The following is a 56559-nucleotide window of genomic DNA, read 5'->3' as shown; positions in this document are numbered from 1 at the left end:
AGGGGCCTCATGCTCGCCCCAGACATAAGCTTGCACGAGGAACGAGAGGTGGACCATCGCGCGGCGCACCTGCTCTTCGGGGGCGGACTGCGCCCATTCGCTCAGGTCGATCGCGGGGAGGCGGTCCAGCCAGTGGCGCACCTTGCCCGAAGTGATCAGGCCCGAGAGCATCTCGGCGGCGTGGAGGTAGGGGGTGAATTCGGCGGGGAGGTCCACCTCGTCGATTTCGAAATGCGATAGGAAGCCGCGGTCGCGCGACATGCCATAGTCGGATAGCTGCATGGGTTCGCTCATGGCCGGGCGCGGGTTCGGCCGCCCGGAATGGTTTCCATTGATACTGGTTTGGCGGGGCCTCACAAGCCCCAGGCGGTCAATTTCCACCGGCTCCTAATTGAACCAGCCCCCTAATTACCCCAACCCATGGTGCGTTCCGGCGTCGGCGCACTGCCCATATAGATCGGATCGCGAGAGACCGTCTGGCGGAGCGGCTTGCTTGGCACGTAGCTGGCATTCTGGCCGCGCCCCTTGAGCTTCTGGATGATGCTGATCTGCACCCCGGTCAGCCGGTTGGTACTGACATCGCGCCCGTCATGCGCATAGGTCCGGCTGTAGAGCGAAACATCATCCCCGATCAGCCGCATCTTCTGCACCATGGGATCAAACCGCCAGCGATAGGTCGAGGACAGCGCGGTGGTGCCGCCGGTCAAGTCATCGACGATCAGCACGCCGCGCGCCACCTTGAGCTCAGCGCTGCCAAGCGGGCTGGGATCCATCTCCGCCTGCCCGATCTTGACCAGCCCGCGCGGCGAATCTGCCACGACTACCAGCAAGCGCTCGTCATCCTTAACCGCCACGGCAGCGACATCGACCAGCCCGTCGCCGGTCAGGTCGGCATCGACCCGCGTTTCAACTTCCGCGCCAATCGGCAGGAACTTGCCAAGGTCATGAACCCGTTCAGCCGCCTGCCCCGATACGGCCCAGGTCATAGCCAAAAAGGTAGGGATCAGGCGCTTCATCGGCTCGCTCCTTCAAACGCGTCAGGTGACGTAAATCGCCAGATACCGCGCGATCAGCGCCACCAGTATGGCAATCGAAGCGTTCCGGTTTCTGACCAGCGCCGCCGCGATCATCAACGCGAGCAATACCAGCGTCATCGCCAAAGACACCGGCGATGCAGCCATGGCCCGCAGCTGCGACTGCATCAGAACGAACGCCCACTGCATCGCCAGCATCGCAATGAGCATGACGAACACGACGCGCTGGACGCGGTGGTAATGCACATCAAGGTCCTGAAACCGCTCTGGATCGCTGGGGAAGACGAGCCGGGCGGCGAGGTAATAGGCGCCGGAAAACGCCACGATGGCCACTACCGACAAGGCACTTACCACCACTAGTTCGCGCACGGTCCAGGCGAACATCCAGAACGACAACAGGTCAAGGATAACGAAGATCGCCAACAGGGGTGTCAGCCAGCCAAAGGAAAAACCTTCGCTGCGCGCCGCGCCGCCAAGCCGGAATTCCAACGCGCGACCAAGGCCGGCGAGCAATTCGACCAGCGAAAGCCCCATGACGATGGTGAAAAGGGAAAAGAGGAATTCAAACTGGCTCATGATGCCCCCGGGAACCGGACCACGGCATCATAGGCACTCAGCGGCGGCTTGCCAGCGACATTCAAGCCGCTGCGCAGCAGGAACGCATGACGGACGATATCGGCCTGCTGCTCGATGCCATAGGCTTCCAGCGGCTTTCCCGGCACCAGCTCATAGTCATAGCGGCAGAACGGGTGGCGCATCAGCATGAGCCAGAAACGCCCTCGCTTCTGCGCCTGCCAGACATGGACCATTTCGTGGATGAACAGTCCCTTGAGCGACCACGACGCCTGCGCGAAATCGTCGCAATATTGCGTGCCTTCAGGATGAAAGTGCAGGTGGCCCATGGGCGCCATCACCACGCGCGCCGGCTGGAAGGGGAACCATTTGCGCCGGCGGATAGTCACCGGATCGGAATCGACCGCGCTACCGAAGACCGAGCGCACCAGCGCGCGCTCGCCTTCGGTCAGGGAGCGTTCCCTGCCTGCCGGGCAGGCATGATTCATCGATCAGTTGCCCGCAGCGGCCGCCGGTGCAGCTACCGGCAGGCTCGTCACCAGCGCATCTCCAGTGTCAAAATTTATCTTGAGCTCGGTGTCCGCACCAGGCTTGAGGTCGGGCTTCAGCCCTGTGACCATGACGTGCCGCCCGCCAGGCGCGAAGGCCATGGAGCTGCCCGCCGCGACCACCACGTCATGCGCCATGGTCATCGAGGAATGGCCGCCCTTGTCGACCGTATCGTGGATCATCGCCATGTCGCCGCCCGCGATTTCGATCGACAGGATCTTGCGCGGCTTGGCGGAGGAATTGACGAGGGTGAAATAGACCGCACCTGGGCTGTCCTTGACGATCGGCAGGACCAGACGTGGTTCTGTCAGTTGCATGCCTTCAGCCGTGGTTTTGGTGACAACGACTTCGTTCTTCCCCTCCGAGCAACCCGCAAGCAGCAGAAGCGAAACAGCAAGGGCGGGGGCAAGCAGGCGAGCACGCATGGGAAGCAACCTTTCGGACCAGTTTGAAACGCTGGCTCACTTAGGTGCGGCATACCCTTGTGCCAAGCGAAAGCAGACCTATATCGCCCTTCGAACGAGCCGCGGGGCCGCTCTGCCGACTATCGGGGAGGGGCCAAAGCGGTGTCCAACTGCAAGACGTGAGGAATAGGGAATAATGGCAAAGGTAATCGGGATCGACCTTGGCACCACCAACAGCTGCGTGGCTGTGATGGATGGGGGGAAGCCCAAGGTCATCGAAAATGCTGAAGGCGCGCGTACAACGCCTTCGATCGTTGCTTTCACCAAGGATGGCGAACGCCTGATCGGCCAGCCGGCAAAGCGCCAGGCGGTAACGAACGGCGACAACACGATTTTCGCGGTGAAGCGCCTTATCGGCCGCCGCTTTGACGATCCGGTGACCAAGAAGGACACCGAGCTGGTTCCTTATCCCATCGTCAAGGGCAAGAACGGCGACGCATGGGTCAAGGCCGGCGGCGAAGACTATTCGCCCAGCCAGGTCTCTGCGTTCATCCTGCAGAAGATGAAGGAAACTGCCGAGGCCTATCTCGGCGAAACCGTGACGCAGGCGGTGATTACCGTTCCCGCCTACTTCAACGACGCCCAGCGCCAGGCAACCAAGGATGCCGGCCTGATCGCCGGCCTTGAAGTGCTGCGCATCATCAACGAGCCGACCGCGGCTGCGCTCGCCTATGGCCTCGACAAGAACGACGGCAAGACCATCGCGGTCTATGACCTTGGCGGCGGTACCTTCGACGTGTCGATCCTCGAGATCGGCGACGGCGTGTTCGAAGTGAAGAGCACCAACGGCGACACATTCCTCGGCGGTGAAGACTTCGACACCCAGGTCGTCGAATGGCTGGCAGAGCAGTTCAAGAAGAAGGAGGGCATGGACCTCCGCACGGACAAGCTCGCCCTCCAGCGCCTGAAGGAAGCGGCTGAGAAGGCGAAGATCGAGCTTTCGAGCACGGCTTCGACCGAAATCAACCTGCCCTTCATCACCGCTCGCATGGAAGGCGGCACCACCACGCCGTTGCACCTGGTCGAGACGATCACCCGCGCCGATCTCGAAAAGATGGTCGCGAACCTGATCGAACGCACCAAGGAGCCAATGAAGAAGGCGCTCGCCGATGCTGGCCTCAAGGCCAGCGACATCGACGACGTTGTCCTCGTTGGCGGCATGACCCGCATGCCGCGCGTTCGCGAAGTCGTGAAGGAATTCTTCGGCAAGGAACCGCACACCGGCGTCAACCCGGATGAAGTCGTCGCCATGGGCGCGGCAATCCAGGCCGGCGTGCTTCAGGGCGACGTCAAGGACGTCCTGCTGCTCGACGTGACCCCGCTGTCGCTGGGCATCGAGACGCTGGGCGGCGTGTTCACCCGCATGATCGATCGCAACACGACGATCCCGACGAAGAAGAGTCAGGTTTACTCGACCGCCGAGGACAATCAGCAGGCCGTGACCATCCGCGTGTTCCAGGGCGAACGCGAAATGGCGGCGGACAACAAGCTGCTTGGCCAGTTCGACCTCGTCGGCATCCCGCCGGCGCGTCGCGGTGTGCCGCAGATCGAGGTCATCTTCGACATCGACGCCAACGGCATCGTCCACGTGACGGCGAAAGACAAGGGCACCGGCAAGGAGCAGCAGATCAAGATCCAGGCTTCTGGCGGTCTCACTGATTCCGACATCGACCAGATGGTCAAGGACGCGGAAAAGTTCGCTGAAGAGGACAAGAAGCGCCGTGCCGAGGCCGAGGCGAAGAACAACGCCGACAGCCTTGTCCATGCGACCGAGCGCCAGCTCGAAGAACATGGCGACAAGATCGACGCCAGCCTCAAGGCCGAAGTAGAAGCTGCCATTGCTGAAGCCAAGACCGCAATCGAAAGCGGCGATGCGGACGCAATGACGGCCAAGACCCAGGCTCTGACCGAAGTGGCCATGAAGATGGGTCAGTCGATCTACGAGAAGGAACAGGCCGCAGCTGCCTCGCCGGGCGCGGAAGCGAAGCCGGGCGAAGAGGAAGTGGTCGACGCCGAGTTCTCGGAAGTCGACGACAACAAGGGCTGATCGAACGATGGAACGGACCCGCCGCTTGCGCACAGGCGTGAGCGGCGGGTTGCGTTAGGGGCGGGACGATGTCAGCCGAATTAGACTATTACGAATTGCTGGAAGTCTCGCGCGGCGTGGACGATGCGACGCTCAAGTCGTCGTATCGCAAGCTCGCGATGAAATTCCATCCGGACAAGAACCCGGGCTGCGCAGAAAGCGAAGCGAAGTTCAAGGCGATCAGCAGCGCGTATGCCTGCTTGTCAGACCCGCAGAAGCGTGCAGCTTACGACCAGTACGGCCACGCCGCGTTCGAGAACGGCGGTATGGGCGGGGCAGGCGGCATGGGCGGCAATCCGTTCAACGACCTTGGCGATATCTTCGAATCGATCTTCGGCGGTTTCGGCGGCGGCGGTGGTCGCGGCCAGGCGCGGCGCGGGGCTGACCTGCGCTATGACCTCGAAATCAGCCTCGACGAGGCGTTCCACGGCAAGTCCGAACAGATCGAGATCGACGTATCGGTCCAGTGCGAGCCCTGCGACGGATCGGGCGCCACGCCCGGAACCGGCACGCGGCGCTGCAACCTGTGCGGCGGCCACGGCAAGGTACGCGCGCAGCAGGGCTTCTTCATGGTCGAGCGCACCTGCCCGACCTGCCACGGCCGCGGCGAAGTGATCGAAAATCCCTGCCGTTCGTGCGGCGGGGAAGGCCGGGTCGACCAGCGCCAGACGCTCGACGTCAACATTCCCTCGGGTGTCGACACCGGCACCCGCATCCGCCTCACCGGCAAGGGCGAGGCCGGACCCTTTGGCGCACCGGCGGGCGATCTCTACATCTTCGTCCACGTGAAGCGCCATTCGGTGTTCGAACGCGACGGCACAACGCTGCTCACCCGTGCGCCGATCACCTTCACCAAGGCAGCACTGGGCGGAGAGATCGAACTCCCCGGCCTCGACGGCACGCGCCACACGATCACTATCCCCGCCGGTATCCAGTCAGGCAAGCAGCTGCGCCAGCGTGGCGCGGGCATGCCCGTGCTGCAAGGACGCGGGCGCGGCGATCTGGTGGTCGAGATTCAGGTCGAAACGCCGACCAAGCTCTCGGCAAAGCAGAAGGAACTGCTGCGCGAGCTTCAGGAAACCGAGACTGGCGACGAATGCCCGCAGTCGAAGGGATTCTTCGACCGGATCAAGACCGTGTGGGAAGGGTTGACGGACTAGGCGCCGTCACCCCTCCCTCAATCCGCGCCTGTCAGGCCGGTTTGCGCGGCACGAAAAGCATGAAGCGCGCCGTCTGAAAGCGGAAAATCAGCAGATAAAGCGCGTGCAGGATGGCCAGCAGCAGGATCAGGTTGCCCAGCGTTTCGTGCACTTCGCCGAGCAAGCCTTCCTCGCGCTCGCCCCGGTCACCATCCTCAGCTCGCACTGACGGAGCAAGGCCCAGCAAGGTCGCGGGCTCGGCGGCTTCCTCTTCGCCCTCATCGCCTTCCGAACGCTCGCCGTCATGCGCGCGGATCGAATTGCCGGTCAGAGTGCCGCCCTTGTCCATCAGGATGCCGGTTGTTGCCGTGCCGGAAACTGCAAGCAACAACGCAAGCGAGAGTGCAGCAGAGATTGCTGGTTTCTGGGCACCGTGACCGCCAGCTCGGGGGATCAGGCGGCGGAACTGGAAGCCAGATTTACCGATCAGTCCCAGCACGAGCCGCAATACTGTTAGCAAGGCGACGACATATCCCGTCCATGCATGAACCAGGCCCAGCTCCTCGGCGGTGAACCAGGCCAAAAGGCAACCGGCACCCAACAGGAGATGGTAGAATCTAAGAGACTTCATGGGATATCCTTGCGGTTACCCCCCTTCCAAGGGCCGCACTATCCCAATTGCGGGCGCGGCGAATTGACCATGGTCAAACCGATTTGGCCAACACCTCTGCCCTGATCCCGGCCACCAGCCCCTTGTCAGCCACCAGCTTGCCTTCCTCCTCGTCCAGGATAGCCAGAAACGCCTCCTGCTTGAACTCCGCCAGCTCGCGGGCGTCAAATATCTGGCCTTCGGGCAGGGCGCTCGCGATCAGGTCTACCATCCTTTCGGCGCCATGTAGCCGGCCCCACAGATAGTCATTCTCACGGTAGGCACGGCTGAAGAAGGCGCCGAAGTTGAAGAATTCCACCCCGCGCAGGCACTTCGCCGCACCGCCTGTTCGGATGGAGTTTGCATCGTCGGGCGAAATGCGGTCGATTTTCACCGGATCGAATTCGTTGAGGCCTTCGCCGTGCATCAGCGGGAAGGTGACCACATCGTAGAACGGGAAGCCGAGGTATGCGAGCAGCACCTTGCGCCGCAGCGCGCGCGGCATTTCCGCCATCGCCTCAGCCAGAATGGTATCGGCGAGAAGGTCCGCGCCGCGCAGGTCGCGGGTCTGGGCAATGTGACCCAGCACTGCGCCGGGATCGACCATCACGTTCGCTGCCAGAACGGTGAACAGCGAGCCCAGCCGCTCCGGGCTGTCCGCATCGAAATAGACCGCCAGCGCCCGGTACACCGCGTCACGCGCGAAATCGCGGTCAGCGGGCGTAACTTCAGGATCGCCGTCCCAATCCTGCGTCAAGCGCCGCGCCAGCAGGCGCAGCCGCCGTATGCGGTGCGGCAGATCATGGTTGCGGAAAAAGGCAATGGCATCGTCCGAGGCCCCGCTGCGCATCGCCGACAAGTGATCAAGCCCCTGCAATCTCAAGTGCCGCAGAAGAACGCGCGAAATCAGCCCCTGCTCGATTGCCGGCACAAATTCGTGGATCGCCTTGGCCAGATCATCAATGATCGAAACGAACTTCGCCTGAGCATAGCCGTGATAGGCATAGTCTGCCCGCCGCATTGCCGCATCCTGCGCTTTGGCCCGCCACGCCGTCAGCCGCTTCACAGTCGGCCGATCAAGGAACAGCGTGCGGCCGAAAGTGAGTTGCACGGCATCCTCCACCTCGGGACGCAGCGCCTCGACAATGCCGCGCAGCCGCTCCATCTCGCGGCTCTGGCGTTCAAGCTCCTCAAGGTTGTCTCGCACCGGCTGCTCGCGCGGGATCGATGACAGCGAGCCGAAAATCACCGCGAAGAACCCCGGCGCGCGGGGATCGTCATGGCCAAGCCCGCCGACTTCATCCGGCTTGGGATCGATATAGATGAAGCGCCGATCCACCTCGCGCTGGGCGGGCCGGTCGTGCAGCACGTTGATCGCTTCGGAAAACGGCGCGTTGACCAGCACCGACCCATCGATCAGCGCCACATCCTCGACATCGCCCTTGCGGGCATGGCCGGGCAGCACGCGCTTGAGGAAAGCCTCGCGTCCGTTCCACGCGGCGCCGCGTTCCTCTGCCAACTGGTCGATCTCACTCGCCTGCAGCGGCGGAAAGGCACCGGGGAAGCTCGCCGTCGCCCGCGCGGCGAAGACCAGTTCGAGCGGATCGGCAAGGCCGGTGCCGCCCTCAGCGGGCACATTGCGGCGGAAACCGATCGAGACGCGGTGCTCGCTTTCTTCAACCTGCGGCGGCGAATGGAGCCGCAACGTCTGGTTGTGTCCCTTGAAGTCGGTGGCGGTGACAAACAGGTCGAGCGGATGGTCCGGGGGCAGCAGCGGATCGGCAATGGTGCTCGCCGCCATGGAATCCAGCGCACCGGCCAGCACGCGCGAAAAGCCCAGCCCGCCAAACGGCGGCTCGAACCAGCGTGAGCGGACAAAGCGTGACAGCTTGGCCCGAACCTCGCGCCGCGTTTCCTGCGCCACGCTGACCGTCACGACATTGCCCGGGCGGGTCAGCAGGTAATGCACCAGCGGCACGGCCCAGAACTTGACGAAACGGGTCCACAACCGCGCATCAGGATCGAGCATCTGGTCGACGTCGGTATTTTCCAGCCAGAGCGTGGTCAGCGGCTCAAGGCTTTGCCCCGAATGGATCGCCTGCGCCAGAAACACGCCGTTGAGCCCGCCCGCGCTGGCTCCGGCGATAATGTCGATCAGCACCCGCAGGCGCAGGTCATGCGCTTGCTCGACGCGTTCCAGCATCCGACGATAGACCGTCTGGCTGCCTTCGGTGCAGGGCTTGTTGCCGTGGAAATTGCGGCTGGCGCGGGCCAGTTTCCACAGTTCCTTGGTCACGCCGTGCATATAGACGGTCAAACTGACTCCGCCGTAGCAGACGAGCGCAATTCGGAGTTCCTTTTGGCGCATGGTGCATGCTTGGCGGAGAAAAGCGCACTTGGCAATTGCGTTCCCGATCCGTTCCGGATAGATCGTCCGCCATGGCCAAGCCCAAACGCCGATATGTCTGCGCCGCCTGTGGCTCCGTCTCGTTCCGCTGGCAGGGCCAGTGCGCCGATTGCGGCGAATGGAACACGCTGAGCGAGGAAACCCCCGCGACGACCTTTTCCACCAAGCACGACTTGTCGAGCGGCGGCCGCCCACTGGCGTTCGAGGCGCTGGATGCCAAAGGGCAGATGCCGGTGCGGCGCTCCACCGGGCTGCCCGAATTCGACCGCGCACTAGGCGGCGGGCTGGTCCCCGGATCTGCGATATTGATGGGCGGCGATCCCGGCATCGGTAAATCGACCCTGCTGCTTCAGGCCGCAGCAAAGATCGCGCAGAGCGGCGGTAACGTCGTCTATGTCAGCGGTGAGGAAGCGACCGGACAGGTTCGCCTACGCGCCGAACGACTCGGGCTGGCGGGGGCGCCGGTGCTGCTCGCCTCGGCCACATCGGTGCGCGATATCCTGACCACGCTGGGCGGCATGGACGCCCCGGCGCTCGTCGTCATCGATTCGATCCAGACCATGCATTCCGACATGATCGAAGGCGCGCCGGGCACGGTCAGCCAGGTCCGCGCCTCGGCCTTCGAACTGATCCGCTTCGCCAAGGAGGCGGGTTCCGCGTTGGTGCTGGTCGGCCATGTCACGAAAGACGGTTCGATCGCTGGTCCGCGCGTGCTTGAACATATGGTCGACGTGGTCATGGCTTTCGAGGGTGAACGCAGTCACCAGTACCGCATCCTGCGATCGATCAAGAACCGCTTCGGTCCGGTCGATGAAATCGGCGTCTTTGCCATGGCGGGGGCAGGGCTTGAGGAAGTGGGCAACCCCTCCGCGCTGTTCCTTTCGGGCCATGAAGATGCCGTTCCCGGCAGCGCCGTATTCCCGGCGATGGAGGGGACGCGGCCCGTGCTGGTCGAAATTCAGGCGCTGATTGTCCGCCTGCAAAGCGGCGCAACTCCGCGCCGCGCGGTGGTCGGCTGGGACAGCGGGCGACTCGCGATGTTGCTCGCCGTGCTTGAGGCGCGGTGCGGGCTCAATTTCTCCAGCGCCGAGGTTTATCTGAATGTTGCGGGCGGTTACCGCTTGTCTGACCCCGCCGCTGACCTTGCCGTGGCTGCCGCGCTTGTATCCGCGCTCAGCGACAAGCCGCTGCCCAATGGCCATGTCTGGTTCGGCGAAGTATCGCTTGCCGGGGAAGTCCGTCCGGTCGCCCATTCGGGCCTGCGCCAGCGCGAAGCGGCGAAGCTGGGATTCAAGGCTGCCGTCATGGCGTCAGATAATGGACAGTCCGTTCCCGATATGCGCCAGCACGCGGTTTCGCACTTGCGGCAAATTGTTGACCGCGTTGTGGGGGAAGAGTAACTTTCGCCTTAATGACAGGGTTTGACATCGGTGTGCTGATCGTGGTGGGCGTGACTGCGGCCAGCGGTTTTATGCGGGGATTCATTCATGAAATCCTCAGCCTCGCGGCGTGGGTGGTTGCCGTGCTGGCGATCCATTACCTGCACAGCCCGCTCACGGAAAAGCTGATCCCGTTCACCAGCGACAAGCTGGGCACCGCCGCCGTGCTCGCTTTCGCGCTACTGCTGCTGATTCCCTATTTCATCATCAAGATGCTGGCCAAGCGCATGGGCGACATGAGCCGCGATTCGCTGATCGGCCCGATCGACCGGCTGATCGGTTTCGGATTCGGCGGGATCAAGGGCTTGTTGATCATCGTCATGGGCTTCTCGATCCTGGTGCTGGGCTTTGATACCCTGCGCGGCGTTGGCGGACGGCCGGTGTGGATGACCCAGGCGCGCACCTATCCCTTCGTCAATTCGGGCAGCGAGGCCTTGGTCAAGATCATCGCCGAACGCCGTTCTGAAGCCGCGCGCGCAGAACAGAAGCGCCTTAATCGCCAGTGACTGCCAAAGTGAGCAGCAGTCCGATGAAGCTCTACACGCCTGTGGTGTTATCGCTTGCGACACAGCTGTCGCGCTGGCCGCACGATCCAGAAATGCCGCTGCAAGGCCGCGCCCGGTCACCGAGCTGCGGATCGGTACTGGCGATGTCTCTGGCACTTGATGACGAGGGCGCGATCGAACGGGTCGGTGTTTCCGCCCAGGCCTGCGCCATCGGACAGGCCTCGGCGGCGATCTTTGCCGAAGCGGCCCGGGGGCAGGGCAGGGCCAAGCTGCAAACTGCACTGACGGCAATCGAAGCATGGCTCAAAGGCGAAGGACCGCAGCCTGACTGGCCCGGTCTTTCAGCCATCGCTGCCGCAAAAGACTATCCCGCACGCCACGGCGCCGTACTTTTGCCATGGAAATCCGCGCTGGATGCGCTTCCCTAAGCCGCACCCGCCCGCTAGAGGAACGGCAATTCATCGGGCGGGGACCTAGAAATGAACGAACCAGCGCGACATCCGGACGTCAAACCCAGCGACAAGGAAATAAGGCTCGTCATCGCAGCCAGTTCCATGGGCACGGTGTTCGAATGGTATGATTTCTTCATTTACGGCACGCTCGCCGCGATCATCGGCAAAACCTTCTTTCCTTCGGGCAATGCCACGCTGGAAACACTGTTGGTCTGGGCCGGGTTCGCCGTAGGCTTCGGCTTCCGTCCGCTCGGCGCGATCCTGTTCGGCTATATCGGCGACAAGCTGGGCCGCAAGTACACCTTCCTCGTCACAGTCACCCTGATGGGCATCGCCACCGCAGGTGTCGGCCTGATCCCGTCTGCGGCATCGATCGGCATTGCCGCGCCGATCATCGTGATCCTGCTTCGCGTGCTGCAAGGCCTTGCGCTTGGCGGCGAATACGGCGGCGCAGCGATCTATGTCGCCGAACATGCCCCGCCCGAACGGCGCGGGTTCTTCACCGGCTTCATTCAGGCCAGCGTGGTCGGCGGCTTCGTCCTCAGCCTTGTCGTCGTGCTCGGCTGCAAGGCCATGCTCAGCCCCGAGGCATGGGCGGCATGGGGCTGGCGCGTGCCGTTCCTGCTCTCGATCATCCTGCTCGGCATCTCGCTGTGGATGCGGCTGATGCTGTCAGAAAGCCCGGTCTTCCGCGCGATGCAGGAAGAGGGCGAGATCGCCGGCAATCCCTTCGTCGAAAGCTTCACCTACCCTGGCAACAAGAAGCGCATCTTCATCGCGCTGTTCGGCATCGCCGCCGGCCTGACGGTGATCTGGTACACGGCGATGTTCTCAGCGCTGAGCTTTCTCAAGGGCCCGATGCGGGTGGAGGATACCACAGCCGAAGTGGTCGTCGGCCTGTCCGCCGCCTGCGGCATGGTGTTCTTTGTCTGGTTCGGGAAGATGTCTGACCGGATCGGCCGCAAGAAGCCCATCGTCATCGGCTATGTGCTGACACTGTTGCTGCTGTTCCCCGCCTTCTGGGCGATCGGCAATGCCGCCAATCCCGGCCTCGCCGCTGCCGCGCAAAACGCGCCGGTTGTCGTCGGCGGGCCGGACTGTTCGTACAACCTGTTCGATGCCGAGCAGAAGACCGATTGCGGCAAATTGCTGGCCGATCTCGCCGGCGTCGGCGTTGCCTATCAGCGCGTTGAAAGCAGCGCACTGATGCTGACGGTCGGCGGCAGGGCGCTCCCGCTCGAAGCCTATCCCTTCGCTGACAAGGCCGCGCGCGGCAAGCAGATGCAGGCGTGGCTGGGCGAGGCGGGCTATGACCTCAGGAAGATCCAGCCGTCTGCCGGCAGCCTGTTTACGATCTTCCTCTGCCTGCTGGGCCTGATGTTCCTTTCAGGCATGACATACGGCCCGGTCGCGGCCCTGCTGTCGGAGATGTTCCCGCCAAAGATCCGCTACAGTTCGATGTCGATCCCCTATCACATCGGCACCGGCTATTTCGGCGGCTTCCTGCCGTTGATCGCCAGCATGATCGTCGCGCTCAATGGCAATCCGTTCTCGGGGCTGTGGTACACCTGGATCATCGTCGCCGTGGCCTTCGTCGTCGCCATGTGGGGCCTGAAGGGCGGACCGCCGCGCGACTTCGAAGATGACGCCTGAACCGCCGCTTCGGCTGCACCTTGATAGCGAAGCGCTTGTTGCCAACTGGCAGCGGCTGGACGCGCTGTCCGGCAAGGCGCGCGCGGGGGCGGCGGTCAAGGCAGATGCTTATGGTCTCGGGGCCCGCCGCGTTGCCAAGGTGCTAGCTGATGCCGGCTGCCGTGATTTCTTCGTGGCTTATGCGGGCGAGGCTGCCGAATTGGACGGCGTAATCGACCCCGCCGCGATCAGGGTGCTGCACGGGCCGCTGAGTGACGATGACACCGCCTACATGAAGCAGGCCGGCCTGCGCCCGACGATCAACTCGCTCGCGCAGGCGGCCCGATGGCTGAAGGCCGTGGGCGGGGCCTGCGATCTGATGGTCGATACCGGGATCAACCGCCTCGGACTGCCGATGGAAGACCTCGGCAACGAACTGGTCGGTCGGTTGAATGTCTGCACAATGATGTCCCACCTTGCCTCGGCGGATGAGGATTCCCCGCTCAACGCCCAGCAGTGCGCACGGTGGACAGAGGCGCGCGCAGCCGTTCAGGCGAGGGACTACAGTCTCGCCAATTCAGCTGGCATCGTGCTCGGCGCAGAATACCACGGCACCCTGACCCGCCCGGGCCTCGCACTGTACGGCGGTGTGCCGCGCGCCGAACTGACCGGTGAAGTCGCCAGTGTGGCGAAACCTGCGGCGATGATTATGCAGGTGCGGGATCTCTCTGCTGGCGATACTGTGGGCTACAACGCCACCTTCACCGCGCCGCGTCCAATGCGCGTCGGAGTTGTCGCGCTGGGCTATGCCGACGGATTTTTGCGGTGCTGGTCGGGCAAGGGAATGCTGCGCAGCAACGGATGCGAATTGCCTGTGCTTGGACGCGTTTCGATGGACATGACGGTGATCGACCTTTCCGCCGCACCCACGCTAAGCGAAGGCGACTGGGTCGAAATGGACTATGACCTGCCGCAGGCTTCGCATGTTTCAGGCCTTTCGCAATACGAGCTTCTCACCCTGCTGGGGCGCCGGTTTTCACGCTGACCTGACGAGATTGCCGCTGCGCAGCATAACTCATGTTGCACCGCACTAGGTGCAAGTGCTAAGAGGCGCTTGGGTTGTGCAGGACAAGGGTGCCAAACATGGCAAAAGTTAAAGACGGCGACTGCGTAATCATCAAGAAGTATGCGAACCGGCGCCTCTACAACACCCAGTCGTCCAGCTACATCACGCTCGATCACCTGGCACAGATGGTCCGCGAGAACGTCGACTTCAAGGTTGTCGATGCCAAGACCGGCGATGACATCACGCACCAGATTCTCACCCAGATCATCATGGACGAAGAAGCCAGCGGCGAGCAGATGCTGCCGGTAAACTTCCTGCGCCAGCTGATCTCGATGTACGGCAATTCGATGCAGGGGCTGGTGCCGCACTACCTTGAAGCCTCGATGGACAATTTCCGCGATAATCAGCAGAAGCTGCGCTCCGCTTTCGAGGAAAGCTTCGGGAACAATCCGCTGGCCAAGATCGCCAAGCAAAACCTCGAAATGTTCAAGGCCGCGACCGCTGCCTTCATGCCGGGCGCGATGCAGCAGGAAGGCGCTGCGCCTTCTGAACCCGCCGCCTCGGAACCTGCCGCTGCAGAAGGCGAGGACGAGCTTTCCACCCTGCGCGCGCAGATGGCGGCAATGCAGAAAAAGCTCGATTCGCTGGGCAAGTAAGCCCCTCGGCTGAACAGGCCATTTGAAGTGCGGGCCAAGTGCCGCTAACAGCGCGGCCATGAATCAGCCCAAAATCAAGCACGCCCTTTCCGTCACCCGCGAAGCCGACTTCGCCGCATGGTATCAGGACGTCATTTCCGAAGCCGACATGGCCGAAGAATCGGGCGTGCGCGGCTGCATGGTGATCAAGCCGTGGGGCTACGGCATCTGGGAACGCATCCAGCAGGTGATGGACGCGCGGATCAAGGCCGCGGGCGTGCAGAACTGCTATTTCCCGCTGTTCATCCCGCTGTCCTACTTCGCCAAGGAGGCCGAGCACGTTGACGGTTTTGCCAAGGAAATGGCGGTCGTCACCCATCACCGGCTGATTGCCGATGGCAAGGGCGGACTGGTGCCCGATCCCGACGCCAAGCTGGAAGAGCCGCTGATCGTCCGCCCGACTTCCGAAACGGTGATCGGCGCAGCCATGGCGCGGTGGATTCAGTCGTGGCGCGATCTGCCGCTTCTGACCAACCAGTGGGCCAACGTAGTGCGCTGGGAAATGCGCACCCGCATGTTCCTGCGCACCAGCGAGTTTCTCTGGCAGGAAGGCCATACGGCCCACGCCGACCGCGACGGCGCGATGGAAGAGACGCTGCGCGCGCTCGAGATGTACCGCTCCTTCTCCGAAGACGTGCTCGCCATGCCGGTGATCGCCGGTGAAAAGCCCGAAAACGAGCGCTTCCCCGGCGCCGTTGCGACCTATTCGATCGAGGCGATGATGCAGGATGGCAAGGCGCTGCAGGCCGGAACCAGCCATTACCTCGGCACAGGTTTCGCCGAAGCCGCCGGCATCCAGTACCAGAACAAGGAAGGCCAGCAGGCGCATTGCCACACGACCTCGTGGGGAGTCTCCACGCGTCTGATCGGCGGCGTGATCATGACTCACGGCGATGACGACGGCCTGCGTGTGCCGCCGCGCATCGCCCCGCAGCAGATCGTCATCCTGCCGATGCTGCGCGACGACGATGGCGATGCCGCGCTGCTCGCCTATTGCGAGGAAGTTCGCGCCAAGGTTGCCGGTCTGTCCGCGCTGGGCGAGCCGATCCGCGTCCTGCTCGACAAGCGCCCCGGCAAGGCCACGCAAAAGCGCTGGGCCTGGGTCAAGAAGGGCGCGCCTGTTATTCTCGAAGTCGGCGGCCGCGATATGGCCGAAGGCAAGGTCAGCGTGATCCGCCGCGACCGGCTGTGGAGCGATGCGGCCAAGGTCAACTTCGCCCCGCAGGACCGTGACGAATTTGCCGCCGGTGCTGCTGCCCTGCTCGAAGATATCCAGTCCGCGCTGCACAGCGAAGCCGCCGCGCGGCGCGATGCCAATATCGTGCGCGGAGTCACTTCGATGGACGATCTCTCGGCCCATTTCGCCGACGGCAACAAGTACCCCGGCTGGGTCGAGCTCGGCTGGTCGCGGCCTTCGGGCGATGAACTCGAAGAAGTGATCGCCAAGCTCAAGACGCTCAAGCTGACAATCCGCAACACGCCGATGGACGCGGGAACCCCGAGCGGGCAATGTCTCTTTACCGGGAAGCCGGCTGTGGAGACGATTTATGTTGCGCGTTCTTACTAGAGGCCTTTTGATCACCAGCGTGCTGGCGACACCTTCGCTGGCCGCCGCCCCGGAAGCGGTTTCGCAAGCGCGGTTGCGCGCCGATGTCGAGTCGCTGGTGTCCTTCGGCACCCGCCATACGCTGTCGGTTCAGGACGACCCGAAGCGCGGCATCGGCGCGGCGCGGCGCTGGGCTGAAGGCGAATTTCGCAAGACCTCCGCCGCCTGCGGCAATTGCCTCGAAGTCGTGCTACCCGAACGCATGGTGATGGGCGACCGGGTGCCCAAACCGACCCGACTGGTCAACGTCGTCGCGATCCAGCGCGGCACCGAGCGCCCGAACGAAGTGGTCATTGTCCAGGGCCATATCGACAGCCGCGTCACCAATGTGATGAACGCCACCGCCGACTCGCCGGGCGCGAACGACGACGGTTCCGGCACCGCGCTGGTCCTTGAGGCAGCGCGCGTACTTTCGCGGAACCGATATCCGACGACGATCGTTTACGCCGTGCTCTCCGGTGAGGAGCAGGGGCTGCTCGGCGGTAAATTGCTCGCGGACTATGCCAAGGAGCAGGGTTGGACCGTGAAGGCTGTGCTGAACAACGATATCGTCGGCAATACGCGCGGTTCGGACGGGCTGATCGATGCCAAGACCGTGCGCGTATTCTCCGAAGGGCCGCGCGCGGATGGCGATGACAAGCTGCGCGCCGCTGCCCGGCGCTTTGGCGGCGAGAACGACAATCCCAGCCGCAACCTCTCGCGCTATGTCGCCGGCCTCGCCGCGCCGGAACTCGCCGTACGGCAGATCTGGCGTACTGACCGCATGGGCAGGGGCGGGGATCACATTCCCTTCCTCGATGCCGGCATCCCGGCGATCCGCTTCTCGGTTGGCGTTGAGAATTATGACCACCAGCATCAGGACCTGCGCAACGAAAAGGGCAAGGTTTACGGGGATACGATCGAGTTCATGGACTTTCCCTATCTGGCCAAGGTCACCCGGCTCAACGTCCGGGCTCTGGCCGCCATTGCCAATGCGCCCGCTCCGCCGGAGACCAAGGTCGAGGCAGCCGTATCGACCGACACCAAGGTTAGCTGGAACCCGGCACCCGGCGCGACCACCTATTGCATCTACCGCCGCGCGACGACTGCAGCGATCTGGGGCAAGCCCTTCGTTTGCGAAGCCGAAAATGCCGGTAGCCGCACACTCAAGGGCGTGCGGGGTGACGACTGGATCTTCGGCGTGAGCGCCATCTCCGCCAAGGGCAGTGAAAGCCCCATCTCCTCCGCCGTCCCCGGCGGCCAGTTTGCGCCCCTCAAGTAATGGCCAAGCTCCCCCAGGGACTGCCCAGCAAGCAGCAGATTCTCGACTTCATCGCGTCGTCCGAAGGCCCCGCCGGCAAGCGTGAAATGTCCAAGGCCTTCGGGCTGAAAGGCCATGAAAAGATCGCGCTCAAGGCGCTGCTCAAGGATATGGCCGATGAAGGCCTGATCGACGGCAACCGCACCGCCTTCCATCGCATGGGCGGCGTGCCCAAGGTCACCGTGCTGCGCGTGATGTCGATCGAGGACGGTGAGGCTTTCGCCATTCCCGACACCTGGCAGCCCGACGATGCCACCCCGCCGCCGCGCCTGCGAATTATCGAGGCACGCGGCAAGACCAAAGGTCCCCGCGCGCCGATGGCCGCGCTCAAGGTGGGCGACCGGGTACTGGCACGCACCGAGGAAGTCGGGGGCGGACTTATCGCCCATCCGATGAAGAAGCTGCCGTCTGCCGAGGACGCCATGCTCGGCGTGATCGAGCGGGACAATGGCGGCAAATACTGGCTCGCCCCGGTGGACAAGCGGGTGCGCAATTCGCTCCCCGTTGCCGATGTCGGTGAAGCAGAAGTGGGTCAGCTCGTGTTGGCCGAACCGGCGGGAAAAGCACCGCGCTCGGGCGTCAAGGTCACCGCCGTTCTCGGCGATCCGCTTGCCCCGCGTGCGTTCAGCCTGATCGCCATCCACAAGCACGGCATACCCTTCCACTGGCCCGACGAGGCTGTGGAAGAGGCCCAGCGTGCCGCCAAACTGTCGCTCAGCGAGGCAAAACGCGAAGACCTGCGCGCTTTGCCAATCGTTGCCATCGACCCCGCCGACGCGCGCGACCACGATGACGCGATCTGGGCCGAGCCAGACGGCGAGGGCGGATTCCGCGCGCTTGTCGCGATAGCCGATGTGTCGTTCTACGTCCGCCCCGGCGGTCCGCTGGATCGCGAAGCGCGCAAGCGGGCCAACTCGGTCTATTTCCCGGACCGCGTCGTGCCGATGCTGCCCGAAGTGCTCAGCGCCGACGTCTGCTCGCTCCGCTCGGGCGAGGACCGCGCGGCGATGGCGTGCCACCTGAAGATCGACGCACAAGGCCGCGTGACCGAATGGCGCTTCACCCGCGCTCTCGTCCGTATCCACGAAGTCATCGCCTATGAAGAGGCGCAGGCCCGCATCGACGAAGAACGCGCCGAACCATACCTGACCAACCTGTGGGACTGCTGGAAGCTGCTGGAAAAGGCACGCCACGCCCGCGATCCGTTGGAACTGGACCTGCCCGAGCGCCGCGTCAAACTCGACGACCTGGGCCGGATCACCGAAATCGCCATCCGCGAACGGCTCGACGCGCACCGGGTGGTCGAAGACTTCATGATCGCTGCCAACGTGGCTGCCGCCAAGGCTCTCGAGGCCAAGGTCGCCCCCGTGGTCTATCGCATTCACGAGCCGCCGGGCCGCGAAAAGCTGGTCGCACTGAAGGACTATCTCGCCACATTCGACCGCAAGCTGGCGCTGGGGCAGGTGATCACCCCCGGCCTGTTCAACCGCATGCTCAAGGATGTGGCTGACGAGGCCGAGAAAGCGCTGATCATGGAGGCGGTCCTCCGCAGCCAGACTCAGGCCTATTACGGTCCGCGCAATGCCGGGCACTTCGGGCTGGCTCTGGGCTCCTATGCGCATTTCACTTCGCCGATCCGCCGCTATTCCGACCTTCTGGTCCACCGCGCGCTGGTCGATGCCTATGGGCTCGAACAACCGGCTCCCAAGGACCTTGCAGCACACAGCGGCCTGTCTGACCGCGACCGGGCAGACCTGTCGCGCGTGTCCGAAGCGATCAGTCAGGCCGAGCGCCGCGCCATGGAGGCCGAGCGCGACACCATCGACCGCTATGTCGCGGCATGGCTATCGGCGCGCGTGGGCGAAGTGTTCAAGACGCGGATCACCGGCGTGCGCAGCTTCGGCTTTTTCGCCACGATCATCGGGCTGGGCGGAGACGGGCTCGTGCCCGTATCGACACTGGGTTACGAGCGGTTCGAGTTCGATGAAAAGGCCCAGGCATTGGAAGGCGCACAGAGCGGTGAACGCTATGCTCAGGGCCAGATCCTCGACCTGCGGCTGGCCGAGGCCAATCCGCTGACTGGCGCGCTGAAATTCGAACTGCCCGAAGGCGGCAGCGCGCCCATCGAAAGGCGGGGGAAACCTTTGCCGATGAAGCACAAGGGCAAGCACCTTGCCGGTCCGCGGGGACGGCCGGAGAATATCCGGCATCAAGGGCGGAAGAAGAAGTAGCTCAGCTTAGGCGGTCGATCGCTTCTTCGCTGAGGCCGCCCGGCACGATGTAAAGCGGGCAAGGGAGCACGCCCACGCCGACGTTGGAAAAATAGGTCACCAGCGGCCCCGGCGCGCCATTCGCCGCCGACCCGAGCACCAGCGCGGAGACTTCGGGATGCTGGGCGATGTAATCGGTCACCACCTTGATGGTTTCGCCCTGGCTGACGGCGATCACCGGCATCACGCCGCTTTCAGAGGCGAGGCTGCCCGCGGCGCTGGTCACCAGCACTTCGGCGCGGGTACGGGCTTCTTCCTCGATTGTCGCCTGAAGGCCGCCAAACGCGATGAATTCCTGCTGCGGCACGATGGCGAGCAAGTGGACCTGCCCACCCGTGCGCACCGCGCGGCGGGATGCGAAGCGCAGCGCCACGCTTGCCTCGTCGGTTTCGTCCATGATTACCAGGTAAACGCGCATCAAAGGCCCTCCCGCCATCAGTTCTTATCTGTCACATTCGATTTCGCTGCAAGGCGGCTTGCCGTAGCGTCGCAATTTGGCCAAAGGCTATCTAGCGCAAAGCCCAGATGCGGAGCCTTTCAGACCTATGCCGATCGCCATCAAGATGCCCGCCCTTTCCCCGACCATGGAGGAAGGCAAACTTGCCAGATGGCTGGTCAAGGTGGGCGATACCGTCTCGTCTGGTGACATCATGGCCGAGATCGAGACCGACAAGGCGACGATGGAATTTGAAGCCGTGGACGAAGGCACGATTCTGTCTATCGAGGTGGCCGAAGGCACCGAAGGCGTGAAAGTCGGCACGGTCATTGCTCAGCTTGGCGCTGAGGGTGAAGCGGCAGCTCCGGCGGCGGCGACACCTGTGCCCGAGCCTGCTCATGCTCCTGATGTAGCGCCTGAGCCTGCGCCTGTCGCAGCTCCGGAAGCCCCCGCAGTGCTCATCAGCCCCAAGGCGAAAAAGCTGGCGGAAGAATGGGGTCTCGACATTACGGCCATCAAGGGCACCGGGCCTAATGGCCGCATCGTCCAGTCCGACGTTGAAGGCGCGAAGGGCAGTGCTCCCAAGGCAGCGCCTGCTGCAAGTCCGGCTCCGGCTACACCTGCCGCCCCCGCTGCCGTTAGCGGCGCTCGCGTGATCGCCAGCCCGCTCGCCAAACGTATCGCTGCCGAACGCGGCGTTGACCTTGCCAGCGTGAAGGGTTCCGGCCCGAATGGCCGCATCGTGCGCGCCGACGTAGAGAACGCGCCAATCGGGGCTGCCGCTCCTGCAAGCGCCGCTTCTGCCGCCGCCAACGTGCCCACGGTCGACATGGCCGCCGAAACCCGCGCATTGCTTGATGACCGCATTCCGCACTCGGTCGAGAAGCTGTCGGGCATGCGCAAGACCATCGCCCGCCGCCTTGCCCAGTCGATGAGCGAAGCGCCGCACATCTACCTCACGGTCGATGTCCAGCTCGACAAACTGCTCAAACTACGCGGCGAGCTCAATGCCGTGCTGGAAAAGGAAGGCGTCAAACTCTCGGTCAATGATATGCTGGTCAAGGCGCTCGGCAAGGCGCTGGTTGCCGTGCCCGAATGCAACGTGACCTTCGCCGGCAACGAGATGATCCGCTATGCCCGCGCCGACATTTCGGTCGCGGTGTCGATCCCCGGCGGCCTGATCACCCCGATCGTGCAGGACGCCAATGGCCGCAGCCTCGCCTCGATCGCCACGGCCATGAAGGACCTCGGCAGCCGCGCCAAGGAAGGCAAGCTCCAGCCTGGCGAATACCAGGGCGGCACCGCCAGCATCTCGAACATGGGCATGATGGGCATCAAGCACTTCACCGCCGTGATCAACCCGCCGCAGTCAACCATCCTAGCGGTCGGTGCGGGCGAGAAGCGGCCGTGGGTCATGTCTGACGGGTCGCTTGGCGTGGCCAATGTTATGACCGTCACCGGCAGCTTCGATCACCGCGCTGTGGACGGGGCCGACGGCGCACGCCTGATGTCCGCTTTCCGCGAACTGGTGGAGAGCCCGCTGGGTCTTGTGGTCTGACATGACTGCGGACGCGGGAGATCTCGTCATCCGGGTGACCGCGATGCCGACCGACCTCAATCCTTATGGCGGCGTGTTCGGTGGCTGGCTGATGTGCCAGCTTGCCCTTGGCGCAAGCTCGCTGGTAACGCGGCGCACTGGCCTCAAAGCCGTGGTCGTCGGCGCGACCGACTTTGCCTTTCCGGGAGCAATGCAGGTTGGCGACGAGTTGAATGTCTATGCCGAAGTCCTGCGCACCGGGCGAACGTCGATCACCGTGCGGACGCGCGGTTTCGGCCGGGCGCGGGCGAGCGAAGACGAAATCGAAGTCGCGAATGGCACCTTCACTTTCGTCACGCTGGGTGCTGATGACAAGCCGCAACCGACAGTTGCCGCCATGGCGGACAGCTGACATGACGCCAGATGGCCAACCCGCTATCCGCGTCACGGCTATGCCGGCGGACACCAATGCTAATGGCGATATTTTCGGCGGCTGGCTGATGAGTCAGATGGACATGGGGGCAGGGCTCGTCGCCGCGCGGCTGGCGCATGGGCGTGTTGCCACGGTTGCGATGGACGGAATGCAGTTCCACCAGCCGGTGGGCGTGGGTGACGAGGTTTCGGTCTATTGCGAGGTCACCAAGGTCGGCCGCACTTCGATCACCATTTCCACCGAAGCGTGGCGCCGCCACCGCTTCGATGAAGTTCAGTTCAAGGTCACCGAGGCCGTGTTCACTTTCGTCGCTATCGACGATGCCGGACGGCCGCGGTCAGTAAATCAGGAGTAATTCCCAGTGGCAGATGCATACGACGTCATCATTCTTGGTTCCGGGCCGGGCGGCTATGTCTGCGCGATCCGCTGCGCGCAGCTGGGTCTGAAGACCGCCATTGTCGAGCGTGAGAACCTGGGCGGCATCTGCCTCAACTGGGGCTGCATCCCGACCAAGGCACTGCTCCGCTCTGCCGAAGTATTGCATAATATGAAGCATGCCGCCGATTATGGCCTGGCCGCTGACAATATCCGCGCCGATCTGGATGCCGTTGTGAAGCGCAGCCGCGGTGTGGCCAAGCAGCTCAATCAGGGCGTCACGCACCTGATGAAGAAGAACAAGATCACCGTGCACATGGGCAGCGGCAAACTCACCGCGCCGGGCAAGATCGAAGTCACCTCGGACAAGGGCACCGATGTCATCGAGGGCAAGCACGTGGTCGTCGCCACCGGCGCCCGAGCGCGTGATCTGCCGTTCGCTCCGGCTGACGGCAAGCGGGTGTGGACCTATCGCCACGCCATGACGCCGACCGAACTGCCGTCGAAGTTGCTGGTCATCGGATCGGGCGCGATCGGCATCGAATTCGCCAGCTTCTATAACGACATGGGTTCGGACGTTACCGTCGTCGAGATGATGGACCGTGTCGTACCGGTCGAAGATGCCGACGTATCTGCCTTCCTTGAAAAGGCGCTGGTCAAGCAGGGCATGAAGATCATGACCGGGGCCGGGGTCGAGAGCCTCGCGGTCAGCGACAGCGGCGTGAAGGCGAAGATCAAGGCGAAGGACGGCGCGATCAGCGAGAGCGACTTCAGCCACGTTATCGTCGCTGTTGGCATCGCGCCCAACACCGAAAACATCGGCCTCGAAACGCTGGGCATCAAGGCAGAGCGCGGCATCATCGCCATTGACGGCTATGGCCGCACGAACGTGCCCGGTGTCTGGGCTATCGGCGATGTTACTCCGGGGCCATGGCTCGCCCACAAGGCCAGCCACGAGGGCGTCACCGCTGCCGAGGCGATTGCCCAGGCGCTTGGTAACAAGGACGTCCACCCGCACGCGATGGACAAGCGCAACATTCCGGGCTGCACCTATTGCCACCCGCAAGTTGCCTCTGTCGGTCTGACCGAAGCCAAGGCCAAGGAAGCCGGCTACACGGTGAAGGCGGGCACGTTCCCGTTCATCGGCAACGGCAAGGCCATCGCGCTGGGCGAGGCGGAAGGCTTCATCAAGACGGTGTTTGACGCCAAGACCGGCGAACTGCTGGGCGCCCACATGATTGGCGCGGAAGTGACCGAGTTGATCCAGGGCTATGTCGTGGGCAAAACGCTGGAAACCACCGAGGTTGAGCTAATGCAGACCGTGTTCCCGCATCCGACCTTGTCGGAAATGCTGCACGAGGCCACGCTTGCCGCTTACGGGCGCGCGCTACACATCTGATTGGTTATGGGCCGGGGCTTTAAAAGCTCCGGCCGGCATCTCAGGCCTCGAGCAGTGACTGCCTGACGATGTGATCGAATACCGGCGGATAGAGGCGCGAGGAGAACTCGCAGCCGATCATGCCTTCGCGCTTCCAGCGCAGGTGTGCGACCAGCAGTTCAAGTCCCGGAATTCGGATGTAAATCTGGTGCTGCTCGCTCAGGCCGGGGCGCCAATCCATGCAGAAGCCGGATTCAGAAATGTCGTGCAGCTTGATCCGCATCCACGGCTTGGTGCCCTGACGTACGTCACAGGTAAGCGATACTTCCGCGCGAGTGGCACGGGCGTTCAAGTCGCTGCGGTCGTTGCCATGAGGTTGATAGGTCACTTGGGCCTCCGTTACAGCGCCTTTTCGCGTTAAATTCTTAACAAGCGGTTAGGCACGCAACCCGCTTAAATCCGGGGTTTCGGAAGTTTCGTTTCAGGACAGATGTTTAACAATTTACATCAGTTAACTTGGTTGTTGCGCGGACTTGGGGCAGCGATGTTTTACTGAGCTTTTTAGCTAATTCGAAACCCTAATTGACTGTGATCAGAGTGCCGCAGCCAAACATCGGGTTCGGAGCTAGTTTCAAAAGGCAGAGGCAGGGAGCCGGGCTAACCCAACAGGGGTCTGGATAGGGGGTTGCAGGGTATGCGCATCGCATTGGTTGACGACGATCCGGATGAAATTGCCGATATTGCGGCAACGCTGCGCGCGTCCGGAACAGATTGTTCGTTGTATTCCAGCGGCGAAGAATTGCTTGCCGCCTTGCGCCGCGAAACCTTTGATCTGTTGCTGCTCGACTGGAACATGATGGGCATGTCCGGGATGAAGGTGCTAGCCTGGGCGCGCGAAAATCTCGATCCGCCGCCGCCAGTCATCATGCTGACCAACCGCGACCGCAAGGAAGACATTGTCTTCGCGCTCGACGCCGGTGCTGCGGACTATATCCGCAAGCCTGAAGAACCGGAAATCGTGCGCGCCCGCATCCGCGCCGCGCTGCGTGATCGCCGCAAGGAAATGCCGGAGCCATCCGACGCTTTCGGCGGTTTCGCCTTCGACGCCATTACGCGGTCTGTCCGTTTTGACGATGAAGTCATCGAACTGCGGCAGAAGGAATATTCGCTCGCCCGATTGCTGTTTGAAAACCTCAATCGGCCGCTTTCGCGCAGCTATATCCTGCAGAAAGTTTGGCAGAGCAGCCCCGACATCGAAACGCGCACGCTCGACGTACATATTTCCCGCCTGCGCGCGAAGCTGAAGCTGCGTCCCGAGCGCGGATTTGCGCTGCAGACGATCTTCGGCTTCGGCTACCGGCTGGACAGCACGGGCCAAGCGCGCGATTGAGGTTGCCCCGAGCGGCATCAATTGGCAGCAATCCATGCAGTTTATCCATAAGGCGTTCCTGCTGATCTCCGTCGCGGCCCTGCAGGCCTGCGCAGTATCTACGCCGGTGCGCCTTGCGGTGCCGCGCCAGTCACCCCTGCCTGATGCCGTGTCGCTCGATCTTGGTGCGCAACCCGGCCCAGCATTGACCGCCTTTGCCGACCGGTTCACCCGCCGGCTGGGCGAGGGCGGGGTAACGGTGCGCGGCGATGCGCCCTATCGGCTGACCCTGACAATGTCGGCGCAGCCATCCTTGGCAGGTGTGACCAGCGATGGCGGCAGCGACCCGAAGACAGTTGACTGGCAATCGCGGCCTCGGCGAAAGGCACTGTTCGAGAATTGCGCGGCTGATCGCCTGCGCGCGGTCGCGGTAGGCAGCATCGGGCTGAATGCCAGTCCGCCGCTTGTCGCTGAAGCGGAACTCGACAGCTGCAAGGACCGGACTGCCGAGCTTGACCGCCTTGCCGTAGCTCTGGCCGGGGCCATCACCCGCCGCTGAGCGGCAATTCGATCCTGAAATTCGTGCCGACGCCTGCCTCGCTGCGGCAGGTGATCCTGCCGCCGTGGTGCGCGATTGCTGCGGACACGAATGCAAGGCCTAGCCCTGCGCCGCCCTTGCCTTCGCCGGCGCGGGAACCAAAGCGCATGAAGGGATCGCTCGCGCGCTCAGGAGGCAGACCAGGGCCATTGTCATCGATCTCGATCACGGCCCAGTCATCCGTGTAAGCAACCACCAGCGTCACCTTCGTTGCGCCGTATTTGATGGCATTGCCCACGAGGTTGTCGAGCACGCGCGAAAGCACTGCGCCGTCGGCCAAGGCAAAAACCGGGTCTTCACGGACCTGCGTGGCAACCCGGGCACCCTGATCGGTCGCAAGGGCATAGGCCCGGTCAGCCGCTTCGTCAGCCAGCGAACCCAGGTCCGTCTCGGCAAGGTCGAGCGGGGTATCGCCGAGCCGGGCGAGTTCGACAAAAGTATCGGCCAGATCAAGCGTCCGGCGCGCGTGAAGGCGGATCCGGCCAAAGCGGGCTTCAGGCGCTTCGTGACCAGCGCGCTCGCCCGTCAGGCCGAGGATCGCGACTTGCGGCGCGCGCATGTCGTGCGAGAGGAATTCAAGCGCATGGCGGCGCTCGGCCTCGGCGCGGCGCTGGTCGGTCACATCGGTCAGCATCGCGAGGTGAATGTCGCTCCACTGCGCCTCGGGCACGCCCATCGACCGGGTGACGACGAAAATACGGCCATCGCCAAGCATGAGTTCCGTTTCGTCCGTGTCTAGAGTGCCATCGATGCGCGCGAGCAGTTGGGCCACACTTTCGCCCTCCATCGCGGAAAGCTGCGCGCCCATGATGGCGGAGGCGCGGCGGTTCATCGTCAGCAACCGAAACTGCGAATCAAAGACGAACAACGCGTCCGGCGTCGATTCGACCACGCGGCCAAGGAAAGTTCGGCGCTCACTCAACTCATCAACCAGAAAGTCGAGCCAGTTCACTGCGCGCGCGACTGAATCGAAGCCGTCTGTCCGGCGGGCAAGAACCGGCTTGCTGCTCGACAAACGGTCGGCCTTGGCCATGAGATAGCCGTTGATTGCAGCGAGCCGCCGCCATCCCCACAACGGATAGGAGATCACAAGACCGAGCAGCACTGGCCCGGGGGCAAACCACAGGCGCGCCTGCACCGCCAGCAAATAGGACACCGCCAGCGCCAATGCGCCGCACAGCAGCGCGGTCCACAGGCACCATACCGGACGGAGCATCCAGAAGGAGGCGAACAGCAGGCCCATGAACACGAACAGCAGAGCGAAAGTGGTGCCATCACCGAGCGGCGCGATAAACCCTGCCTCGCCGGCATTCTGGAACACGTTGGCGAGCAATTCCGAACCGCTCATCATCGATCCGGCCGGGGCGGAAACCGGGAAATTGTCGCTCAGCCCCTGCGCCGTGGCGCCGATGATCACCACCTTCCCGGCAAGGAACTGAGCCGGAACCTCGCCCGCCAGCACCGCGGAAGCAGGCAGCGTGCGATAGGATCCGGCGGCGCGCAAGTGCAGGGCGCCATCGGCCCGCGCGGCGCGTGCTGCACCCAGCTTCTCATACAGCGCAAGCGCCAGATGCGGCACCGGGGCGCGTCCCTCGACCGGCAGCAGAGGCTCGATCTGCCGCACCGGGCCATCGTTGTCCTGCCGGATGCCGACGTGTCCGGTGACAAGCGCCGCTGTGTCCAGCGCAGCGATCGGCGGCACATCGATCGTTCCGGAACTGCGGTCAGGGGCAGGGGCCAGCCCCACAGGTAAGGCCACGTTGCCGGCGCGCCTCAGGCTGGCGGCCAGCGCGACGTCTGCCTCGGCGTCGGACGGTTCGGTGAACAGAATATCGAGCAGCACCGCGCGCGGCCTGGCTTCGGTGACCCGGTCAACCAGCGCGGCAATGCGGCTGCGGTTCCATGGCCATTGCCCTTCGCTGGCAAGGCTGCGCTCATCAATGGCGACAATGACGATATCCTGGCTGGCCGGCGATGCCCCGGCCACCAGCGCCCGGTCAAAGACTGCGTTATCGACCCGCTCGGTCAGGCCCGACCGCCAGGCCCAGCCGGCAATCGCCAGCGTCAGCACGAAGATCGTCAGCCATTCGGCAATGAGCCGCGCGCGGGGCAAGGATCAGCCGCCCACTGTCAGCTTCTGGAACGGCAACCAGACCTGCGCCGAACCATCCGGCGTGGTCTGGATTACACCCACCCGCCAGCGATAGGCACCCGGCCGCAGCCCGGTGATGGTCATCTCAGGCTTGCCGAGTGCCGGTTCGTCCACCAGCGGCAGGCCATCGCCACTTGCTCCAAAAAGCTGGAAGCGGAACAGTGACGTCCCTTCGCCTTCCGACTGCCAGGCAAAGCGGAAGCCGCCGGGCAGGGCGGATTGACCGGCATCGGCGGCCAGGCCCACCCGCTGGCGGCGGAACGAATAGGCCTCCTCCAGCCCCTGCAATCCGGCAGCGGAAAAACCAGCGGCGCGCACGAAGTACATGCCGTTCTTCAGGCCTTCGAATTCGGCATGGGGCCTTTGCGCATGAAGTTCGGCGATCACCTCAAGAAAACCGGCATCGCGGGCCACTTGCATGCGGTAGCTTTGCGCGTGTTCTACCGGCGTGAAATCGAATGCCACCCGCAGATCGGTCTGGATCTTTGCGGGATCGGCGAGGGGCGGGGCGGGGAGCAGGCTCTCCTTGGCCAAGCCGCCGCCTGCCTTTGCCGCCGCGCCGAAGCCGGCAGGCACCGCCAGTTCTGCCTTGGCGGCCGCGACGGCAATTTCGCCTTCGATCGTCTCGCTGGCCGAACTGGCGGCTGCTTCGGAATAGCCGGCGCGGAAAACCGTGCCGCGCACGGCGGTGACGGCAACCGGCGTGCGGACGCGGAAACGGCTGTCAGGCGCCTGTTTCGCAGCCTGAACCTCGGCCTTGCCGCGATCGACCTGCAGTTCGATATCGATCGCCGGGACCAGCAGGTACTTCCGCGCCTGCCCGATCTTCACCCGGGTGTTGGAGGGCAGGGCGATCCGGGATCCATCCGCCCCGGATATCACCACGAAGCCATTCGCGCCGGTGGTGATCACGCTACCCTCGGCCAGTTCGAGGCCTTTGCGCACTTCGGCACCGGAAACTGCAACCGGGCCGGAAAAGGTCTGCACGCGCAGCGCAACCGGCGTGAACTTCAGCAGCCGGCGCGGAATGGCGAGACGGTAGCCAACCGGCATGTTCCTGGGGATACGAACGCGGTTGGCGGCCTGCAGTTCACGCCAGATGTTCGGCCCGGTCAGATAGTCCTGCGAGAGACCATAAAGCGTGTCCGACCGCTTTACCGTGTAAACAAATGTGTCCTCACCCGCCGGGGCGGCATGCAGTGGACCGGCGCTCAGGCAGAGTAACAGCCCGGCGATGGACAAATTTCGGCGAAATTCTTGAACTTGCACGGCAACCCCCCACGGATTCGTGGGGAGGGCCATAGCACAGTTTCGTTCAGGACAGTCCCAACCGCCTGCGCAGCCACGCCAGCAAGCGGTCCAAAATCGAGACAGGCGGTGCTGCGGCCGCCACCGGCTGTGCAGCCGCTTCGATTTGCGCCTTTAGCGCGCCGGCAAAGGCCTTGGCGAGCTGGGGCAGAAGAGGCCGGCCCATCGCTTCCCACATCGGCGCCATTGGTCCGCTGCCTTCGACCTTCACGTGCAGCTCGATTGCGGTTTCACCAGCGCCATGAGCCACGGCGCGATAGGTGCCGCTGCCTTTGACCGGATCGCTGGTTAGAGCATAGGTAAAGTCGACCTCGCCCGGACCAGCCCAGCGATGAACCGTGACATCGACCTTCACCGTCCGCACCAGACCGCCGACCCCGACCTTGAGCACCCATCGCGAATAGTCAGCGTCGATCATCTCGACGTGCTGCATCCCCGGCATCAGCGGTGCCCAGCCGGAAATGTCGGAGACATGGTCCCACACGGCGCCGATGGGCGCAGCGATTACGGTGCCCTGCGTCGTCTCAATCATGCGCGGCGGGCCAGTTCTTCAGCCAGCAGCGTGCTCGGCTGGCCCATGGCGTGGCGGGCGGCGAGCCAGCCGGTGGTGATCCCGCGCGCGTTGGAAATGCCGCTCTGCATCATCCCGCCCGTCTCGATCCGGGCGAGCGAGTTGCCAGCGCCGTATAGCCCCTCGATCGGCGCATCGGCCCACGACATGATCCGGCAATGCTCGTCCGCCAGCAATCCGGCGGCGGGAATGGCCGAGCCGGACATGCGCTTGAGCTGGATGGCGTGGAACGGTGCCTTGACCAGCGAGCCGAGGTTCGGATTGGGCTGGTGGAACCGGTCGCCGGCCATCCATGCGCTCCACGGATGGGTGCCGCGGTGGTGATCGGGGTCAAGGCCCTGATCGGCCAGCGGATTGAAGCGCGCAACGGCAGCAGCAAGTCCAGCCGCGTCAATTCCGGCCAGCGCGGCCAGTTCCTCCAGCGTGTCTGCCGTATGGCCGACGCCCTCGGGGACTTCCTGTCCCGGCATCAGCCCCGCGAACGGGTAATTCTCCCGCGCCTGACTGTCCATGATCGCCCAGCACGGATAGTTCGGCTGGGTCTGGGTATTGCCGTCCACCAGATCGAGCTTGAAGCCGTAATCGCGATAGAACGATTCATTGGCGAACCGCTGGCCCGAACGGTTGACCACGATCACGTGCGGCAGGCCGATCACCGCCATGGCGCTGCGATACATCGGCGCGCCTTCCTCGTCTTCCTCATTGGGTAGGCTCACACCGAGCAGCGAAATGTCGGGCACCCGTGAAATCCGCGCGTTGAACGGGCAGGCGAGGCGGAAATTCGCGCCGTCGACGGCAGAGAACACCAGCGATCCGGCATCGACCTGCTGGCTGAGGCTGCGGTTGTAATCCTCGCGCCGTTCATAGCTGCTGACCGCAATCAGCACGCCGCGCCGCGCCCGGATTGCCAGCTCGCGGCCCTCGTGGATCACGCGCACGCCGGTGATCCGGGTGCCATCACTGAACAGTTCGACCGCCTCGGCGCCGGTCATCAGCGGAATGCCGCGATCGACCGCGCCTTTGACGAAAGCAGCGGCAAGGCCGGGGCCGAGGCAGCGCTCATCGCGCTCCATCCGTTCGGCCATGAGGGTGAAATCCCACTTGGCGAGGTGCGCGGTGCCGCCGAATTCGTACATGTCGTCATGTGTAAAGCCGAAGGGCATCTGCGGCGAAATCCGTGTCCGTTCTGCCCATTCACCCAGCGTGGCGGCGGGGAAGGGCTCTACTTCCAGCAAACGACCTTCTGGCACGCCATCGGGATCGACACCAAAGAAGTAATCCGGGCAATGCCTGATCGCCTTCATCCGCAGGTCGGTATGTTCCTCGAACCAGCTCAGCGCTTCCCGGGCGTGGAGCACGAAGTTCAGGATCGCGCGCTCGTCTGCATGGCCCATCGAGAGGCGGCGCAGGTAGGCGAAGCCCTTGTCCGGCGAATCCTCGACCCCCAGTTCGGCGGCGTAGCGATTGCCCGGGACCCACACCTCACCCATCGACAGCGCCGTGACGCCGCCGACCTTGCCGGTGCGTTCCAGCACGATGGCGCTGCCGCCGGCATCGTGCGCGGCAATTGCTCCGGCCAGGCCCCCCGCGCCCGAACCGATCGAAACGAAGTCGGCTTCCATGTCCCACTGGGCGGGCTGGTTGTTGAGCAACGAATCTCTCCCGGTCATCTTGTCGAATTAATGCTACCTCAAGCGTAGCATTAATTCCAGCGCCGCCAAGATGCCGGCCAAATTTTGCCGAAGCGGCAATTCCGCCCCTTAATAATTGCGCCCCGCTGCCGGTCTTTGCCATGACGGCTCAACCGGATGGTCCGGAAGAGCAGCGTAGGTTCCTAAACCCGGGGGGTTTTAGACCATGACTGTGATCAACACGAATATCAGCGCCGTGCGCGCTGCCAATGCTTCGAATTCCGCCGCACTCATGCAGGGCACCGCCATGCAGCGCCTTGCCACCGGCAAGCGCATCAACTCCGCCAAGGACGACGCCGCAGGCCTTGCCATCTCGACCTCGATGACCTCGCAGATCACCGGCATGCAGCAGGGCGTCCGCAACGCCAACGACGACATCAGCCTGGCCCAAACGGCAGAAGGCGCGCTTAACGAAGTGACCAACATGCCGCAGGAAGTCACGTCGCTGACATTGCAGGTCGGCTCGGTCCTCGCCAACACCGAATTCAACGGCGTTGCCCTGTTCATCACGACGGCCGGTACCGACATCACCTTCGATATCCAAGCCGGCGCCAATGCTGCCGACGTGATCTCGGTCACCAGCCTTGCCATCGACGGCACCAACATCGATGCCACCGCGCTAGACGTGTCGACTTCGGCGCTGGCCGTGACCACCATGGCCAATGTCGATGCGGCGCTGGCCGAAGTGGCCAACACCAATGCAGCCTTCGGCGGCGGCGAAAGCCAGCTGCAGTCGGCAATCAACAGCCTGACGTCGAACTCGACAAACCTGTCAGACGCCCGCAGCCGCATCATAGACGCCGACTATTCGGCCGCAACCACCATGCTCGCCAAGGCACAGATCCTCAGCCAAGACTCGACCGCGATGATCGCGCAGGCCAACCAGGCACAGCAGAACGTCCTGTCGCTTCTCAAGTAAGCGCCCGGACAGGCTGACGCCCCCCAGAAAGGCCCGGTACCGGTTTCGGTGCCGGGTCTTTTTGCTATCTTGCCGACGAAGGGTTGGGGCAACCGTTTTGGCGCTGGCAAGCCTCCGTTCGTCTTGGAGGCGGGATACATTACGCCCCGGTCGATGTTCCAAGGTTACGCAACTACGAAATGCGTCAAACCATGGAGAAGGAAAATGGCCAACAATCAGCAGAACCAGGATCAGGGCGGTCGCCAGCAGGGCGGACAGCAGGATCAGGGCAACAAGCAGCAGCAGCAGCAGAACGACGCTGATCGTCGTAAGCCCGGCCAGTCGGATACCGGCAGCGAGCAGCGCGGCGGTGGCGACGGCAACCGCGGCGGCCAGATGAACTGACCAAGCCTTGGCAGGCCTCCCTCAACCGGGTTGAGGGAGGCCTCGGCCTTTTCAGCGAACCGATAGCACACTCGCCAAACCGGAGATCACGACATGCCCCAGACCGAATTCACCGATGCCATTGCACTGCTCAAGAACGATCACCGCACTGTCGAAGACCTGTTCGAAAAGTTCGAATCCGCGCGCTCCGGCAGCAAGCGTGCTCTTGCCGAACAGATCTGCAACGAACTCAAGATTCATGCAACGATCGAGGAAGAAATCTTCTACCCCGCGCTGAGGGACAAGATCGAAGACGACACGCTTAACGAAGCCTATGTCGAACACGATGGCGCGAAATTGCTGATCAACGACATCATGGCCAGCAACGATGATGAAATGCTGGAGGCCAAGGTCAAGGTGCTGTCCGAAGAGATCAAGCACCACGTGGGCGAAGAAGAAATGCGGATCGAAGGCATGTTCGCCCAGGCCCGCGAGGCTGGCGTCGATCTCGCGGCCCTGCGTGATGAACTGATGGCCCGCAAGGAAAGCCTTATGCAGACTTTGAAGACTGAAGGCTTGCCCCCGGCCGAGATGCAGGTTTTGCAGGCCTGATAACGCAAAAAGCGCCGGCACACTGCACGTCAGTGCTGCCGGCTGCCGTGCTTTTAGGACAGCGCAAAAGCTGGCGGACAGGGTGGGATTCGAACCCACGGTGAGCTTCCACCCACGGCGGTTTTCAAGACCGCTGCCTTAAACCACTCGGCCACCTGTCCGCACCCGGATCGAACTTGCCGTTCGAATGCCCAGATGGACGCGGCTAGCGGCAGTCTGCGACGAGTGCAATTCCCTTTGCGGCCTGACTGTGCAATTGTTCGAACAATGATTGGAATTCAGCACATCTTTCGCCTGACCGGGGTTTTTGCCGCAGCAACCTTGCTCGGGCCCCAGCAGATGGCGGCGCAATCTTCGGGCAGCGTTTCCGTGCCGGTGGTCCAGCCGCTGCCGTCGAACCCTGTGCCTGAGGTGCAGGCCCCCAGCAACGCCGCCTTTCAGGGCTATGTCCAGCTACTCGCCGCGCGCGCAAGGGCCGAAGGGGTGAGTGAGCGGACGATCCGCGCCTATACCGAAGGCCTGACCGAAAACCCGCGCGTCGTCGCGTTGGACCGGTCGCAGCCCGGATCGAGCTCGACCAGCGCGATTCCCCGTTTCGAACCGTACCGCCGCACTCATGTGGATGCCGCGCGGATCAATGGTGGCCGCCGCGTTCGCCAGCAGGTCGCCGGTTTTACCCCATCGATCGAGGCGCAATACGGCGTTCCGGCGCCGATCCTGCTCGCCATTTTCGGGCATGAGAGCAATTACGGCAGCTACAAAGGCGATTTCGACCTTGCCCGCGCCCTGGCGACGCTGGCCTTCGAGGGCCGCCGGCGCGAGTTGTTTGCCGAGGAGTTTGTCGCCGTTCTCAAGATGGCCGACCGCGGCGTGCCGCGTGAGCGGCTCAAGGGCTCGTGGGCGGGCGCCTTCGGCAATCCGCAGTTCCTGCCCAGCATGTACCTGCGCCTCGCGGTCGATGGCGACGGTGATGGGGACCGCGACATCTGGCATTCACAGCCCGATACGCTCGCCTCGATCGCCAACTATTTCCGTGATGCTGGCTGGCGTCCCGGCCAGCCTTGGGGCGTTCAAGCCGCCGTTCCCGCCGAATTTGATCGTGCTTCGGTAGCCGGCAAGGTCAAATCCCCAAGCTGCCCGCGCGTCCATGCCCGCCATTCGCGGTGGATGCCGGTGTCGGAATGGAAGTCACGCGGGATCACGCCGCTGGCTCCGGTCGGCGATTCGGTGATGGCCGCGCTCTTCGAACCCGATGGGCCGGGCGCGCCGGCTTACCTGTTAACCGGGAATTATCGGGTTATCCTCCATTACAACTGCTCGAACTTCTACGCTCTTTCCGTGGGATTGCTTGCAGATGAGATTGCCCGTTAACCGCTTTGCGGCGCTGACCCTTACCACCCTATTGATCGCCACAGGTGCCCATGCCGGGGACAAGCGCGCTGCCGTAATCACGCCAACTTCTGGACCGGCTGCCGACTATCCGATGGTGCTAGGCGACCCCTTTGTGGTCGATGGCGTGACCTATACGCCGCAGGACAGGCTGAACTTCGATCAGGTCGGCTATGCCGGCGTGGGCGGGGGGACGGGCATCAGCATCGCCCACCGCACGCTGCCGATGCCGAGCTATGCCGAGGTAACCTCGCTCGATTCCGGCCGCACGATCCTTGTGCGCGTTACGCGCCGGGGACCGATGGACGGGCCGAACATCGTCGATCTGTCGCCCGATGCCGCCACCCAGCTTGGCGTCACCGCAAGCCGCACCGCGATCCGCATACGCCGGGTCAATCCGCCTGAGGCCGAACGCGCTGCGCTTCGCGAAGGCCGCGCCGCGCCTCTGCGCATGGATACGCCGCAGTCCCTGGTCGCCGTGCTGCGCCGCAAGCTCGACCCGGCTGCCGCGCCGATTCTCCTGCCGCTGCCCAAAGCGATAGGTGCCGCAGTCACTCCGCCGGCCCCCGTCAATCCGCCGGTCCCGACCAGCCCGCGGGTGTCGACGCCCAAGGCTGCCCACGTCGCAGCGGCACCCAAGCCTGCGCCAGTCCAGGGGGCAGCACCGCCGCAAAAGGCCCCGCCGGCCGCCAAGGCCACCGGCTCGCTCGTCGTCCAGATCGGCGCCTTTTCCAGCGAGGCCAGGTCGAACGAAATTGCCCACAAACTGGGCGCCGGCGTTGCCCCTGTCGGCAAGCTGTTCCGTGTCCGCATGGGCCCGTTCACCAGCCGTGGACAAGCCGAAGCCGCGCTCGCCAAGGCGAAGGCGGCTGGCTATAGCGAGGCTCGAATCCAGACCGCGTCCTGACCTCTGATCAGGCCCGCGCGGTGAGAATGCGGGTGTCCTGTTGAAGACAAAGCTCACGATGATGCTGGCCCTGGCAGCGCTGCCGCTGCTCGGCTCACCGCTGCAATCAGAGCCGACTCGCGTCATCGTCTCGGTTGCCGATGCGCCCGAAGTCACGGCAACGCCGATTGCCGTGGGCGACCGCGCGCATCCGCCAGTTGAACTGGACACGATCCCGATCGCCTTCCTCGTCGATGTCGGGTCAGGGCAAGTGCTCTATTCGAAGGAGCCCGATCGCCGGTTCCTGCCCGCCTCGATCACCAAGGTGATGACGCTTTATACCGCCTTCGATCTGCTCAAGGCAGGCCGGATCAAGCCCGAACAGCCTATGGTGATGAGCCCCGAGGCCTATCGCAAGTGGCACAATGTCGGCACGTCACTCGAACTTGACCTGACAAAGCAGGCCAATGTCGAAACGCTGGTCCTCGCGATTGCGAACATATCGGCCAACGATGCATCGGTGGTGCTGGGCGAAGGTGCGGCCGGAACGGTCGATAACTGGATCACCCTGATGAACGCCAATGCCCGGCGGCTGGGCATGACCAACAGCCATTTCGGCACGCCGAACGGCTGGATGGACCAGGGCGAAACCTATGTCACCGCGCGCGATCTGGTCACGCTGGCGACCGCCATGGTCTCCGCCCATCCGGACCTTTATGACCATTACATCGGCCATGCGTCGCTGAAATGGGACGACCGCATGAAGCGGAATCACGATCCGCTGATCGGCAAACTGCGCGGCGCAGACGGGATCAAGACCGGTTTCACCAACCAGGCCGGCTTCGGCTATCTCGGATCGGCAGAGCGCGACGGGCGCCGTCTGGTTATGGTCGTGGCCGGAGTCGACCGCGGCAAGGAACGCGACAAAGCCGCCGCCGCGCTGATGGAATGGGGCTTCTCCGCCTTTTCCAACCGCCCGATCTTTGCGCCGGGTTCGCGGGTTGGCGAAGCGCGGGTGCAGGGAGGTGAGAACCTGACCGTGCCGCTTGTCGCGCCCGCCGCCTTCGGCATCACGTTGCCGCGCGATGCGGGAGGCGACGTGCATGTGCGCATTGACTATGACGGGCCGATCCAGGCTCCGGTAAAAAAGGGAAGCATGATCGCCGCGCTCGAAATTGTTACCGGCAAAGGCGAACCGCACCGCGTGCCCCTTTTCGCCGGGACTGACGTCGCACCAGCTGGCTGGCTTGCCCGCCTGCGCAACGGCATCGTGAGCCCGCTGCTGTGACCCCCCGGGGCCGCTTCATCGCGCTCGAAGGCGGGGAAGGGGCGGGCAAAAGCACGCAGGCCCGCTTGCTCGCTGACGCCTTGCGCGATCGCGGCCTTGAAGTGGTCACCACGCGCGAACCGGGCGGCACGGCGGGTGCCGAGGCGATCCGGGCGCTGCTGCTCGGGCTTGACGGCGATGGCTGGAATCCGCGCGCCGAAGCGCTGCTGTTCGCCGCCGCACGCTCGGATCATGTCGAGCGGCTGATCTTGCCGGCCGTGACTCGCGGCGCATGGGTAATCTGCGACCGCTTCGTCGATTCAAGCCGCGCCTATCAGGGCGGCGGCGGCGGCCTTTCCGACGACGATGTAATGGAACTTCATCGCATCGGCAGTCAGGGCTTGCTGCCCGATCTCACACTGCTGATCGAGGTCAGGCCGGAAGTCGCTGACGCAAGGCTTTCCGCGCGCGATGGCGACGTTTCGGACCGCATCGGCGGCCGCCCGGCAGAGTTCCACGCCCGCGTCGCCGCCGCTTTCGCGCGCTTTGCCGCGGAGCAGCCCGAACGCTTTGCCCTTATCGACGGCAACAATGACGCCGGGGCCACTCACCGCGCGATCCTTTCCGCTATTAAGCCGCTGACGTGACGCTGGTCGGCCACGAAGAGGCATGGCGCGAATGGCGCCGCGCCATGGCGGGCGACCGGATGCACCACGCGTGGATGCTGGTCGGCCCCAAGGGCACCGGCAAGGGCCTGTTCGCCCGCGCAGCCGCTGCCGAACTCGTGGCGCAGGAGGGCGTCTCGCAGCCTTCCTGGGACCATCACCCCGATATACTCATCCCCGAACACCCGCCTGAAAAGGGCGAAGAGAAGAAGGCCGAGGCCGGCGATCCCGATGTGAAGCGCAAGCGCTCAATCCCGGTCGAGGAAGTGCGCGCCCTCCAGCGCCGGCTGACCACGCGGCCAACGCTGGCCAGCCGCCGCGCGGTGATTTTCGATCCAGCGGACGATCTGGAACGCGCCGCCTCAAATGCCTTGCTCAAGAGCCTTGAGGAACCGCCGGCCGGCACGTTCTTCCTGCTCGTCACGCACCGCCCGGCGCGGTTGCTGCCGACCATCCGCTCGCGCTGCCGGGTTCTGCGATTTCCGGCGATCAGCGATGCCGACATGGAGCGCATCCTCGCCCTCGAAGCGCCCGAAGCCGACGCCGCGACCCGCAGCGCCGCGATTGCTGCCGCGGGGGGATCGCCGGGGGCAGCGCTCGGGTTCGTCGATCAGGATCTGGCGCCCTTGCACCGGATCATGGGCCGGCTGGTGCAGGAAGGCGATGAGCACTTCGCCCTGCGCGGCGAGTTTTCCGCCCTGATCGGCGCCCGGCCTGACCGCGAACGCCAGCTCGCCACGCTCGACCTTGCCCGCGCCGTGCTCACCGGCATGTTGCGCGTCGCCAGCCCCGCGCAGCAGTCGCGCGTGATCGCGGCCCATGCCGAGCTTTCGAGCCTGACGGCGCTGGTCCCGACCCACAATTTCGATGCCGGCCTGCTGGCTATGGAAATTGGCGGGTTGCTGGCCTCGGCAGCCATGCCTAGAGAGACGGCCTGACTTGCAGCATTGAAAGTACCCAACCGGCAATGGCCGATCCCTATTACATTACCACGGCGATCTCCTACCCCAACGGCAAGCCGCATATCGGCCACGCCTATGAGGCGATTGCAGCCGATGTCATCGCCCGCCACCAGCGCATGCGCGGGCGCGACGTGCGATTCCAGACCGGGACCGACGAACACGGCCTGAAGATGGCGCAAAAAGCACGTGAACTGGACACGACGCCACAAGCACTCTGCGATGAAATGTCGCAGTATTTCATAGAAATGTGCGACTCACTGAATGTCAGTTATGACGTGTTCATGCGCACGACCGAGCCCCGCCACCACGCGGCCAGTCAGGCCCTGTGGCAGCGGATGGAGGCCAATGGCGACCTCTATCTCGATCGCTACGAAGGCTGGTACTCGATCCGCGACGAAGCCTATTACGACGAAAGCGAGCTGACCGACGAGGAAGGGGGCCAGAAGCTCTCACCCCAAGGCACCCCGGTCGAATGGACGGTCGAGGAAAGCTGGTTCTTCCGTCTCTCGAAATATGCCGAACCGCTGCTGGCATTGTACCGCGACCATCCGGAATTCCTCCAGCCCGACAGCCGCCGCAACGAAGTCCTGCGCTTTGTTGAGGGCGGACTGCGCGATCTTTCGGTATCGCGCACCAGTTTTGACTGGGGCGTCAAGGTTCCCGGCAGTGACAACCATGTCATGTATGTTTGGGTCGATGCGCTGACCAACTATTTGACCGGACTAGGTTTTCCCGATGAAACCGAGGAAATGGCGAAATGGTGGCCAGCCGATCTCCACCTGATCGGCAAGGACATCGTGCGCTTCCACACGGTCTATTGGCCGGCCTTCCTGATGAGCGCCAAGTTGCCGCTGCCCAAACAGGTGTTCGGCCATGGCTTCCTGCTCAATCGCGGGCAAAAGGAATCGAAGTCGCTGGGCAATGTCACCGATCCGCTGGGCTTGGCGGATCGCTTCGGCGTCGATGTCCTGCGCTATTTCCTGATGCGCGAAGTTGCTTTCGGGCAGGACGGATCCTATTCGCCCGAGGCCATTGTCCTGCGCGGCAACAGCGAACTGGGCAACGCTTTCGGCAACCTCGCGCAGCGCACGCTGAGCTTTATCGCCAAGAACCTCGAAAGCGCACTGCCGCGCATTTCCGGGCATGACGAAGCTGATGACGCGCTGTTTTCCGCGGTTGGCAAGGCCGTTCATCACGATATTCCCGCCTTGTTTGACGCCGTCGCCCCCACGCAAGCGCTCGAAACGTGGACCCAGGCCGTCTTCGCCTGCAACGCCTATATCGACGTGCAGGCCCCCTGGGCGCTCCGTAAGACCGATCCGGAACGCATGGAAACCGTGCTGGCCACGCTCTACATCTGCATCGCGCAGCTTGCCGTGGCCGCGCGCGCGGTGATCCCGGCGAGCGCCGACCGACTGCTTGACGCCATGGGCATCGCGCCAGGTCTGCGGACATACGAGGCAATCGGCTCGCACTGGTATTCGCCGCTGGCGGAAGGCGAATTCCGCCTCGCCGCGCCGACGCCGCTGTTTCCGCGCCTTGAACTGCCCGCTGAAGACGTCTGATGCTGATCGATTCGCACTGCCACCTCAATTACAAAGGCCTCGTCGAAGAGCAGCAGGCCGTGCTGGCCCGCGCGCGCGCCGCCGGGGTGACCGGGTTTCTCAACATCTCCACCCGTGAACGCGAATGGGCCGACATCATCGCGCTGGCTGAACAGGAAAGCGACGTCTGGGCCAGCGTGGGCATTCATCCGCACGAGGCCGACGCCCATGCCGATCTTGGCGAGGCTGCGCTACTTGAAGCTGCCGCGCACCCGCGCGTGGTGGCCATCGGAGAGACCGGGCTGGACTACTATTACGATCACTCCGACCGGCAGACCCAACAGGCGCTGTTCCGCACGCACATCGCCGTTTCGCGCGAGACCGGCCTGCCGCTGATCGTCCACACCCGTGATGCCGAAGACGATACCGCCGCAATCCTGTCGGACGAAATGGGGAAGGGGGCCTTCCCCGCGCTGATCCACTGTTTCACAGCCTCAGCAGTTTTCGGCCGCAAGATGATCGATCTGGGGCTGACTATATCGCTATCTGGTATCGTAACTTTCAAAAATGCCAAGGACTTGCAGGCCGTAGCCGCTGAAGTGCCTGAGGACCGGCTCTTGGTCGAAACCGATGCGCCGTTCCTCGCGCCGATCCCGCATCGGGGCAGGGTCTGCGAACCGGCTTTCGTGGCTGATACTGCGCGTTTCGTTGCGGGCCTGCGCGGCGTTTCGGACGAGGACCTGCGCGCCACAACCAGCCGTAACTTTTTCAATCTGTTCACGAAAGCTGCCGCATGAAGGCGCTGATCCTCGGATCAGGCACATCGACCGGCGTGCCGCGCGTCGGCAACGATTGGGGCGATTGCGACCCAGTAGAACCACGCAACCGGCGGCTGCGCGCCTCGATCCTGGTGGAAAGCGACGATGGTTCGCGGCTGCTGGTCGATACTTCGACAGACTTGCGCGCGCAGTTGCTCGCTAATGATATCGACCGAATTGACGGCGTTTTCTGGACGCACGAGCACGCTGATCACTGCCACGGCATCGATGACCTGCGCGTCCTGCGCTATGGCCGCGGCGGGCCGTTGTTGGGCTATGCCCACAGCGATGTCGTGCGCATCCTGCGCCAGCGGTTCGGCTATGCTTTTGCCGGGCAGCATGGCTATCCGACGATCATTTCGCTCGAAAGCCTCGATCGCTTGCGGATCTGCGCCGGGATTGGCGTGGCCAGCGTGCAGATGCCGCACGGACCCGGCGAGACGACCGGCTTTCGCTTTGATAGCAATGGAAAGACAATCGTTTACGCGACTGATTTCAGTGCCGTTACCAAGGAAATGCTCGATCTGTTCTACGGCTGCGACATACTCGTAGTTGATTGCCTGCGCCGCGAACCGCATCCGACGCATTGCCACCTGGAAATGGCGATCGAACTGGCCAATGCGACGCTCGCCAAGAAGGCCGTGCTGACGCATCTCGACAAGTCGATGGACTATCAAACGCTGAGCCGCGAGGTGCCGGAGCATGTGCTGGTCGGATATGACGGTATGGAGGTCACGGCATGACCGGCGACAAGCTCGTTTCGCTCGCGGCGCTGACGGCGTTCGGGTTTTTGGCCTGGCGGTCCTATCGCAGCTATCGCAAGTCCGGGCGCGAGACCGCGATAATGGCAGCGGCCTGGGTCGGCATTTTCGTCGCGGTTGTTTTCGTGCTCAAACAGCTTGGAGTGGAGCAATGACGCCCCCTTCTGTCGTTCCCAATTTAACATAATATATATTATCAATCTAATATGTTGTAAGCGCAACTTAGAGATGTCACTCCCCGCAAGTTAGAGATCTCACAAGCGGGACGTCTAGCGGTTCCGGTGGCATGTCTTCCTGCGAGGCGGGAGGACACGCTTATGACGGTGGTGGCGATGATCCATGGTGAGCTTTCACGGCACGATACGCTGCTTCGCTTTGAGCGCGGCGAACTGAGGATCGGAGATGTAGCGGTGCTGCTCGGGGTCTGTCGCCGGCAGGTTACCGGTTGCTCGACCGATTGCGTGCGGACGGCCCGGAGGGTCTCGTATCCTGGAAGCGTGGCCGCCCGAGCAACCGTTCGGTCAAGGCGGAGATGCGCAACCAGATTCTCGGCCTGGTCCGGCAGCACTACCATGATTTCGGTCCGACGCTGGCAACCGAGTATCTGGCTGAGCGGCATCAGATCACCATTTCGCACGAGACACTTCGCAAGTGGATGATCCAGGAGGGACTCTGGAAGGATCGCGATGCCCGCCGTCCGCGCCTCTATCAACACCGCTATCGTCGCGACTGCCGTGGCGAGCTGGTTCAGGTTGATGGCTCGAAGCACTGGTGGTTCGAGGATCGCGGTCCGCAATGCACGCTGCTGGTGTTCATCGACGATGCGACCAGCGAGTCGATGCACCTCAGGATGGTCGAGAGCGAGAACACCTTCGCCTACATGGATGCGATGAGCGCCTACATCGAAGCGCACGGCAAGCCGCTGGCGATCTACTCGGACAAGCACGGCGTGTTCCGCAACAACACGGCCTCGGCCAAGGGCGATGGTATGACCCACTTCGGCCGGGCGCTGGAAGCACTCAACATCGAGATCATCTGCGCCAACTCGCCGCAGGCCAAGTGCCGGGTCGAGCGGGCCAACGGCACGCTGCAGGACCGCCTGGTGAAGGCGATGCGGCTTGAAGGTATCTCGACCATTGCCGAGGCCAACGTCTTTCTGCCTGGTTATATGGCCCGCCATAATCAGCGGTTCGCCAAGGCACCGTTCGATCCGCGCGATGTGCACCGCCCCCTCGCCCTGCATGATAATCTCAAGGCCGAGATGGTCTGGCGCGAGCAGCGCACGGTGACCCAGGCGCTGACGCTGCATTATAACGACGCTGCATTATAACAAGGCGCTGATCATTCTCGAGATAACAAGGCGCTGATCATTCTCGAGCCAACCGAGGTCAGCCGCCCCTTGGCGGGCAAACGGGTTGATGTGTGCGAGTATCCCGACGGCCGGCTCGAGATCCGGCACGGCGACGAAGTCTTGCCCTACCGGGTGTTCGACAAGATTCGGCAGGTCAATCAGGCGGCGATCGTCGAGAACAAGCACCTCGATGCCGCGCTAGCGATGGCCAGGGCGATGCAGGAGATGTTGCCGCCGAAGAAGCGCAACAACAACGAACCGTGCCGCCGATCGCAGGGGGCGCATATGTTCCCCTCGCCTACCAAGGCGGACGAACACTCGGTGAAGCGCAAGCGGGGCCGTCCTCCCCTTCCCCGGCTCAGCCCAATCGAAGCGGCGCAGCGCATGCTCGAGCCGGTGTGAGGGAGCCCACTGCAAAGCAGCGGGTCCGGGGCTCCATTACCGCCAGACCAGCGCACCAGCAGGGGCTACGCTGCACAAGATCGAAGGGTTCCGCGCAGCCCCTGCTGCATCAGACGGTGACATCTCTATCTGGTGGAAATAGTGTCTTCTTTAAATTGCAGGAACATTTATGTCAGAACCCTTGAACCGCCTTCTCTCGATCATGGCCCGCCTGCGCGACCCGCAGGACGGCTGCGAATGGGATGTCGCCCAGACCTTCACTACGATCGCGCCCTATACGATCGAGGAAGCCTACGAAGTCGCCGACGCCATCGAGCGCGACGATATGGCGGCGCTCAAGGATGAGCTCGGCGATCTCCTGCTGCAGGTCGTGTTCCACGCCCGCATCGCCGAAGAAGCCGGCCACTTCGATTTCGCCGCCGTGGCTGATGCCATCAGCGAGAAGATGTCCGCGCGCCATCCGCACGTGTTCGGCGACCAGCCCAACCTGGGCCAATCGCGCGAAGTCCGCTGGGAAGCGCTCAAGGCACAGGAACGCGCAGCCAAGGGCGCCAGCAGCGCGCTCGATGGCGTGGCGAGCGCCCTGCCGGCTCTTATGCGCGCTGAGAAGCTGCAGAAACGCGCGGTGCGCGTTGGATTCGACTGGCCGGACGTGTCAGGTCCGGCTGACAAGGTGCGCGAGGAAATGGCCGAGCTCGACGAAGCGCGCGATCCCAATCACGTCGCCGAGGAAGCCGGCGACTTCCTTTTTGCCGCCGTCAATCTCGTCCGCAAGCACGGTATCGCGCCCGAAGATGCCCTGCGCCGCGCCAATGCGAAGTTCGAACGGCGTTTCCGCCAGATGGAGCAATTCGCCAACGCCCGCGGCGAGGACTTCGCCGCGCTCAGCCTCGACCAACAGGAAGCCCTCTGGCTTGAGGCCAAGGCCTCAGAGACCAAAACCTCACAGGTGTGAGTAGCGGCCGAATTCGCGCGGTGTGAGCCGCACGGTCAGGCGGCGCTGGGGGCCTTGCTCCCCTTCCCCGATTTCGTCGCCGGCCCCGATTTCCTCTTCGGAGATCACTTCGCCGTGGGCGCGCAACCACGCAATGCGTTGCCCGTCACTGGCGGGCAGCACGAAAACATAGCTCTGCGCTTCGGCGGTGAGCATATGACCGAGAACTTCTAACAGATCGTCACAGTTTTCACCCGTAAGCGCCGATAATGTAACGATCTTGTCGCCTTTGCGTCGCGCCCGCTCTTCATCAAGGCCGGCCATGCGATCAGGTTCGAGCAGGTCCCACTTGTTCCAGACCTCGACGATCGGCGCCTTCGGTTCCTCGCCTTCCTCTGTCTCGATAAGGCCGAGTTCTGCCAGCACATCCAGCACCTGTGACTTCTGCGCCTGACTGTCGGGATTTGCGATGTCGCGGACGTGGACAATCACGTCTGCCGCCGTGACCTCTTCCAGCGTGGCGCGGAAAGCCGCGACGAGCTGCGTCGGCAGGTCCGAAATGAAACCCACTGTGTCTGACAGTATGGCCTTGTCCACGCCCGGCAACCGGATCGCGCGCATCGTCGGGTCCAGCGTGGCGAAGAGCAGGTCCTCGGCCATGACGTCTGCCCCGGTCAGCCGGTTGAACAGCGTCGATTTGCCCGCGTTGGTGTAGCCGACCAGCGCAACGACCGGCCAGGGCGCCTTGCCGCGCCGCGACCGGTGCAGGCCGCGTGTGCGGCGCACTTGTTCCAGTTCGCGCCGCAACCGGGCCATACGGTCACGGATCATGCGGCGGTCAGATTCGATCTGGGTTTCGCCCGGACCGCCAAGGAAGCCGAAGCCGCCGCGCTGGCGTTCAAGGTGAGTCCAACTGCGGACGAGCCGCCCAGCCTGATAATCGAGGTGCGCCAGTTCGACCTGCAGCCGGCCCTCCGCCGTCCTCGCGCGTTCGCCGAAGATTTCGAGGATCAGACCGGTGCGGTCGATCACCTTGCGCTTGAGCTTTTCCTCAAGGTTGCGCTGCTGGATCGCGGTGAGCCCGCCATCGACGACGACGAGTTCCGCTTCGCCCAACGTGCAGGCCGTAGCGATGTTCTGGATCTGGCCTTCGCCGAACAGCGTTCCCGCCTTCGGCTCGCGCACCGGGATGATGATCGCTTCCACGACCTCAAGTCCGATGGCGAGCGCCAGGCCCTTGGCTTCTTCAAGCCGCGCGTCGCCATCGCCGCCCCTGCCCCGGATAACCGGGCAAACGACGACGGCCCGTGCGCCGCGGGCTACCTCGCCGACGAGATCGTCATCCTGGTTCAGGAGTCGTCCTCGTCTTCCTCGCCCTGGAGGTCGACCGGCGTGACCGGTTGGATTGTCGAGACAGCGTGCTTGTATGCGAGCTGCACATAGCCCTCGCGTTCCAGCAGCATGCAGAACAGGTCATAGGCGGCGACGCGGCCTTGCAGCATCACGCCGTTGACCAGGAACATCGTCACCTGCACGCCGGCGGCGCGGATCGAGGCGAGGAACACGTCCTGCAGCAGGCGCTGGCGCTTGTTGCCTTCGGCGCTGGAAAACTGGCGGGCATCGACCGGCTGGCTGGGCATGATCGTGCTGATCGCGTGCTTGTAAACCAGCTGCGAGGCGCCATCGCGGCGCAGCAGGATCGAGAAATTGTCAAACCAGGTCACGATGCCCTGCAGCTTGACGCCTTTTACGAGGAACATCGTCACCGGGGTCTTGTTCTTGCGCAGAAGGTTGAGGAACTGGTCCTGAAGGTTGGGGCTCCCCTTCCCTCCCGTCAGCGGGACGGGCGCTTCGCTTTCAACAGCGGCGGAAGCAGGTTTGGCGCGAGCAGTCAGCGTCTTCGTAGGTCCGGGCATCAGTTACTTCCTTCTATTTTGGCGGCCGTTGATACGGTCCGCGATCAGGCCGAACGTCCCGCCTGCGAAGCGGGTGATCAGCCGTTTGGTTGAAGAATGCTACTATCAAGCCGGCCACGGGTAAATGCGGAAAATGGCAATAATATTACACAATTTCCGTCAGGCTTCGGCTTCTTCCTCAACGTCCTTGCCCACCATTCCCAGCAGCTTGAGCTTCCTGTGGAGGGCGGAACGCTCCATGCCGATGAAAGTTGCCGTCTTGGAGATATTCCCCGAAAACCGCCGGATCTGTACGCGCAGATACTCACGCTCGAAGTTCTCGCGCGCCTCACGCAGCGGCACGCCCATCAGTGCCGAGAGGCCCGATTCGCCGGCGATCCGGCCCGAGAGGATTTCTGGCGGAAGCATATCCGCCTCGACCCGGCCAAGCTTGTCGCGCGGGGTGAGGATGACGGTGCGTTCGACCACGTTGCGCAACTGGCGCACGTTGCCCGGCCATTCATAGCTCTGCAGCGCGGCCATGGCTTCGGAGGAAACCTCCGGTGCGGCCAGTCCCTGATCGGCGGCATAACGCGTAAAGAAGTGGTCGACGAGCGAGGGAATGTCATCACGCCGGTCCGACAGTGCCGGCACGTGAACCGGGACGACGTTGAGTCGGTAGAACAGGTCTTCGCGGAAGCGGCGCTCGGCGATTTCGCGTTCGAGATCCTTTGATGTCGAGGAAATCACCCGCACATCGACACGGACCTGCCGGTTGCCGCCGACGCGTACAAAGGCCTGTTCAGTCAACACGCGCAGGATGCGGGCCTGGGTCGACAGCGGCATGTCGGCCACTTCGTCAAAATAGAGCGTGCCACCATCGGCCATTTCGAGGAGTCCGGGGCGGACGAGATTTCCGTCCTGTTCCTCGCCAAACAGCTCGTGTTCAAAACGTTCGGGCGTGATGCGCGCCGAATTGACGCTGACAAAGGGACTGACGGAACGCGGGCTCCAGTCGTGCAGCAGGCGAGCGGCAATTTCCTTGCCCGAACCGGCCGGCCCGGTGATCAGCAGGCGGCTGCCGGTATTGGCAACGCGCTTGAGCGTGGCGCGGACCTGGTTGATTGCGCTGGAATTGCCGGTGAATTCGTATTCGGGCACCCGGTCCTTCTTGAGGCGGGCATTCTCGCGGCGCAGGCGCTCGGTTTCGGTGGCGCGGCCGACGAGCAGCAGCAGGCGCTCGGCCTCGAACGGCTTCTCGATGAAGTCCATCGCGCCGCGACTGATGGCGGAAACGGCCGTGTCGATGTTGCCGTGGCCCGAGAAGATCACCACTGGCAGTTCGGGTTCGCGCGCCTTGATCGCGTCAAGCACTTCAAGTCCGTCCATCGGGCTGCCGTGGAGCCAGACGTCAAGCAGGACGAGGCTGGGACGACGCTCGTCAATCGCGGCGAGCGCGGCGCCGCTATCTCCGGCGGTGCGGCATTCGTACCCCTCGTCGCTGAGCACTCCAGCGACGAGATCGCGGATGTCGCGTTCATCATCGACGATCAGGATTTCGAGCGCCATAAGCTTCCTCTTCTCAACTATTCTGCAGCTTCGGACGCGGGGCGCCGCGCCAAAGGATCGCGCGCAAAGCGCATGGTGACGAGCGTGCCGCCGCTCTCGACCGAGGCGAAAGTCATGACGCCGCCGTGTTCCTCGATGATCTTCTTGACGATGGCGAGGCCGAGCCCGGTGCCCTTTTCGCGCGTGGTTACATAGGGTTCGGCAATCCGTTCACGGTCTTGCGGAAGGCCGATGCCATTGTCCGACACGACGATGACAACCTGATCGGCTTCGGCGCACATCTCGACCGAGACTTTACCGCGATAATCGGCCGGAGCATTGCGCGCTCGCGCCTCGACCGCCTCGATCGCGTTCTTGATGACGTTGGTCATCGCCTGTCCGTACTGGTGGCGGTCGCAAAGGATGCGGTCAGGTACGTCGGCTTCAGCGCGGAAGTTGAAATCGATATCGGGCCGCGCGACTTCCTGCAGGAACAGCGCCTGCCGGGCGAGATCGACCGGGTCCTCGTTACGAAACACGGGCTTGGGCAGCCGCGCAAAGCTGGAGAATTCGTCGACCATCTTCCGCAAGTCACCAACCTGCCGGATAATCGTGCTGGTCAGTTCGCTGAACAGTTCCGGATCGTTGATGATCTGCTTCTTGTAACGCCGGTTTAGGCGTTCAGTGGCGAGTTGGATCGGGGTGAGCGGATTCTTGATCTCGTGCGCGATGCGGCGGGCCACGTCAGACCAAGCGGCCTGCCGCTGATCGAGCACCTGCCGAGTGATATCTTCAAATGATATCACGTGACCGGCCCGGTCCTTGGCGATCTTGACCGCGAGGGTAAGCAGGTCGCCGCCCTTGCCATACTGGATCACACCCTGATCGCGTCCGGTTTCCATCAGCGCAGCGAACTGCGGCGCTGCATCGGCGAGCTTCTTGCTTACCGGGTCGGCATCCTGATCGCCATAGAGCAGCCGCATGGCCGGGCTGTTGATCAGCTGGATCACGCCCTTGCCATCGACCGAGATCACACCGGCGGACACTGATTCCAGCACGGCTTCGATAAACGCCCGGCGTTCGTGAAGCTGCTGGTTGGCACTGACCAGCGCCTGCGTCTGGCGTTCAAGCTGGGCGGTCATGCGGTTGAACGCGCGGTTGAGCAGCCCCACCTCGTCCGCGCCGGTGCGCCCTTCGACCCGCATCGAGAAGTTGCCCGAACCGACCTGCCGGGCGGCGGACACCAGATCGTAGAGCGGCTTCACCTGCCGGTCGGCAAAGCGCAGCGCGAACCAGACCGCGAGCCCGACAATCGCCAGCGAGGCGGCGAACAGCGCGATGTTGAAGCGCAGTTGCAATTGCCGCGCACGCGCCGTGAGCACTTCGTAATCGCGCACAATATTCTCGGCCCGCTGACCCTGGCTGAAGGCCAGCAGGTCTGATGTGCGCGCCGCGTAGAGGTAAATCCCGGCCTGCTTGTCGATCGGCACGACTGCCTCGACCCGGTTGGCGTTGACCGTCACGACCAGCGGCTCGCCCTTTTCGAGGCGCGAAAGCACTGCGGGCTGGACCCGTTCGCGGCTGGCATTGCCTTCGGGATCGACGATGGCGACAGTGAGCAGTTTGCCATCTGACCCCTTCTGCAGGATCGCGCTTTCGTTCAGCCGCCGGTTGAGCACCTGGTAGGAATAGCCTTCGCGGAAAGCAGGGCTGAGGATCGGCACCTGGGCGAGATACTGGTGCAGGTCGCTCGCCATCATGATCGATTCGTTGCCGACATCGCGCACGTTCTGTTCGTAATAACCGACGGCGAGCTTGTTGGCGTTCTCCAGCAATCCGCGTGACTTGTCGGAGAACCAGAATTCGACGCCCGACTGGAACAGGTACGAAGCGAAAATCACCACGAGCAGGGTGGGGATTGCCGCGATCATCGAGAACAGGAAAACCAGCTGTGTGTGCAGCCGGCCGGTCCCGCCCAGCGTTTCAGCCGCCCGTTGCAGCGCGAGCCGGCGGCCCAGCAGGACCAGCAGCGCCATTGCCGGCACCAGCGTGCCGATCAGCAGCGTGGCCGTGACATTGGTGGAGAGGAGCTGCCCTTTTTCGTCGGGCTGAGTCACGGTGAAGACCGTGATCGACGACATGATGACGAATGCGATCGCTGCGGCAACCGCCATCAACGGGAAAAAGTTGGCCCGCCGTGCGGTTACCTGCAGCCGGCGCCAAAAGCGCTGCCAGCCACTCCGCCTGCGGATGTATGCTTCTTCCATCGTTGCGCCGTTACAACGCGACTGTTGCAGAAATGCAAGGGCTTTGTCGTGACGAGTCAGTTTCGGCGCGCAAAACTGTCAGGATCGATGTCCAATTCGCTGATGCGCTTGCGCAACGTATTTCGATTGATGCCGAGAATCTGCGCGGCGCGAAGCTGGTTGCCACCGGTCGAGCGCAGAACCTGCGAGAACAGCGGACGCTCGAAGGCCGCCAGCGCCTCGTCATAGACCTGCCCTGCCCCCGGAGCCGTGTCGGCCAGCCAGCGGATTACGCTGTCATCAAGATTGGCAGGGCTGCCCTCCGTCGCATCGCGCGGCTGGCTGACCAGCAAGGTGTCGAGTGTGGCCGCATCGATGATATCATCGCGTGCTAGCAGTGCCGCGCGATAGATGAAATTGCGCAGTTCACGCACGTTTCCGCGCCACGGCTGGCGCGACAGCAGTTCAGCGCCATCGGCAGACAACTGGTGACGTGGCAGGCCTTCCCCTGCGGCAAGCTGGAGGAAATGCCGGGCCAGCGCCTCGATATCATCAGCGCGCTCGCGCAGCGGCGGCATCTGGATCGGCACGACATTGAGCCGGTAATAGAGGTCCTCGCGGAAAGTACCTGCCGCGATCATCGGTTCAAGGTCCTTGTTGGTCGCGGCGATGATACGCACGTCAACCTTAACCTCGTCGCGCCCGCCAACGCGGCGGACCGTGCCCGATTGCAGAGCGCGCAAAAGCCGGGTCTGGGCTTGCATCGGCATGTCACCGATCTCGTCGAGGAACAATGTGCCGCCGTTGGCCTGCTCGAATTTGCCGATGTGCCGGGCAACCGCGCCGGTGAAGGCCCCCTTCTCGTGCCCGAACAGCTCGCTTTCGATCAATTCTGCCGGGATGGCGGCCGTGTTCACAGCTACAAATGGACCTGCGCTACGATGGCCAAGCTGATGAATTGCTTCAGCAACAAGTTCCTTGCCAGTCCCGGATTCACCGAGCACCAGCACCGTCAGGTCATTGCGCAGCACGCGCGTGATCATGCGGTAGACCGCTTGCATAGGGGCGGAGCGTCCGACCAGCGGCAATCCAGGCGTTGGCGTGTCTTGCGCATCGCTCATCTCCGCGCCCGAAGACATCGCAGCCTGACGCACCGTGCGCGCCAGTTCGTCGATGTCGAAAGGCTTGGGGAAATACTCGAATGCCCCGGTATCTGTCGCGCGCACCGCCGTATCGAGGGTATTCTGCGCCGAAAGCACGATGATCGGCATCTTCGGAAAGCTCTCCCGGATGCCGGGCAGGCCCGCGATGCCGTCACCATCGGTCAGCATCACGTCGGTAACCAACACGCTGAACGCGCTGTCAGCCAGCAAGCGGTCGCGCATGGCCACCGAATCGCAATGCGTGACCGAAAAACCCTCCGCCTCGAGAGCGGCAGTGATGACGATCGCAATCGACATGTCGTCTTCGACGAGGAGAACGCTCATCGCGAGGCTTTTCCTTTCTCGGGCGTGCCAGCATCGGGAGCTAGCGGCAGGTGCAGCCGGAAATGGGTCCAGCCCCCGGCTTCATCGCGCTCGTGGACAATTCGGCCGTTCATATCGCGCACCAGCTTGCGCACCAGTGCGAGGCCAAGCCCCTGCCCCGTCTTTTTGGTGGTGACGAACGGCTCGAATATATGGTCGACCATGGCCGGATCGATCCCCGGGCCATTGTCGCTGACCCTGAGTTCGATCGGCAAGCGTACCGGTTTGGCCCCCGGAGTCGCCGCCGAGAGCTGAATGCCGCTGGAAAATCGCGTGCGCACAATCACCTTGGGCCCACGCACATTCTGGCACGCCTCGACCGCGTTCGACAGCAGGTTGATCAACACTTGCAACAGGCCGTCCCGGCTGGCGAGAACCGGCGGGATAGAGGGATCGAACTCTTCGGCAATCGCTTCCCCCTTCCCCGCCGCATCGAGCACCTCACGGGCGCGGCGCACGGCTTCGTGCAGATTGCAGGCATCGACCGGAGCCACCGTGCGGCTGGAAAGTGCCTGCATCTCATCGATCAGGCGGGCAATCCGGTCGACCTCTTCCGCGATCAGGCTGGTCAGCGCGCGGTCCTTCTCGCCCAATTTGCGGGCCAACAGCTGCGCGGCCCCCTTGATGCCGGACAGCGGGTTCTTGATTTCGTGAGCGAGGATTTCCGGGGCGCGAAGCACCACATCCTCAGCGCCGCCGCCATCGTTGCCCAGCGCTTCCGCGCCGCTGGCATCCTGCAGGGTGACCATCTGCCAGCCCGGCTCGTCAATGATCGGAGCGACTGTAATATCGAGCCTTTTGGGCCCCAATCCGGCAACGATTACATTGATATCACGTGCTGATATCGGAGTCTCACTGTCCTGCAACCGGGCGATCAGCCGGTTATCCTTGAAATGGATCAGCTCGGTCAGCGAAAATCCGCGAAGGCGGCGCAGGCTCTGACTGAAGAATTGCTCCGCAGCGGGATTGGCCTGAACGATCTTTTGCCCCGGCCCGAGCAGCACAAGCGCCAGCCCGATCGATGATAGCTGGCGATGGGCATCGGGGAAATCCGCCATGTCGCGCCGTCAGGCTGCCTGGCGCTTCAGGAGCGGCGCGTAGAATTCGCGCAAATATCTAATGACTTCATCAGGATCATCGACGAAGTTCACCTTATTACGGAAATCGGCTGACCCATGCAGCCCTTTGGTATACCAACCGAGGTGCTTGCGGGCCATTTTTACGCCGGTTTCGCGGCCATAGAGCTCGAGCATCATGTCGTAATGTTCGATCATGGTGGCGAACTGGGTGTCGATATCAGGGTCTGCTTTCGCCGTGCCGGTGCGCAACCAGTGCATGACTTGGCCCAGAAGCCACGGTTTTCCGTAAGCGCCGCGCCCGATCATCACGCCGTCGGCGCCGGATTGCTCCATGGCGGCGGCGACATCCTCGATCGTGCAGATGTCGCCGTTGACGATCACCGGGATCGAGACGGCTTCCTTGACGCTGCGGACAAAACGCCAGTCCGCCTCGCCCTTGTACATCTGGTTGCGCGTACGGCCGTGGACTGTGACCATCTTCGCGCCGAGGTCCTCGGCAATGCGGGCAAGCTCGGGGGCGTTGAGGCTGTCGTGGCACCAGCCCATGCGCATCTTGACCGTCACCGGCACTGATACCGCTTTCACCGTCGCCTCGATCAGCCGCGTGGCGAGCGGAATGTCGCGCATCAGCGCCGATCCGGCATCGCCGTTGACCACCTTTTTCACCGGGCAGCCCATGTTGATATCAATGATCGCCGCACCCTGATCTTCGACCAGCTTCGCCGCCTCGGCCATTTGCGCGGGTTCGCAGCCGACCAACTGCATGGAGACCGGCTCTTCCGCCGCATCCCACATCGCCTTCTGCAGCGACTGGCGCGTTTCGCGGATCGCGGCGGGGCTGGCGATCATTTCTGTGACGTTGAGCCCCGAGCCGAACCGGCGCACCAGCCGGCGAAACGGCAAGTCGGTCACACCCGTCATCGGCGCAAGGATCACTGGGCAGTCGATAGCGACCGGCCCGACGGCTATCGGCCTGACTTGCGGGGGAGGAGGAACTGCGATCATCGAAATGTGCCTAAAATTTGGGCAGCGCATAGTGGATTGCCCCGGCAACCGCAAGATACTACCCGCGTTGGCTGATGAGCGAGCATCCTTCCCCCATTCGCGATACTGCCGCAGTCGTGGTTGCCGCTGGCGCCGGCCTGCGCGCCGGACAGCCGCTGCCCAAACAGTTCGCGCTGTGGCGCGGCCAACCGGTGGTGCGCCATTCGGTCGAGCGGCTGGCGCGGCGCGGTATTGCGCCGATTGTCGTGTGCATTCCCGAAGGCGTTGAGGACATTGCCGAACGGACGCTTGCAGGCCTAGAAGTCCAGTTCGTTACAGGCGGTGCGACACGGCAGGCCTCGGTTCGGGCCGGTCTTGAAGCGCTCGCCGCCCATGCACCGGCGCGCGTCCTGATCCACGACGCCGCCCGCCCCCTGATCCCCGATGCCCTGCTCGACCGCCTCAATGCCGCGCTGGACGCCAACAGGGCGGCGATCCCGGTCCTGCCGGTGATCGACAGCCTGACTCACGCAGAGGGCGGCTACATGGGCGCCCCGGCCCCGCGTGAAGCGCTGCGGCGGGCCCAGACCCCGCAGGCGTTCGAATTTACCGCAATCCACGCCGCACATCGCGCTTGGTCCGGCGCGGCAGATGCCGGCGACGATGCACAAGTCGCGCAGGCAGCCGGTATTCCCGTTGCCCTCGTCGAAGGAGACGAAGCCTTGCATAAATTGACCTTCGCCGAGGACTTCGCCGCCCAGTCTCTGTCGCAAAAACAGCCCGCCATGCGCGTTGGCAGTGGCTTTGACGTCCACCGCCTCTCGGAAGGCGAGGAAATGTGGCTCTGCGGCGTACAGATCGAACACAGCCACGGCCTAGCCGGTCACAGCGATGCCGACGTAGCAATCCATGCGCTTGTCGACGCATTGCTTGGCGCGATATCAGCTGGCGATATCGGCCAACACTTCCCGCCGAGCGACCCGCAATGGAAGGGCGCACCTTCCGCGCGGTTCCTCGCCCATGCGGTGCAACTTGTCGCAGAGGCGGGTTATGCGGTTGGCAATGTCGATGTAACAATCATCTGCGAGGCTCCGAAAATAGGGCCCCACCGCGCGGAAATGCAGGCGCGACTGGCTGATATCATGGGCGTTGCCTCCAGCCAGGTCAGCGTCAAAGCGACGACCACCGAAGGATTGGACAGCACCGGCCGGCGCGAAGGTATCGCCGCTCAGGCTATTGCCAGCGTGATCCGCAACTGAACGGACTTATCCCGATGCGTGCCTTAGCCCTGACACTTTCGCTTATATCGCTGGCGTCTTCGCAAGCGGCGATGGCGGCGGATGCGGCTTGCCTGGCCCCGCGCGAGGCGACGGCGGTGGCCTCCTACGCCCTGCCCAGCGTGATCGCCGGCACCAGCCAGCGCTGCAGCCCGGTGCTGGGCAAGGACGCCTATCTGACGCGCGAGGGGATGAAGCTCTCCGCGCGCTATGGCCCCGGCAAGGCCGCCGCATGGCCCGCAGCCAAGGCCGCGCTGCTCAAGATGGGCGGCGCAGGCGACATGACCGACGCCGTGCGCAAGCTTCCCGATGCGACCGTGCAGCCGCTGGTCGATGGACTGGTGACCAGCATGGTTGTGGAACAGATGCCGACCGACCGTTGTAGCTCGATTGACCGGGCGCTGTGGCTTCTCTCGCCTTTGCCTCCGGAAAACACGGCTGAACTGATTGCCCTGTCACTGGGGCTCATGGCACAGGGCAAAAATCCGAGGATCGGCAGAATCGCGATCTGCAAGGGCTGACCAGACATGACGCAAGGACATTCGATGAAAGCCGCCTTCCGCACCGCCGCGGGCCTCGCCGCCTTGATTTCCACGACAGCGCAAGCGGCCGAGCCGGCCTGCTTTACCCGCGCGGAAGTGAACAGCCTGATCGCCTATGCCTTGCCGGTCGTGATGGACCCGATGATCGCCAGTTGCCGGCCGCACCTAGCTTCGGATGCTTATCTGTTGTCGGGCGGACAACGGATTTCCGAGGTTCTTGCCGCGCGCAAGGATACGGAATGGAAGGCGGCGAAAGCGGCCGTCATGCGCGTTTGGGGCGGCTCGAAAGAACTCGATATGCCCGACAATGTTCTTCAGGCCAGCCTGAACGAGAAGGTCACAAAGGAACTTGCAGGAAAATTGAAAGCAAGTGAATGCAAGGATATCAGCGCAATAGCTGCTAAACTTTCGCCACTTTCTCCGGATCAACTGGTCGATCTGGCGGGCGAGATCATCGTTGTCGCCGTGCGCGACCGCAAGAGCAAGGCTGGCGCGATGATTTGCCAGGCGAACTGACATGACCGACCTGCACGACTCTCTGCTCCCCGCTGAACTCACCGATCTCGCCCGCCGGGTGATCGTGGAGAACGCCGCCGCGGGCCGCCGGGTTTCAGTCGCCGAAAGCTGCACAGGCGGGCTTGTTTCCGCGGCGCTGACCGAGATTGCGGGGTCGTCCGACGTGTTCGATCGCGGTTTCGTGACCTATTCGAACGAAGCCAAGCAGGAACTGCTGGGCGTATCGCCCGACATCATCGATACCTTCGGCGCGGTATCCATCGCCTGCGTCTGGGCCATGGCGCAAGGCGCGCTCAAGCATAGCCTGGCGGACGTTTCTGTGGCGATCAGCGGGATTGCTGGTCCGGGCGGCGGCAGC

General features: G+C 63.4%; 54 protein-coding genes, 1 tRNA gene and 1 pseudogene (2 of these 56 only partly in view). 35 read left to right on the top strand and 21 right to left on the bottom strand.

All coding sequences use genetic code 11. The features are described 5' to 3' along the window. The 5 genes from WG900_RS03930 to WG900_RS03910 all read right to left on the bottom strand — a co-directional run. Positions 1 to 294, bottom strand: the start of a protein-coding gene (locus WG900_RS03930) for a PrnB family protein (protein WP_339964831.1). Its footprint begins 873 nt before the window's first position; 294 of the gene's 1167 nt are visible here — the first part of the coding sequence; it begins with the start codon at positions 292 to 294; the stop codon falls past the left edge of the window. 110 nt (positions 295 to 404) lie between these two features. Beyond that, positions 405 to 1016, bottom strand: coding sequence for a hypothetical protein (locus WG900_RS03925; RefSeq protein WP_339964830.1), 612 nt, complete (start codon positions 1014 to 1016; stop codon positions 405 to 407). 21 nt (positions 1017 to 1037) lie between these two features. Continuing rightward, on the bottom strand, positions 1038 to 1610 hold the full coding sequence (locus tag WG900_RS03920) for a hypothetical protein (RefSeq protein WP_339964829.1): 573 nt from the start codon (positions 1608 to 1610) through the stop codon (positions 1038 to 1040). Then, positions 1607 to 2095, bottom strand: a complete 489-nt coding sequence (locus WG900_RS03915) for a vgr related protein (protein WP_339964828.1) — start codon at positions 2093 to 2095, stop codon at positions 1607 to 1609. Before WG900_RS03915 ends, WG900_RS03920 begins: the two co-directional genes overlap by 4 nt. A 3-nt stretch (positions 2096 to 2098) precedes the next feature. Next, complete coding sequence (locus WG900_RS03910) at positions 2099 to 2581, bottom strand: copper chaperone PCu(A)C (protein ID WP_339964827.1); 483 nt, start codon at positions 2579 to 2581, stop codon at positions 2099 to 2101. Positions 2582 to 2756: 175 nt separating this feature from the next. Between WG900_RS03910 and dnaK the strand changes: the two genes are divergently transcribed. Next, entirely contained in the window at positions 2757 to 4667 is a 1911-nt protein-coding gene (gene dnaK / locus WG900_RS03905) for a molecular chaperone DnaK (protein ID WP_339964825.1), read from the top strand. A gap of 68 nt (positions 4668 to 4735) precedes the next feature. After that, positions 4736 to 5866 carry a molecular chaperone DnaJ gene (gene dnaJ, locus WG900_RS03900; protein ID WP_339964823.1) on the top strand — a complete coding sequence of 377 codons (1131 nt, stop codon included), beginning with the start codon at positions 4736 to 4738 and terminating at the stop codon, positions 5864 to 5866. Between the two features lie 31 nt (positions 5867 to 5897). On the opposite strand, the gene WG900_RS03895 is transcribed toward dnaJ, so the two are convergent. Both WG900_RS03895 and WG900_RS03890 read right to left on the bottom strand, forming a co-directional pair. Then, positions 5898 to 6476: a cytochrome b/b6 domain-containing protein gene (locus WG900_RS03895; RefSeq protein WP_339964822.1), complete on the bottom strand. Its 579-nt coding sequence runs from the start codon at positions 6474 to 6476 to the stop codon at positions 5898 to 5900. A gap of 73 nt (positions 6477 to 6549) precedes the next feature. Beyond that, positions 6550 to 8862 (bottom strand): patatin-like protein, encoded by a 2313-nt coding sequence (locus WG900_RS03890; protein WP_339964821.1) that lies wholly within the window; start codon positions 8860 to 8862, stop codon positions 6550 to 6552. A 71-nt stretch (positions 8863 to 8933) separates the two neighbouring features. Here WG900_RS03890 and radA point away from each other — a divergent pair, with 71 nt between their 5' ends. From radA to WG900_RS03845, 9 genes are all read left to right on the top strand, one after another. Continuing rightward, on the top strand, positions 8934 to 10301 hold the full coding sequence (gene radA / locus WG900_RS03885; RefSeq protein WP_339964819.1) for a DNA repair protein RadA: 1368 nt from the start codon (positions 8934 to 8936) through the stop codon (positions 10299 to 10301). 11 nt (positions 10302 to 10312) lie between these two features. Continuing rightward, a complete protein-coding gene (locus tag WG900_RS03880) occupies positions 10313 to 10846 on the top strand; it encodes a CvpA family protein (protein ID WP_339964817.1) in 534 nt (177 codons plus the stop codon). An 8-nt stretch (positions 10847 to 10854) separates the two neighbouring features. Further along, positions 10855 to 11274, top strand: coding sequence for an iron-sulfur cluster assembly scaffold protein (locus WG900_RS03875; protein ID WP_339964815.1), 420 nt, complete (start codon positions 10855 to 10857; stop codon positions 11272 to 11274). Positions 11275 to 11325: 51 nt separating this feature from the next. After that, positions 11326 to 12951: an MFS transporter gene (locus WG900_RS03870; protein ID WP_339964814.1), complete on the top strand. Its 1626-nt coding sequence runs from the start codon at positions 11326 to 11328 to the stop codon at positions 12949 to 12951. Next, positions 12941 to 13975: an alanine racemase gene (alr, locus tag WG900_RS03865; protein WP_339964812.1), complete on the top strand. Its 1035-nt coding sequence runs from the start codon at positions 12941 to 12943 to the stop codon at positions 13973 to 13975. The genes WG900_RS03870 and alr overlap by 11 nt, the downstream gene beginning before the upstream one ends. A gap of 98 nt (positions 13976 to 14073) precedes the next feature. Beyond that, a complete protein-coding gene (phaR, locus tag WG900_RS03860) occupies positions 14074 to 14652 on the top strand; it encodes a polyhydroxyalkanoate synthesis repressor PhaR (RefSeq protein ID WP_339964809.1) in 579 nt (192 codons plus the stop codon). A 58-nt stretch (positions 14653 to 14710) separates the two neighbouring features. Next, positions 14711 to 16258 (top strand): aminoacyl--tRNA ligase-related protein, encoded by a 1548-nt coding sequence (locus WG900_RS03855; protein ID WP_339964807.1) that lies wholly within the window; start codon positions 14711 to 14713, stop codon positions 16256 to 16258. Next, positions 16239 to 17558 (top strand): M28 family peptidase, encoded by a 1320-nt coding sequence (locus tag WG900_RS03850; protein ID WP_339964804.1) that lies wholly within the window; start codon positions 16239 to 16241, stop codon positions 17556 to 17558. Before WG900_RS03855 ends, WG900_RS03850 begins: the two co-directional genes overlap by 20 nt. Further along, entirely contained in the window at positions 17558 to 19828 is a 2271-nt protein-coding gene (locus WG900_RS03845; protein WP_339964803.1) for a ribonuclease R family protein, read from the top strand. Before WG900_RS03850 ends, WG900_RS03845 begins: the two co-directional genes overlap by 1 nt. Before the next feature lies 1 nt (position 19829). Here the strand turns inward: WG900_RS03845 and WG900_RS03840 are convergent, their stop codons facing one another. Next, positions 19830 to 20285 carry a universal stress protein gene (locus WG900_RS03840; protein ID WP_339964801.1) on the bottom strand — a complete coding sequence of 152 codons (456 nt, stop codon included), beginning with the start codon at positions 20283 to 20285 and terminating at the stop codon, positions 19830 to 19832. 127 nt (positions 20286 to 20412) lie between these two features. Between WG900_RS03840 and WG900_RS03835 the strand changes: the two genes are divergently transcribed. The 4 genes from WG900_RS03835 to lpdA are packed head-to-tail and all read left to right on the top strand — an operon-like array spanning position 20413 to position 24047. Further along, entirely contained in the window at positions 20413 to 21861 is a 1449-nt protein-coding gene (locus WG900_RS03835) for a 2-oxo acid dehydrogenase subunit E2 (RefSeq protein ID WP_339964800.1), read from the top strand. A 1-nt stretch (position 21862) separates the two neighbouring features. Beyond that, positions 21863 to 22252 carry an acyl-CoA thioesterase gene (locus tag WG900_RS03830; RefSeq protein WP_339964799.1) on the top strand — a complete coding sequence of 130 codons (390 nt, stop codon included), beginning with the start codon at positions 21863 to 21865 and terminating at the stop codon, positions 22250 to 22252. Position 22253: 1 nt separating this feature from the next. Then, entirely contained in the window at positions 22254 to 22628 is a 375-nt protein-coding gene (locus WG900_RS03825; protein WP_339964797.1) for an acyl-CoA thioesterase, read from the top strand. Between the two features lie 6 nt (positions 22629 to 22634). After that, positions 22635 to 24047, top strand: a complete 1413-nt coding sequence (gene lpdA, locus WG900_RS03820; RefSeq protein WP_339964795.1) for a dihydrolipoyl dehydrogenase — start codon at positions 22635 to 22637, stop codon at positions 24045 to 24047. Positions 24048 to 24087: 40 nt separating this feature from the next. Here lpdA and WG900_RS03815 read toward each other — a convergent pair whose 3' ends face one another. Beyond that, positions 24088 to 24414, bottom strand: coding sequence for a PilZ domain-containing protein (locus WG900_RS03815; protein WP_339964793.1), 327 nt, complete (start codon positions 24412 to 24414; stop codon positions 24088 to 24090). Between the two features lie 306 nt (positions 24415 to 24720). Between WG900_RS03815 and WG900_RS03810 the strand changes: the two genes are divergently transcribed. Both WG900_RS03810 and WG900_RS03805 read left to right on the top strand, forming a co-directional pair. Beyond that, entirely contained in the window at positions 24721 to 25416 is a 696-nt protein-coding gene (locus tag WG900_RS03810; protein ID WP_339964790.1) for a response regulator transcription factor, read from the top strand. A gap of 34 nt (positions 25417 to 25450) precedes the next feature. Further along, positions 25451 to 25954: a hypothetical protein gene (locus tag WG900_RS03805; RefSeq protein ID WP_339964788.1), complete on the top strand. Its 504-nt coding sequence runs from the start codon at positions 25451 to 25453 to the stop codon at positions 25952 to 25954. Here WG900_RS03805 and WG900_RS03800 read toward each other — a convergent pair. From WG900_RS03800 to WG900_RS03785, 4 genes are all read right to left on the bottom strand, one after another. Then, positions 25941 to 28106: a CHASE2 domain-containing protein gene (locus WG900_RS03800; protein ID WP_339964786.1), complete on the bottom strand. Its 2166-nt coding sequence runs from the start codon at positions 28104 to 28106 to the stop codon at positions 25941 to 25943. The two genes, WG900_RS03805 and WG900_RS03800, sit on opposite strands and share 14 nt — an antisense overlap. Positions 28107 to 28109: 3 nt before the next feature. Continuing rightward, complete coding sequence (locus tag WG900_RS03795) at positions 28110 to 29387, bottom strand: FecR family protein (protein ID WP_339964784.1); 1278 nt, start codon at positions 29385 to 29387, stop codon at positions 28110 to 28112. Positions 29388 to 29460: 73 nt separating this feature from the next. Next, positions 29461 to 29985 carry a CoxG family protein gene (locus WG900_RS03790; RefSeq protein WP_339964782.1) on the bottom strand — a complete coding sequence of 175 codons (525 nt, stop codon included), beginning with the start codon at positions 29983 to 29985 and terminating at the stop codon, positions 29461 to 29463. Next, entirely contained in the window at positions 29982 to 31676 is a 1695-nt protein-coding gene (locus tag WG900_RS03785; RefSeq protein ID WP_339964781.1) for an FAD-binding protein, read from the bottom strand. Before WG900_RS03785 ends, WG900_RS03790 begins: the two co-directional genes overlap by 4 nt. 205 nt (positions 31677 to 31881) lie before the next feature. On the opposite strand from WG900_RS03785, the gene WG900_RS03780 reads away from it, so the two are divergent. The 3 genes from WG900_RS03780 to WG900_RS03770 all read left to right on the top strand — a co-directional run bounded on the left by WG900_RS03780 (position 31882) and on the right by WG900_RS03770 (position 33609). Further along, positions 31882 to 32634, top strand: coding sequence for a flagellin N-terminal helical domain-containing protein (locus WG900_RS03780; protein WP_339964779.1), 753 nt, complete (start codon positions 31882 to 31884; stop codon positions 32632 to 32634). Positions 32635 to 32838: 204 nt separating this feature from the next. Further along, complete coding sequence (locus WG900_RS03775; RefSeq protein WP_339964777.1) at positions 32839 to 33018, top strand: hypothetical protein; 180 nt, start codon at positions 32839 to 32841, stop codon at positions 33016 to 33018. A 93-nt stretch (positions 33019 to 33111) separates the two neighbouring features. Then, positions 33112 to 33609, top strand: coding sequence for a hemerythrin domain-containing protein (locus WG900_RS03770; RefSeq protein ID WP_339964775.1), 498 nt, complete (start codon positions 33112 to 33114; stop codon positions 33607 to 33609). Positions 33610 to 33680: 71 nt separating this feature from the next. Here the strand turns inward: WG900_RS03770 and WG900_RS03765 are convergent. Then, positions 33681 to 33770, bottom strand: a tRNA-Ser gene (locus WG900_RS03765). A gap of 178 nt (positions 33771 to 33948) precedes the next feature. Between WG900_RS03765 and WG900_RS03760 the strand changes: the two genes are divergently transcribed. The 11 genes and pseudogenes from WG900_RS03760 (at position 33949) to mazG (ending at position 44609) form a co-directional block, all read left to right on the top strand. After that, a complete protein-coding gene (locus WG900_RS03760; protein ID WP_339965318.1) occupies positions 33949 to 34980 on the top strand; it encodes a lytic murein transglycosylase in 1032 nt (343 codons plus the stop codon). Beyond that, a complete protein-coding gene (locus tag WG900_RS03755; RefSeq protein WP_339964773.1) occupies positions 34964 to 35905 on the top strand; it encodes an SPOR domain-containing protein in 942 nt (313 codons plus the stop codon). Before WG900_RS03760 ends, WG900_RS03755 begins: the two co-directional genes overlap by 17 nt. Before the next feature lie 40 nt (positions 35906 to 35945). Next, on the top strand, positions 35946 to 37172 hold the full coding sequence (locus WG900_RS03750) for a D-alanyl-D-alanine carboxypeptidase family protein (protein WP_339964770.1): 1227 nt from the start codon (positions 35946 to 35948) through the stop codon (positions 37170 to 37172). After that, the gene (tmk, locus tag WG900_RS03745; protein ID WP_339964768.1) at positions 37169 to 37798 is read left to right on the top strand and encodes a dTMP kinase; all 630 of its coding nucleotides are present in this window, start codon (positions 37169 to 37171) and stop codon (positions 37796 to 37798) included. The genes WG900_RS03750 and tmk overlap by 4 nt, the downstream gene beginning before the upstream one ends. After that, positions 37795 to 38754 (top strand): DNA polymerase III subunit delta', encoded by a 960-nt coding sequence (locus tag WG900_RS03740; RefSeq protein ID WP_339964767.1) that lies wholly within the window; start codon positions 37795 to 37797, stop codon positions 38752 to 38754. Before tmk ends, WG900_RS03740 begins: the two co-directional genes overlap by 4 nt. 29 nt (positions 38755 to 38783) lie before the next feature. Beyond that, positions 38784 to 40343 carry a methionine--tRNA ligase gene (gene metG / locus WG900_RS03735; protein WP_339964766.1) on the top strand — a complete coding sequence of 520 codons (1560 nt, stop codon included), beginning with the start codon at positions 38784 to 38786 and terminating at the stop codon, positions 40341 to 40343. Next, positions 40343 to 41119, top strand: a complete 777-nt coding sequence (locus WG900_RS03730) for a TatD family hydrolase (protein WP_339964764.1) — start codon at positions 40343 to 40345, stop codon at positions 41117 to 41119. Before metG ends, WG900_RS03730 begins: the two co-directional genes overlap by 1 nt. Beyond that, positions 41116 to 41883, top strand: coding sequence for an MBL fold metallo-hydrolase (locus tag WG900_RS03725; RefSeq protein ID WP_339964763.1), 768 nt, complete (start codon positions 41116 to 41118; stop codon positions 41881 to 41883). Before WG900_RS03730 ends, WG900_RS03725 begins: the two co-directional genes overlap by 4 nt. Continuing rightward, the gene (locus WG900_RS03720; protein ID WP_339964762.1) at positions 41880 to 42056 is read left to right on the top strand and encodes a hypothetical protein; all 177 of its coding nucleotides are present in this window, start codon (positions 41880 to 41882) and stop codon (positions 42054 to 42056) included. The genes WG900_RS03725 and WG900_RS03720 overlap by 4 nt, the downstream gene beginning before the upstream one ends. A gap of 162 nt (positions 42057 to 42218) precedes the next feature. After that, positions 42219 to 43654 (top strand): annotated as a pseudogene (locus WG900_RS20190) (ISNCY family transposase). A gap of 169 nt (positions 43655 to 43823) precedes the next feature. Beyond that, on the top strand, positions 43824 to 44609 hold the full coding sequence (mazG, locus tag WG900_RS03705) for a nucleoside triphosphate pyrophosphohydrolase (protein WP_339964759.1): 786 nt from the start codon (positions 43824 to 43826) through the stop codon (positions 44607 to 44609). Here mazG and hflX read toward each other — a convergent pair. The 7 genes from hflX to dusB all read right to left on the bottom strand — a co-directional run bounded on the left by hflX (position 44598) and on the right by dusB (position 53887). Next, complete coding sequence (gene hflX / locus WG900_RS03700) at positions 44598 to 45941, bottom strand: GTPase HflX (RefSeq protein ID WP_339965316.1); 1344 nt, start codon at positions 45939 to 45941, stop codon at positions 44598 to 44600. The genes mazG and hflX overlap by 12 nt on opposite strands. After that, positions 45938 to 46504: an RNA chaperone Hfq gene (hfq, locus tag WG900_RS03695; protein ID WP_339964757.1), complete on the bottom strand. Its 567-nt coding sequence runs from the start codon at positions 46502 to 46504 to the stop codon at positions 45938 to 45940. The genes hflX and hfq overlap by 4 nt, the downstream gene beginning before the upstream one ends. 159 nt (positions 46505 to 46663) lie before the next feature. After that, the gene (gene ntrX, locus WG900_RS03690) at positions 46664 to 48052 is read right to left on the bottom strand and encodes a nitrogen assimilation response regulator NtrX (RefSeq protein WP_339964754.1); all 1389 of its coding nucleotides are present in this window, start codon (positions 48050 to 48052) and stop codon (positions 46664 to 46666) included. Between the two features lie 17 nt (positions 48053 to 48069). Further along, complete coding sequence (locus WG900_RS03685; protein ID WP_339964751.1) at positions 48070 to 50298, bottom strand: sensor histidine kinase; 2229 nt, start codon at positions 50296 to 50298, stop codon at positions 48070 to 48072. Between the two features lie 56 nt (positions 50299 to 50354). Further along, positions 50355 to 51764, bottom strand: a complete 1410-nt coding sequence (locus tag WG900_RS03680) for a sigma-54-dependent transcriptional regulator (RefSeq protein WP_339964749.1) — start codon at positions 51762 to 51764, stop codon at positions 50355 to 50357. After that, entirely contained in the window at positions 51761 to 52861 is a 1101-nt protein-coding gene (locus WG900_RS03675) for a two-component system sensor histidine kinase NtrB (protein WP_339964746.1), read from the bottom strand. The genes WG900_RS03680 and WG900_RS03675 overlap by 4 nt, the downstream gene beginning before the upstream one ends. A 9-nt stretch (positions 52862 to 52870) precedes the next feature. Further along, positions 52871 to 53887, bottom strand: a complete 1017-nt coding sequence (dusB, locus tag WG900_RS03670; protein ID WP_339964744.1) for a tRNA dihydrouridine synthase DusB — start codon at positions 53885 to 53887, stop codon at positions 52871 to 52873. 74 nt (positions 53888 to 53961) lie between these two features. Here dusB and WG900_RS03665 point away from each other — a divergent pair, with 74 nt between their 5' ends. The 4 genes in view from WG900_RS03665 to WG900_RS03650 are tightly spaced (at most 24 nt apart) and all read left to right on the top strand, a layout consistent with a single transcriptional unit that may run on beyond the window. Further along, positions 53962 to 55125: a bifunctional 2-C-methyl-D-erythritol 4-phosphate cytidylyltransferase/2-C-methyl-D-erythritol 2,4-cyclodiphosphate synthase gene (locus WG900_RS03665; RefSeq protein ID WP_339964742.1), complete on the top strand. Its 1164-nt coding sequence runs from the start codon at positions 53962 to 53964 to the stop codon at positions 55123 to 55125. A 14-nt stretch (positions 55126 to 55139) separates the two neighbouring features. Continuing rightward, positions 55140 to 55664 (top strand): hypothetical protein, encoded by a 525-nt coding sequence (locus tag WG900_RS03660; protein ID WP_339964740.1) that lies wholly within the window; start codon positions 55140 to 55142, stop codon positions 55662 to 55664. Between the two features lie 24 nt (positions 55665 to 55688). After that, on the top strand, positions 55689 to 56201 hold the full coding sequence (locus tag WG900_RS03655) for a hypothetical protein (RefSeq protein WP_339964737.1): 513 nt from the start codon (positions 55689 to 55691) through the stop codon (positions 56199 to 56201). Position 56202: 1 nt separating this feature from the next. Next, a protein-coding gene (locus WG900_RS03650; RefSeq protein WP_339964735.1) for a CinA family protein crosses the window boundary here: on the top strand, positions 56203 to 56559 show its 5' portion. It continues 150 nt past the right edge of the window; 357 of the gene's 507 nt are visible here — the first part of the coding sequence; the start codon lies at positions 56203 to 56205; its stop codon lies off the right edge, out of view.

The sequence above is a fragment of the Novosphingobium aquae genome, assembly GCF_037572715.1.
Taxonomy (GTDB): domain Bacteria; phylum Pseudomonadota; class Alphaproteobacteria; order Sphingomonadales; family Sphingomonadaceae; genus Novosphingobium; species Novosphingobium aquae.
This window is presented reverse-complemented; position numbering and strand designations above follow the sequence as displayed.

What these genes read in the sequence shown, in the direction of transcription:
- dusB (WP_339964744.1), bottom strand. Translation starts at nt 53,887, where the DNA reads ATGATCGCAGTTCCTCCTCCCCCGCAAGTCAGGCCGATAGCCGTCGGG.
- WG900_RS03915 (WP_339964828.1), bottom strand. Translation starts at nt 2,095, where the DNA reads ATGAATCATGCCTGCCCGGCAGGCAGGGAACGCTCCCTGACCGAAGGC.
- radA (WP_339964819.1), top strand. Translation starts at nt 8,934, where the DNA reads ATGGCCAAGCCCAAACGCCGATATGTCTGCGCCGCCTGTGGCTCCGTC.
- WG900_RS03685 (WP_339964751.1), bottom strand. Translation starts at nt 50,298, where the DNA reads ATGGAAGAAGCATACATCCGCAGGCGGAGTGGCTGGCAGCGCTTTTGG.
- WG900_RS03660 (WP_339964740.1), top strand. Translation starts at nt 55,140, where the DNA reads ATGCGTGCCTTAGCCCTGACACTTTCGCTTATATCGCTGGCGTCTTCG.
- WG900_RS03720 (WP_339964762.1), top strand. Translation starts at nt 41,880, where the DNA reads ATGACCGGCGACAAGCTCGTTTCGCTCGCGGCGCTGACGGCGTTCGGG.
- WG900_RS03655 (WP_339964737.1), top strand. Translation starts at nt 55,689, where the DNA reads ATGAAAGCCGCCTTCCGCACCGCCGCGGGCCTCGCCGCCTTGATTTCC.
- hfq (WP_339964757.1), bottom strand. Translation starts at nt 46,504, where the DNA reads ATGCCCGGACCTACGAAGACGCTGACTGCTCGCGCCAAACCTGCTTCC.
- ntrX (WP_339964754.1), bottom strand. Translation starts at nt 48,052, where the DNA reads ATGGCGCTCGAAATCCTGATCGTCGATGATGAACGCGACATCCGCGAT.
- WG900_RS03880 (WP_339964817.1), top strand. Translation starts at nt 10,313, where the DNA reads ATGACAGGGTTTGACATCGGTGTGCTGATCGTGGTGGGCGTGACTGCG.
- metG (WP_339964766.1), top strand. Translation starts at nt 38,784, where the DNA reads ATGGCCGATCCCTATTACATTACCACGGCGATCTCCTACCCCAACGGC.
- WG900_RS03845 (WP_339964803.1), top strand. Translation starts at nt 17,558, where the DNA reads ATGGCCAAGCTCCCCCAGGGACTGCCCAGCAAGCAGCAGATTCTCGAC.
- WG900_RS03810 (WP_339964790.1), top strand. Translation starts at nt 24,721, where the DNA reads ATGCGCATCGCATTGGTTGACGACGATCCGGATGAAATTGCCGATATT.
- WG900_RS03755 (WP_339964773.1), top strand. Translation starts at nt 34,964, where the DNA reads ATGAGATTGCCCGTTAACCGCTTTGCGGCGCTGACCCTTACCACCCTA.
- phaR (WP_339964809.1), top strand. Translation starts at nt 14,074, where the DNA reads ATGGCAAAAGTTAAAGACGGCGACTGCGTAATCATCAAGAAGTATGCG.
- WG900_RS03870 (WP_339964814.1), top strand. Translation starts at nt 11,326, where the DNA reads ATGAACGAACCAGCGCGACATCCGGACGTCAAACCCAGCGACAAGGAA.
- WG900_RS03725 (WP_339964763.1), top strand. Translation starts at nt 41,116, where the DNA reads ATGAAGGCGCTGATCCTCGGATCAGGCACATCGACCGGCGTGCCGCGC.
- WG900_RS03760 (WP_339965318.1), top strand. Translation starts at nt 33,949, where the DNA reads ATGGCGGCGCAATCTTCGGGCAGCGTTTCCGTGCCGGTGGTCCAGCCG.
- WG900_RS03925 (WP_339964830.1), bottom strand. Translation starts at nt 1,016, where the DNA reads ATGAAGCGCCTGATCCCTACCTTTTTGGCTATGACCTGGGCCGTATCG.
- WG900_RS03920 (WP_339964829.1), bottom strand. Translation starts at nt 1,610, where the DNA reads ATGAGCCAGTTTGAATTCCTCTTTTCCCTTTTCACCATCGTCATGGGG.
- WG900_RS03790 (WP_339964782.1), bottom strand. Translation starts at nt 29,985, where the DNA reads ATGATTGAGACGACGCAGGGCACCGTAATCGCTGCGCCCATCGGCGCC.
- WG900_RS03775 (WP_339964777.1), top strand. Translation starts at nt 32,839, where the DNA reads ATGGCCAACAATCAGCAGAACCAGGATCAGGGCGGTCGCCAGCAGGGC.
- WG900_RS03780 (WP_339964779.1), top strand. Translation starts at nt 31,882, where the DNA reads ATGACTGTGATCAACACGAATATCAGCGCCGTGCGCGCTGCCAATGCT.
- WG900_RS03840 (WP_339964801.1), bottom strand. Translation starts at nt 20,285, where the DNA reads ATGCGCGTTTACCTGGTAATCATGGACGAAACCGACGAGGCAAGCGTG.
- WG900_RS03855 (WP_339964807.1), top strand. Translation starts at nt 14,711, where the DNA reads ATGAATCAGCCCAAAATCAAGCACGCCCTTTCCGTCACCCGCGAAGCC.
- WG900_RS03675 (WP_339964746.1), bottom strand. Translation starts at nt 52,861, where the DNA reads ATGGCGGATTTCCCCGATGCCCATCGCCAGCTATCATCGATCGGGCTG.
- WG900_RS03910 (WP_339964827.1), bottom strand. Translation starts at nt 2,581, where the DNA reads ATGCGTGCTCGCCTGCTTGCCCCCGCCCTTGCTGTTTCGCTTCTGCTG.
- WG900_RS03730 (WP_339964764.1), top strand. Translation starts at nt 40,343, where the DNA reads ATGCTGATCGATTCGCACTGCCACCTCAATTACAAAGGCCTCGTCGAA.
- WG900_RS03835 (WP_339964800.1), top strand. Translation starts at nt 20,413, where the DNA reads ATGCCGATCGCCATCAAGATGCCCGCCCTTTCCCCGACCATGGAGGAA.
- dnaK (WP_339964825.1), top strand. Translation starts at nt 2,757, where the DNA reads ATGGCAAAGGTAATCGGGATCGACCTTGGCACCACCAACAGCTGCGTG.
- WG900_RS03680 (WP_339964749.1), bottom strand. Translation starts at nt 51,764, where the DNA reads ATGAGCGTTCTCCTCGTCGAAGACGACATGTCGATTGCGATCGTCATC.
- mazG (WP_339964759.1), top strand. Translation starts at nt 43,824, where the DNA reads ATGTCAGAACCCTTGAACCGCCTTCTCTCGATCATGGCCCGCCTGCGC.
- WG900_RS03825 (WP_339964797.1), top strand. Translation starts at nt 22,254, where the DNA reads ATGACGCCAGATGGCCAACCCGCTATCCGCGTCACGGCTATGCCGGCG.
- alr (WP_339964812.1), top strand. Translation starts at nt 12,941, where the DNA reads ATGACGCCTGAACCGCCGCTTCGGCTGCACCTTGATAGCGAAGCGCTT.
- dnaJ (WP_339964823.1), top strand. Translation starts at nt 4,736, where the DNA reads ATGTCAGCCGAATTAGACTATTACGAATTGCTGGAAGTCTCGCGCGGC.
- WG900_RS03805 (WP_339964788.1), top strand. Translation starts at nt 25,451, where the DNA reads ATGCAGTTTATCCATAAGGCGTTCCTGCTGATCTCCGTCGCGGCCCTG.
- WG900_RS03830 (WP_339964799.1), top strand. Translation starts at nt 21,863, where the DNA reads ATGACTGCGGACGCGGGAGATCTCGTCATCCGGGTGACCGCGATGCCG.
- WG900_RS03895 (WP_339964822.1), bottom strand. Translation starts at nt 6,476, where the DNA reads ATGAAGTCTCTTAGATTCTACCATCTCCTGTTGGGTGCCGGTTGCCTT.
- WG900_RS03850 (WP_339964804.1), top strand. Translation starts at nt 16,239, where the DNA reads ATGTTGCGCGTTCTTACTAGAGGCCTTTTGATCACCAGCGTGCTGGCG.
- WG900_RS03665 (WP_339964742.1), top strand. Translation starts at nt 53,962, where the DNA reads ATGAGCGAGCATCCTTCCCCCATTCGCGATACTGCCGCAGTCGTGGTT.
- WG900_RS03890 (WP_339964821.1), bottom strand. Translation starts at nt 8,862, where the DNA reads ATGCGCCAAAAGGAACTCCGAATTGCGCTCGTCTGCTACGGCGGAGTC.
- WG900_RS03770 (WP_339964775.1), top strand. Translation starts at nt 33,112, where the DNA reads ATGCCCCAGACCGAATTCACCGATGCCATTGCACTGCTCAAGAACGAT.